The 57671-nt window shown below is 40.5% G+C and carries 45 protein-coding genes and 1 pseudogene (2 of these 46 running past the window's edge); 16 read left to right on the top strand and 30 right to left on the bottom strand.

Translation table 11 applies throughout. The features are described from left to right. On the top strand, positions 1–1338 hold the 3' portion of the coding sequence (locus AC1MEO_RS02915; protein WP_480334207.1) for a multicopper oxidase family protein. Its footprint begins 177 nt before the window's first position; the window shows 1338 of its 1515 coding nt (coding positions 178–1515); its start codon lies beyond the left edge, outside the window; the stop codon is at positions 1336–1338. Positions 1339–1409: 71 nt separating this feature from the next. On the opposite strand, the gene AC1MEO_RS02910 is transcribed toward AC1MEO_RS02915, so the two are convergent. The 4 genes from AC1MEO_RS02910 to AC1MEO_RS02895 all read right to left on the bottom strand — a co-directional run bounded on the left by AC1MEO_RS02910 (position 1410) and on the right by AC1MEO_RS02895 (position 3588). Beyond that, complete coding sequence (locus tag AC1MEO_RS02910) at positions 1410–1658, bottom strand: hypothetical protein (RefSeq protein WP_480334205.1); 249 nt, start codon at positions 1656–1658, stop codon at positions 1410–1412. A gap of 156 nt (positions 1659–1814) precedes the next feature. Then, positions 1815–2912: an IS200/IS605 family element RNA-guided endonuclease TnpB gene (gene tnpB, locus AC1MEO_RS02905; protein WP_480334203.1), complete on the bottom strand. Its 1098-nt coding sequence runs from the start codon at positions 2910–2912 to the stop codon at positions 1815–1817. A gap of 11 nt (positions 2913–2923) precedes the next feature. Then, positions 2924–3331 (bottom strand): IS200/IS605 family transposase, encoded by a 408-nt coding sequence (gene tnpA, locus AC1MEO_RS02900; protein WP_480334202.1) that lies wholly within the window; start codon positions 3329–3331, stop codon positions 2924–2926. Positions 3332–3411: 80 nt separating this feature from the next. After that, positions 3412–3588 carry a hypothetical protein gene (locus AC1MEO_RS02895; protein ID WP_480334200.1) on the bottom strand — a complete coding sequence of 59 codons (177 nt, stop codon included), beginning with the start codon at positions 3586–3588 and terminating at the stop codon, positions 3412–3414. Positions 3589–4047: 459 nt separating this feature from the next. Between AC1MEO_RS02895 and AC1MEO_RS02890 the strand changes: the two genes are divergently transcribed. From AC1MEO_RS02890 to AC1MEO_RS02870, 5 genes are read left to right on the top strand one after another with little or no spacing between them, the layout of a single operon-like run. Further along, entirely contained in the window at positions 4048–4770 is a 723-nt protein-coding gene (locus AC1MEO_RS02890; protein ID WP_480334198.1) for a GntR family transcriptional regulator, read from the top strand. A 5-nt stretch (positions 4771–4775) separates the two neighbouring features. Then, positions 4776–5933, top strand: a complete 1158-nt coding sequence (locus tag AC1MEO_RS02885) for an iron-containing alcohol dehydrogenase (protein ID WP_480334197.1) — start codon at positions 4776–4778, stop codon at positions 5931–5933. Then, entirely contained in the window at positions 5906–7654 is a 1749-nt protein-coding gene (locus tag AC1MEO_RS02880) for a thiamine pyrophosphate-binding protein (RefSeq protein ID WP_480334196.1), read from the top strand. The genes AC1MEO_RS02885 and AC1MEO_RS02880 overlap by 28 nt, the downstream gene beginning before the upstream one ends. Before the next feature lie 3 nt (positions 7655–7657). After that, positions 7658–8575 (top strand): bile acid:sodium symporter family protein, encoded by a 918-nt coding sequence (locus AC1MEO_RS02875; RefSeq protein ID WP_480334194.1) that lies wholly within the window; start codon positions 7658–7660, stop codon positions 8573–8575. After that, the gene (locus AC1MEO_RS02870; protein ID WP_480334192.1) at positions 8572–9537 is read left to right on the top strand and encodes an SDR family oxidoreductase; all 966 of its coding nucleotides are present in this window, start codon (positions 8572–8574) and stop codon (positions 9535–9537) included. The genes AC1MEO_RS02875 and AC1MEO_RS02870 overlap by 4 nt, the downstream gene beginning before the upstream one ends. Before the next feature lie 590 nt (positions 9538–10127). Here AC1MEO_RS02870 and AC1MEO_RS02865 read toward each other — a convergent pair. The 3 genes from AC1MEO_RS02865 to AC1MEO_RS02855 all read right to left on the bottom strand — a co-directional run bounded on the left by AC1MEO_RS02865 (position 10128) and on the right by AC1MEO_RS02855 (position 13265). Then, a complete protein-coding gene (locus tag AC1MEO_RS02865) occupies positions 10128–10937 on the bottom strand; it encodes a M20/M25/M40 family metallo-hydrolase (RefSeq protein ID WP_480334190.1) in 810 nt (269 codons plus the stop codon). 81 nt (positions 10938–11018) lie between these two features. Beyond that, complete coding sequence (locus tag AC1MEO_RS02860; RefSeq protein WP_480334188.1) at positions 11019–12038, bottom strand: tetratricopeptide repeat protein; 1020 nt, start codon at positions 12036–12038, stop codon at positions 11019–11021. A 189-nt stretch (positions 12039–12227) separates the two neighbouring features. Next, entirely contained in the window at positions 12228–13265 is a 1038-nt protein-coding gene (locus AC1MEO_RS02855; protein WP_480334187.1) for a family 20 glycosylhydrolase, read from the bottom strand. A gap of 47 nt (positions 13266–13312) precedes the next feature. On the opposite strand from AC1MEO_RS02855, the gene AC1MEO_RS02850 reads away from it, so the two are divergent. Together AC1MEO_RS02850 and AC1MEO_RS02845 are read left to right on the top strand one after the other, a co-directional pair. Continuing rightward, positions 13313–13831, top strand: coding sequence for a recombinase family protein (locus AC1MEO_RS02850; RefSeq protein WP_480334185.1), 519 nt, complete (start codon positions 13313–13315; stop codon positions 13829–13831). Between the two features lie 104 nt (positions 13832–13935). After that, positions 13936–16494, top strand: coding sequence for a Spaf_1101 family AAA-like ATPase (locus tag AC1MEO_RS02845; RefSeq protein ID WP_480334183.1), 2559 nt, complete (start codon positions 13936–13938; stop codon positions 16492–16494). A 171-nt stretch (positions 16495–16665) separates the two neighbouring features. Here the strand turns inward: AC1MEO_RS02845 and AC1MEO_RS02840 are convergent, their stop codons facing one another. The 3 genes from AC1MEO_RS02840 to AC1MEO_RS02830 are packed head-to-tail and all read right to left on the bottom strand — an operon-like array spanning position 16666 to position 19903. Next, the gene (locus tag AC1MEO_RS02840; protein WP_480334181.1) at positions 16666–17433 is read right to left on the bottom strand and encodes a hypothetical protein; all 768 of its coding nucleotides are present in this window, start codon (positions 17431–17433) and stop codon (positions 16666–16668) included. A gap of 56 nt (positions 17434–17489) precedes the next feature. Beyond that, positions 17490–19043 (bottom strand): competence protein CoiA family protein, encoded by a 1554-nt coding sequence (locus AC1MEO_RS02835; RefSeq protein WP_480334179.1) that lies wholly within the window; start codon positions 19041–19043, stop codon positions 17490–17492. Positions 19044–19087: 44 nt separating this feature from the next. Continuing rightward, positions 19088–19903 carry a competence protein CoiA family protein gene (locus AC1MEO_RS02830; RefSeq protein ID WP_480334177.1) on the bottom strand — a complete coding sequence of 272 codons (816 nt, stop codon included), beginning with the start codon at positions 19901–19903 and terminating at the stop codon, positions 19088–19090. 118 nt (positions 19904–20021) lie between these two features. On the opposite strand from AC1MEO_RS02830, the gene AC1MEO_RS02825 reads away from it, so the two are divergent. Next, the gene (locus AC1MEO_RS02825; RefSeq protein WP_480334176.1) at positions 20022–20405 is read left to right on the top strand and encodes a hypothetical protein; all 384 of its coding nucleotides are present in this window, start codon (positions 20022–20024) and stop codon (positions 20403–20405) included. A 733-nt stretch (positions 20406–21138) separates the two neighbouring features. Here the strand turns inward: AC1MEO_RS02825 and AC1MEO_RS02820 are convergent. Together AC1MEO_RS02820 and AC1MEO_RS02815 are read right to left on the bottom strand one after the other, a co-directional pair. Next, positions 21139–22191, bottom strand: coding sequence for an endonuclease NucS domain-containing protein (locus tag AC1MEO_RS02820; RefSeq protein ID WP_480334174.1), 1053 nt, complete (start codon positions 22189–22191; stop codon positions 21139–21141). Between the two features lie 214 nt (positions 22192–22405). Beyond that, on the bottom strand, positions 22406–22591 hold the full coding sequence (locus AC1MEO_RS02815) for an antitoxin VbhA family protein (RefSeq protein WP_480334173.1): 186 nt from the start codon (positions 22589–22591) through the stop codon (positions 22406–22408). Positions 22592–22872: 281 nt separating this feature from the next. Between AC1MEO_RS02815 and AC1MEO_RS02810 the strand changes: the two genes are divergently transcribed. Next, a complete protein-coding gene (locus AC1MEO_RS02810; RefSeq protein ID WP_480334172.1) occupies positions 22873–22983 on the top strand; it encodes a putative holin-like toxin in 111 nt (36 codons plus the stop codon). A gap of 1032 nt (positions 22984–24015) precedes the next feature. On the opposite strand, the gene AC1MEO_RS02805 is transcribed toward AC1MEO_RS02810, so the two are convergent. The 3 genes and pseudogenes from AC1MEO_RS02805 to AC1MEO_RS02795 all read right to left on the bottom strand — a co-directional run. After that, a complete protein-coding gene (locus AC1MEO_RS02805; RefSeq protein WP_480334171.1) occupies positions 24016–25758 on the bottom strand; it encodes a GmrSD restriction endonuclease domain-containing protein in 1743 nt (580 codons plus the stop codon). 564 nt (positions 25759–26322) lie between these two features. Continuing rightward, positions 26323–26502, bottom strand: coding sequence for a hypothetical protein (locus tag AC1MEO_RS02800; RefSeq protein ID WP_480334170.1), 180 nt, complete (start codon positions 26500–26502; stop codon positions 26323–26325). A gap of 194 nt (positions 26503–26696) precedes the next feature. Further along, positions 26697–27566: pseudogene (locus AC1MEO_RS02795) on the bottom strand (BREX system Lon protease-like protein BrxL); the annotation flags it as partial. Positions 27567–27785: 219 nt separating this feature from the next. Here AC1MEO_RS02795 and AC1MEO_RS02790 point away from each other — a divergent pair. Together AC1MEO_RS02790 and AC1MEO_RS02785 are read left to right on the top strand one after the other, a co-directional pair. Next, positions 27786–28808, top strand: coding sequence for a hypothetical protein (locus AC1MEO_RS02790; RefSeq protein WP_480334169.1), 1023 nt, complete (start codon positions 27786–27788; stop codon positions 28806–28808). 12 nt (positions 28809–28820) lie between these two features. After that, entirely contained in the window at positions 28821–29006 is a 186-nt protein-coding gene (locus tag AC1MEO_RS02785) for a hypothetical protein (protein ID WP_480334168.1), read from the top strand. Between the two features lie 88 nt (positions 29007–29094). Here AC1MEO_RS02785 and AC1MEO_RS02780 read toward each other — a convergent pair whose 3' ends face one another. Further along, positions 29095–31845, bottom strand: a complete 2751-nt coding sequence (locus AC1MEO_RS02780) for a DEAD/DEAH box helicase (RefSeq protein WP_480334167.1) — start codon at positions 31843–31845, stop codon at positions 29095–29097. Positions 31846–32152: 307 nt separating this feature from the next. Here AC1MEO_RS02780 and AC1MEO_RS02775 point away from each other — a divergent pair, with 307 nt between their 5' ends. Then, on the top strand, positions 32153–33109 hold the full coding sequence (locus tag AC1MEO_RS02775) for an IS30 family transposase (RefSeq protein ID WP_480334166.1): 957 nt from the start codon (positions 32153–32155) through the stop codon (positions 33107–33109). A 30-nt stretch (positions 33110–33139) separates the two neighbouring features. On the opposite strand, the gene AC1MEO_RS02770 is transcribed toward AC1MEO_RS02775, so the two are convergent. From AC1MEO_RS02770 to AC1MEO_RS02750, 5 genes are all read right to left on the bottom strand, one after another. Further along, positions 33140–33661, bottom strand: a complete 522-nt coding sequence (locus AC1MEO_RS02770) for a hypothetical protein (RefSeq protein ID WP_480334165.1) — start codon at positions 33659–33661, stop codon at positions 33140–33142. A gap of 3 nt (positions 33662–33664) precedes the next feature. Beyond that, entirely contained in the window at positions 33665–37003 is a 3339-nt protein-coding gene (locus AC1MEO_RS02765; protein ID WP_480334163.1) for a DUF1156 domain-containing protein, read from the bottom strand. An 11-nt stretch (positions 37004–37014) separates the two neighbouring features. Beyond that, positions 37015–38010, bottom strand: coding sequence for a PglZ domain-containing protein (locus AC1MEO_RS02760; protein WP_480334162.1), 996 nt, complete (start codon positions 38008–38010; stop codon positions 37015–37017). Then, entirely contained in the window at positions 38007–40736 is a 2730-nt protein-coding gene (locus tag AC1MEO_RS02755; protein ID WP_480334161.1) for a DUF499 domain-containing protein, read from the bottom strand. The genes AC1MEO_RS02760 and AC1MEO_RS02755 overlap by 4 nt, the downstream gene beginning before the upstream one ends. A 355-nt stretch (positions 40737–41091) precedes the next feature. Next, complete coding sequence (locus tag AC1MEO_RS02750; RefSeq protein ID WP_480334159.1) at positions 41092–45438, bottom strand: AAA domain-containing protein; 4347 nt, start codon at positions 45436–45438, stop codon at positions 41092–41094. Between the two features lie 307 nt (positions 45439–45745). On the opposite strand from AC1MEO_RS02750, the gene AC1MEO_RS02745 reads away from it, so the two are divergent. Both AC1MEO_RS02745 and AC1MEO_RS02740 read left to right on the top strand, forming a co-directional pair. Beyond that, positions 45746–46036: a type IV toxin-antitoxin system AbiEi family antitoxin domain-containing protein gene (locus AC1MEO_RS02745; protein ID WP_480334157.1), complete on the top strand. Its 291-nt coding sequence runs from the start codon at positions 45746–45748 to the stop codon at positions 46034–46036. A 47-nt stretch (positions 46037–46083) separates the two neighbouring features. After that, positions 46084–46338, top strand: coding sequence for a type IV toxin-antitoxin system AbiEi family antitoxin domain-containing protein (locus tag AC1MEO_RS02740; RefSeq protein ID WP_480334155.1), 255 nt, complete (start codon positions 46084–46086; stop codon positions 46336–46338). Positions 46339–46679: 341 nt separating this feature from the next. Here AC1MEO_RS02740 and AC1MEO_RS02735 read toward each other — a convergent pair whose 3' ends face one another. The 7 genes from AC1MEO_RS02735 to AC1MEO_RS02705 all read right to left on the bottom strand — a co-directional run bounded on the left by AC1MEO_RS02735 (position 46680) and on the right by AC1MEO_RS02705 (position 53319). Then, entirely contained in the window at positions 46680–46934 is a 255-nt protein-coding gene (locus tag AC1MEO_RS02735; RefSeq protein WP_142828585.1) for a hypothetical protein, read from the bottom strand. 23 nt (positions 46935–46957) lie between these two features. Then, the gene (locus AC1MEO_RS02730; RefSeq protein WP_480334153.1) at positions 46958–47854 is read right to left on the bottom strand and encodes an acyl-ACP desaturase; all 897 of its coding nucleotides are present in this window, start codon (positions 47852–47854) and stop codon (positions 46958–46960) included. 785 nt (positions 47855–48639) lie between these two features. Further along, positions 48640–49116, bottom strand: coding sequence for a hypothetical protein (locus AC1MEO_RS02725; RefSeq protein ID WP_480334151.1), 477 nt, complete (start codon positions 49114–49116; stop codon positions 48640–48642). Between the two features lie 213 nt (positions 49117–49329). Beyond that, positions 49330–49812 carry a DUF7000 family protein gene (locus AC1MEO_RS02720; protein WP_480334149.1) on the bottom strand — a complete coding sequence of 161 codons (483 nt, stop codon included), beginning with the start codon at positions 49810–49812 and terminating at the stop codon, positions 49330–49332. Positions 49813–49899: 87 nt separating this feature from the next. After that, on the bottom strand, positions 49900–50085 hold the full coding sequence (locus AC1MEO_RS02715) for a hypothetical protein (protein ID WP_480334148.1): 186 nt from the start codon (positions 50083–50085) through the stop codon (positions 49900–49902). Positions 50086–50215: 130 nt separating this feature from the next. Beyond that, the gene (locus AC1MEO_RS02710; RefSeq protein WP_480334147.1) at positions 50216–51700 is read right to left on the bottom strand and encodes a DASS family sodium-coupled anion symporter; all 1485 of its coding nucleotides are present in this window, start codon (positions 51698–51700) and stop codon (positions 50216–50218) included. A 206-nt stretch (positions 51701–51906) separates the two neighbouring features. Next, positions 51907–53319 carry an FAD-binding oxidoreductase gene (locus tag AC1MEO_RS02705; protein ID WP_480334146.1) on the bottom strand — a complete coding sequence of 471 codons (1413 nt, stop codon included), beginning with the start codon at positions 53317–53319 and terminating at the stop codon, positions 51907–51909. A 195-nt stretch (positions 53320–53514) separates the two neighbouring features. On the opposite strand from AC1MEO_RS02705, the gene AC1MEO_RS02700 reads away from it, so the two are divergent. Further along, the gene (locus AC1MEO_RS02700; RefSeq protein ID WP_480334145.1) at positions 53515–54216 is read left to right on the top strand and encodes a FadR/GntR family transcriptional regulator; all 702 of its coding nucleotides are present in this window, start codon (positions 53515–53517) and stop codon (positions 54214–54216) included. A 94-nt stretch (positions 54217–54310) separates the two neighbouring features. On the opposite strand, the gene AC1MEO_RS02695 is transcribed toward AC1MEO_RS02700, so the two are convergent. Beyond that, entirely contained in the window at positions 54311–55600 is a 1290-nt protein-coding gene (locus AC1MEO_RS02695) for a M48 family metallopeptidase (protein WP_480334143.1), read from the bottom strand. A gap of 197 nt (positions 55601–55797) precedes the next feature. Continuing rightward, positions 55798–57671, bottom strand: partial view of an ABC transporter permease gene (locus AC1MEO_RS02690; RefSeq protein WP_480334142.1) — the 3' portion only. 709 nt of this gene lie beyond the right edge of the window; only the last 1874 of its 2583 coding nucleotides appear in the window; its start codon lies off the right edge, out of view — the gene reads right to left on this strand; the stop codon is at positions 55798–55800.

The raw sequence follows: 57671 nt of genomic DNA, 5'->3' as shown, positions 1-57671 counted from the left end.
CATGGGAATGTTCCGACCCTTGAATCCTCTGAAGGCATAAATGAGCTGCAGATTCCTCCAATATTGGAAAAGCAGCAAGGACGGGACTTCGATTATGAAGTTACCGCCCAGGAAGGGTCCACTGAATTTTTCGAAGGCATCTCAACTGACACGTTCGGGTATAACGGCGATTTACTTGGCCCGACGCTTAAGTTGGAGGAAGGTGAAAGTGTGGACGTCAAAATTACAAATGACCTGGATGAACCGACAACATTCCATTGGCACGGCCTGGAAGTTGCCGGTGAAATTGATGGTGGTCCACACGGTGAAATCCAGCCCGGCGACAGCCAAATCATCACTTTGGAAGCGGACCAGCCCGCTGCTACCCTTTGGTATCATCCCCATGTTCACGGCTCGACAGCTGAACAAGTATTTAAAGGCCTTTCCGGGATGCTGCTCATTGGCGAGAAACCGGGCTCTGATTCGGAACTTCCCGATGAGTACGGCGTTGATGATATTCCGCTCATTTTCCAAGACCGCCTGTTTGATGAAAACAAACAATTGAATTACAACAGGCTCATGAACCAGGACGGAACCCTAGGCGATATTTCCCTCGTCAACGGTACCATTAATCCAAAACTGACTGTCACCGAATCGGTCATGCGCTTTCGGCTGTTGAACGGAGCGAATGCGCGGAATTACACGTTCCGATTGAGCAATAACGCCAGCTTCACGCAAATTGCTTCTGATGGCGGCCTGCTGGACGAACCGGTGGAAACCGACAGCCTGACATTAGCCGCTTCGGAACGCGCTGAAATTCTCATCGACTTTTCATCGATGACGGAGGAGGAGTCCCTCGCCATCATCAATGATGATGGAACGGAATTACTGCCTTTTGACCTGGCTCTTGATGATTCTCCGGCAGACTCCGCCAAACTGCGGACAGCCGAAGAGCCCTTCCTGACCGAACAGGAAAAAACAAGGCCTGTCACGAAGGACATCGAATTGTTCGGTATGGCCGATATGGTGACGATCAATGGGAACAAGTTCGATATGGACCGCATTGACTTTCGTCAGGAACAAGGCGTTACGGAAGTATGGGAAGTTTATAACAGACCCGATATGATGGGGGGCATGATTCACCCCTTCCATATTCACGGCACCCAGTTCAAAATCATTTCCCGTGATGGCGAAGAGGTGGAACCCAACGAACAAGGTTTGAAAGATAGCGTGCGGGTCGAACCCGGCGAACGGGTAAAACTGCTTGTCACGTTCCCCGAAAAAGGGATTTTCGTTTTCCATTGCCACATCTTGGAGCATGAAGATAACGGCATGATGGGGCAAATCGAAGTATACTAGCATATGAAAAGGCAGATAGCGATTATTTCGCTATCTGCCTTTTTCATTTTAACGATAAGCATTCCATTTGATTAGTTCGCCGCTTCCACCTGAAGAAAATGATTTTTCAGCTTTTCTTCCATCGCGGCTTTGTTTTCAGCGAATTGTTTATGGCGATGGCCATTGCCGCCTGATGGATGCGGAAAGCCGGACAGGATATTCCCCGGTGCAACCAGCCCTTGATCCTTTAGGTAATCCAAGGCGTTCGACACGTTGACGCCGAGCGGAATGATCAAGGCGTCACCCAATTTTTCCAGTTCAGCCACAAAATTTTCTGTCACGTACTTCTTCAATATGTCGTTCGTGAACTACTCACGACTAAAGCCGCCAGCTTCCTACAAACATCTTCCTTGCGTGCGTCTGTTGTAACGTCCAGCGCATGCAGCGGAAATGATTACGGTAGGCTCAAAAGACGGTTCCCGCCTCCTACTTGAATCTTATAACGCCAGTGCCAATAAATTCTGACTGGCATTGATGTCCCGGTCATGGTGTGTTCCACAAGGTGTACATGTCCACGAACGAATCGCTAGGGGTTTCCTGGAACCTCTATCCCCACAGGCCGAACAGATTTGGCTGGATGGGTACCATCTGTCGGCTTTAATCAGCGTACGCCCCAGCCACAACGCCTTGTATTCGAGCTGGCGTGTAAATTCAGACCAACTGACACTCGCAATGGCTTTGGCCAACCGGCGATTCCGCATCAGGTTTTTGCTGGAAAGCGTCTCGATGGCGATCACTTGGTTTTCGTGAACGATCCGGTGAGACAACTTATGCAAAAAGTCTTTGCGCTGATTGGCAATCTTTTCGTGTTTTTTTGCAACGACCACTCGCGCCTTGTCCCGGTTTTTGCTGCCGTGTTGTTTGCGCGACAACCGTTGCTGGGCGCGTTTTAATTTCTTTTCCGCTTTTTGCAGATATCTGGGATTGGCAATTTTTTCGGAAATACCGGCATCGTTTGTGGTAATCGCAAAGTCGGTCAACCCCAAATCGATACCGATTTTATGCTGGGCGGGAATCCATAACAGGTCGTCTTGCTCGACAAGAACGGAAATATAATACTTGCCGCTGGGTTTCATGCGCACCGTACAGGACTTGACGGTGCCAGTAAACTTCCGGTGCTGCGTGAATTTGACGAATCCGATTTTGGGCAATTTGATGCGTTTGCCTTCGATTCGAATCGACCCTTTTTGATTGTTCGTTTTGTAACTGGCTTTTGACCGATGTTTGGATTTATACACCGGGAAGTTCGCGCCTTGTTTGAAGAACTTCTGGTAGGCCGCGTCTAAATTGAGTTTCGCGTTGGCCAGCGCCAAATTATCGATTTCTTTCAGCCACGGGAAGTCCTGTTTGAACGATGTGTACGTACGTGGCTTAATCGAACGCAACAATTGCGGGTCGTGTTTGTATTTTTCGTAATGGTCTTTCCGGTCAGCCAGCATCTGGTTGTAGAGAAACCGCACGCTGCCGAATGCTTTTGCAAAATACGTTTGTTGCGACGCCGTGGGATACAGTCGATAGCTATAGGCTTTCAGCATGCGGTTTCCCCTCATTTCCAGTTGATTTGTTGGTGTTCGATGTAGTGTTTAATCTGTTCGTCGGTGGTATCGCTCACCGTCGCGGCGAAATAACTGGGGTTCCACAAATGGCCGCCCCATAACGCATTCTTGAGCGACGGATGAAGCAGGAACAGCCGTCTCGCCGACGTCCCTTTGAACGATTTCAGAATCGATGGAATCGTCTGTTGAGGCGTACAACTGATAAGCATGTGGACATGGTCTTTGTCGGTTTCGAGTGAAAGAATCTCAATTTTTTGTTCATCGGCGATCTCTCGAAGAACCGCTTTAGTATCGCGTTCCACGTCGCCGACCAACACGGCATTCCGGTATTTAACACACCATACGATGTGATAATGTAAATAGTAGACGTAACCCCTACCCTTACTGGCTTTAGTCATCTCGTTCACCTCTACATATAGTATGCCATATGTAGCATGAAAGTCCAAAAAAAAGAGCATTCACTAACTCACGACTAAAGTCACGAGAGTGCGCTCATAAGTGCTTCAAAAGGCGCGTAATAAATCTCAAGCTTCCTCTTGTCGTCTCTTTCCAGTAAGAAATCTTCATGGATCAACGACTCTTCTGTATAGGAAGACGGTATGGATTGGATAGATTCTTTGTACTGCTGGAACTTCGTGTAGTTTGCGATTGCCATCGGTAAAACCCCTTTTTTATTGAATCGAATTTAATTTTTTATCATTTCGCAGCCTTTGATCTGATTTTTATTAACTATGGTTTTCACGCTTCACCTTGTTATTGCAGCAATATTTCTAGTGCCGTACTTCTCTATGATTTCCCCATTGGTTAAGTGGCCGTTTATTATGCCTTTTACAACGGCCCATTTTATTTCGCTTGAATATACGACTTTGCCATACAAAAAAATCTTGGGTTTCAGTGTTTGTGTAAAGTGTACCATTTCGCAGATGTTTTATAGTGCCCCATTTAGTTATGTCAGTATACTTCTCTTAAAAGACTTTTTATTCTTCCCGAAAAACCAATCGTTACAATTTTTAGAAGATTTAAATATTTTAGTAGCAATTTTTCTCCTCTATCATTATAATCAAAACTACAACAACTGGTAGTGACGTCATGACGAATAAAAGGGGTGGTTAAAATGTTTGATACAGACAGCCCTATTCCCTTTCATTTTCAGATACGGGATGAGCTGAAAGAAGAAATAGCTGCAGGTGCCTATCAGGACAAAGTTCCGAGCGAACGGGAATTGATGGAGCGTTTTGCCGTCAGCCGAACGACGATCCGAGAAGCGATCAACCATCTCGTCAATGATGGGATCGTCGAGAAAATCCACGGGAAAGGCACATTTATCAAAAGGAATAAACAAGTTCATGAATGGCTCCACGCGATTCACAGTTTAACCGATACGGTCACACAGATGGGCATGAAACCAGGGTCGAAATTATTGTTCAGCGGACTTGTCACCCCACCCGATCTGATTGCATCCGCGATGAAGCAAGAGAAGTTGCATTTGATCAAAAGGCTCAGGACAGCGGACGGAGAACCGATTGCCATCGAAAGCCATTATTATGCACCTGAGCTCGGATCCGCACTTGAACAGTATGATTTACATACCGTCACCATCTACGATATTTTGGAAAACGACTTGAACGTCACCATGCATGAAGCGGAACAAGCTATATCATGTAAGCCCTTACAAACCGAAGAAGCGGACGAACTCGGCCTGGAAGCCGGAGTGAACGCCTTGATGGTCGACCGGCTGATCAAAGATGCGGCAGGCCAACCGGTTGAATATTACAGAAGTGTTGTAAAGCCGGAAATGTATGTATTCCGGCTGAAGATGAAAAAACAAGGACGGTGAAACAGTTGGCTTCAACGATAACCTTTGCCCCGCAAATCATCCATGGTAACGGAAGTGTGAAAGACTTGGGACCCGCCTGCCTGGCTATACGGGCAAGTTCTCTCTTCGTTTTATTGAGTGAGCGGACAAAAAACAGCTTACCGGACGTTTTTGCTTCTGCCAATATTGACGTTCATTATTTCACGGACTTTCAAAGTGAACCGACGACTGAACACCTCGAAAGCGCCGTAAAAGAATTCATCCTGTCTAAAGCAGATGGCATTTTGGCGATCGGCGGCGGCACGGCAGTGGATCTGGCTAAAGCATTAGCGGTTCTCGCTGCAAATCCCGGCCTTTCGCTTAGCGACATTCCGAAACATGGCAGCTTGAAGAAAATTCCGCTCATTGCGGTGCCGACAACTGCCGGAACCGGAAGCGAAGTCACCAAAGTCACGGTCATCACGGATCTCGCGTTAAACCGTAAATTAAACCCGGCACATCCCGCATTGGTTCCGGATGTCGTGGTATTGGATCCGGAACTGACCGTCAGCATGTCGCCGAAAATCACTGCTGAAACCGGTCTTGATGCACTCGCGCACGCTATCGAAGCCTATGTCTCAACGCTTGCATCGCCCATCAGCGACTCTTTTGCGCTTGAAGCCATCCGCCTGATCGGCCATTCCATCCGGACGGCGTATCACGAGCCCGAAAACTTACAGGCACGCGACGAAATGCTGCGCGGAAGCATGTTTGCCGGGCTCGCTTTTTCAAACAGTTCGACAAACCTAGCGCATGCGACGGCACGGCCTCTCGGCACCCGATTTTCGATGCCGCACGGTTTGAGCGTGGCACTTATGCATCCATATGTGATTGCGTTCGGAGAAGACGCAGCGCGTGAACGCTATGGGGAAATTGCAAAAGCACTTGGTGTCGACAGTGTCCGGGCATTCATCCAGGAGCTGAATGAAGAATTCTATTTAATAGAAGAAGCACTCAAATGCCTTGATTTGGAACAAGTCACCGCAAGCATCCCCATTTTGGTGGAAGATGCATTATCCGGCAATGGCATCATGACAAACCGAAAAATCCCAACAAGCGACAACATCAGTGGAATTTACCGAAATTTAGTAACTGACTTAAATAGGGGGCTAACAAAATGGGAGAAATTACAGGCGGCGAAGTAGTCGCAAAAATGCTGCAAATTGAAGGGGTTCAAAACATATTCGGCATTATCGATGGGACGTATTTTGGCTTTTATTCCAAGCTGAAACCGCATGGCATTGAATTGACCACACCGCGCCATGAAACGAGTGCGGCACATATGGCAGGCGCTTATGCCCGCTCCACCGGGAAATTGGGCGTCTGCATGGCAAGCAACGGTCCGGGTGTGGCGAATATTTTACCCGGTTTGGTGGTCGAAGAAGCCGAAGGAAACCGCGTACTCGTCATCACCAGTTCACGCCGGACAGGCATCATGTATCCGGACCGCGGCGGTACATACCAGTGTTTCAATCAAACAGGGGTGATTTCCCAATTTGCAAAATGGAGTGAAGCGGTCCCTTCTTTTGACCGGATTCCCGAAATGATGCGGCGCGCACTGCGGAAATGCTACGAGGGCCGGCCGGGCGTTGTGCATTTGGACATCCCTGAAAACATCCTCAACGGAAAAGTCAAAGCGGATCCGGCATTTTGGCAGCCGCATCAATACCGTTCGATTGTCCAACCGGAACCGTCAGATGCTCAAATCGACCGGACAGTCGAGCTGATTTTACAGGCGAAGTTTCCGATCATCCATGCAGGCTATGGCGTACTCCATGCACAGGCTTCGGAACCACTCGAAAAAGTCGCCCGACTGCTCAATACGCTCGTGACGACCAGCTGGGCGGGACGCGGTGCGATTCCTGAAAGCAGTCCCCATGCCATGCCGATGGTCCATATCGAAGCCAATAACAATATCCGGAATGAATCCGACCTGGTGCTGGTGCTGGGGTCACGCCTCGGCGAAACGGATTGGTGGGGCAAAGCGCCTTATTGGAACAAAGACCAGAAAGTCGTCCAGGTGGATCTCGACCCTGGTACATTAGGCAGCAATAAACCCGTCGAACTGGCCATCCACGGCGATATCGCCAGCTTTTTAACAAAGCTCCATGACAAATTGGCAGCTAAAAAAGACCAATTGAACACGGCCGCCATGCAAAAATACATCGACCGCTTCAGCCAGGAACGGGAAAAGGACCGCAGAAAACTCGACGAGAAACTATCCGATCTGTCGGTTCCGATGAATTCCGCCCATATTCCGGCAACTGTCCAGCAAGTCTTCCCGAAAGACACGCCAGTCGTATTTGACGGCGGCAATACAACCATCTGGTCCAACTTCTATTACCAGATTGAAAAACCGGCCACGGTCTTTTCCACCTTTAAATTCGGTATGCTCGGTGCCGGAACGGCTCAGGCACTTGGGGCAGCTGTCGCAAATCCCGGCAAGCCGGTTGTCTGTATGATCGGCGACGGCGCGATGGGCTTCCATCCTCAGGAGATTGAAACGGCGGTGCGCAACAACTTGCAGGTCATCTATCTCGTTTTTTGTGACAAGCAATGGGGCATGGTGAAAATGAATCAGCATTTTGCCTTGAAACCGGTGAAAACCCTGATCAAAAAATCGCTCAGTGCCGAAGAAAGCATCAAATCGGACCTTGGGGAAATTCAATTCGACAAGCTTGCCGAAAGCATGGGTGCCCACGGAGCGCGCGTCAGCGACCCGAAAGATCTGCGCTTTGCACTGGAACAGGCTTACGCCAGCGGCAAATGCGCAGTCATCCACTGCGACGTCAACCCGGTCATGCATATGTGGGCACCTGGATTGAAGTTCTTCAAAGACCTGCACGCCGAACCAAAGGGGAAATAAACTATGGGAATCGATGATATTCAACTCAATTTCAATCCAATGACTTTGTTATTGATGAATATTTTAATCGGCTTTATCATGTTCGGCGTTGCGCTGGACTTGAAACCCGCTGATTTCAAACGGACGCTGCGGTCGCCAAAGCCTTTCATCATCGGGCTCAGCGCGCAATTCGTCATCATGCCGGCCTTAACATTTTTGCTGGTCTTGATCATTCAGCCGCACCCGAGCATCGCACTCGGCATGTTTCTTGTCGCAGCTGCTCCTGGAGGAAACCTGTCGAATTTCCTGACGCATCTGGCGAAAGGCAATACGCCGCTTTCCATCAGCATGTCCGCCGTATCCACTGCCCTGTCCATAGTCATGACGCCATTGAACACCGTTTTCTGGGGCTCTTTGTACGGACCGACCAATGAAATTTTGCGTTCTTTCATGATTCAGCCCATCGACCTTGTCCAGTCGATCGTCATCTTGCTCGGCATCCCGTTGGTGCTCGGTATGTACGTGAACCATAAAGCGCCGCGTTGGTCCGCAAAAGCCAGCGGGTGGATGAAAAAGTTCTCGATCGTCTTCTTCCTCTTCTTTGTGGCCGGTGCTCTGGCGGCGAACTTCAATTACTTCCTGGATTATGTCGGCATGGTCGTGATAGCGGTATTCCTTCATAATCTGATCGCCATCCTTGCCGGTTACTTTTCCGCTCGGGCGTTCAAGCTGCCAGAACAAGACCGGCGGGCCATCGCCATTGAAGTCGGAATCCAGAATTCCGGCCTGTGCTTGATTCTGGTGTTCAACTTTTTTGACGGCCTCGGTGGAATGGCAATCGTCGCTGCCTGGTGGTCAGTCTGGCATATTATCAGCGGCTTGACCCTGGCTTTATTCTGGTCCAAACGTCCGGCCCTGAAAGTCGAAGAGGTGACTGTATGAATATCTTGATCACTGGAGCGGCCGGCTATATCGGCAGCCAGCTCGTACAAAAATTAGAAAAGCTGATAAAGGAACAGGATAAACCCTGGTATATTATTGCGACTGATATCCGCGACCAGCCACATTATGCAACGGGTCCAAAGACAAGCTATTATAAAATGGATGTCCGCGCTGCTGAGTTTACGGATTTCATGGAAGAACAGACCATTGATACAGTGATCCATTTGGCGACCATCGTGACGCCCGGCAAGAAAAGCAACCGGGAATTCGAATACTCTGTGGACGTCCTCGGCACCAAGAATGTCCTGGAAGCCTGTACAGCCGCCGGTGTCAAACGGATCGTCGTCACTTCGAGCGGAGCGGCATACGGCTACCACGCCGATAACCCCGACTGGCTCGTGGAAAATGATCCGTTGAGAGGCAACGAAGAATTCGCCTATTCCCATCACAAACGCCTGGTCGAAAACATGATGGCGGACTACCGCGAGACACATCCCGAGTTGGAGCAGGTCATCTTCCGCATCGGCACGATTCTCGGCCAAAACGTCAGCAATCAAATTACCGCACTCTTTGAAAAACCAGTCGTTCTCGGGATCCAAGGTTCGGAAAGCCCCTTCGTCTTTATTTGGGACCAGGACGTTGTGGACTGCCTCATTCAAGCGATTTCCAATGAGGCCACCGGAATATTCAATGTAGCCGGAGACGGCGCTGTCACGATAACCGAACTAAGCCGTATGCTCGGAAAGAAGATGCTGCGCTTGCCGGCAAGTGTCGTGAAGAACGGATTGTTCGTCTTGAAACGCCTTCGCCTGACCCAATACGGGGAAGAGCAGATCAATTTTCTCCGCTACCGTCCGGTTCTCGACAATACGCGGCTAAAAACACAATTCGGCTTTACGCCGAGCTTTTCTTCCCGGGAAGTGTTCGAGAATTATATTGGGAAGTCCTGGCCGAGTGAGTAGGAATTGTGTGAGGGATGAAAAGTTAGTGGATTTCTAAAATCCTTATAAATTAAAAACCCCCTGACTGGAGAAAATTAGTGATTTCTCCGGTCAGGGGGTTATTGCTATTCAAGCGCTCCGTTTCCGGAAAGCTCTTCTTTCTGCATAGCGTACATTTTTTATAGATTTCAATTTGGTATATTCTTCACTGCGGCCTTAACAGCGGCAGTGGCAATAAACAAAAAAAAGTAACCGCTCTGTCCCTGCCAGGATTGTGGGCGATTACTCTTTAAGATAAACATTCTCATAATTTGGCCGGCCGCTCTTTTGCGGCATGTACTGCATTGACCGGGTGTAACGGCACTCGGTCTTTTGTATATCCATAGTATAGCATACCTTTTTTTTAGGGAGGAAGTAGATTACAAGGTAGTTTCTTGTTTCCGATTTCTGATTAATTAATGGCAATCAGCCGATTTTCGGTGAGCATATAGCTTTCCTATTCTAATAGATTTTATGTAAATGGCCGGAGAAAAAGGCGTTCTTTTTCTCCGGCCATTTTATTAAGAAGATTATAGAATGCCATAAACACTTTACCCATCCTCCGCTTTACCTCACCCTTCATTGATTACTTCTTTGTTCTCTATAAGCTCTAGTATCCCCCTAAGCTGCTCGCCATTCTTCAAGACTGTACTCAGCAGTTTAAACGCTTCGTAACAAGCCTCCGTATCCAGGTACTCTTCTGAAGTATGCTCATTTTGGTAGCCCACAGACAGATTCACACTTTGTATTCCATAAGACGCCCATATCTTCGTATCACTGCTGCCTCCTGGCCGACATTTCCAGCCATTCAATCCTGCACCTGTTGCAATTTCTTCTACCCAAGTACCATACGCTTCATCGCAGAATTTCAATCCACTCCCTCTAGAGGTGATTATGTCGCCAGCCCCTCGACGATCCGCTACAAAAGCAGCATCCACACCGCTCAGAAAATGTGCGTCTATATTTCTTGCTCCAATGAGTCCGATTTCCTCTTCCACTGTGAAAATGAATTTCAGTTTGCCGTTAAAATTGAATTCATCCATTCGCCTTGCCAATTCCAATAAAATCGCAACACCCGCCCGATCATCCGCTCCTAATATGCCTTCTGTGCTCGACCAAATCTTCCCCAGTTTTAAGATTTTTCGTCCTTCATCAAATCCATATACTGTATCCAGATGAGCATTCAATAAAATTACAGGGCCATCCCCAGTCCCGCAGCTTTTCTCTGCAAGCACATTACCTTTTCTGTCCACTTTGATGTTGTCTACATGAGAGACCAGTCTATCCAAAACGTATTGACGAATTACATCTTCATAACCGCTCTCCCCATCTATTGCCAGACACTCTTCCAGTTCTTTCAAAAAGCTGTTCCAGTTTTCCATAATATCCTCTCCCCTTCTTTTCTTGTCTGTAGCATACAAAAAAAGCTGTGACACGATTGTCACAGCCAGTAAAAAAAAGGGTTATTCAATTTCCTCATCCACTCGGTAGAGAATCATATATGGTATGGAACCATCAAAATAATAAGCTTGGCCATTCGGTACTGTAGCAATCACTTCAGGAATCAAAGCATTTTGCATAGCTGCCCTTAAGCGACTGATTGCTCTTCTATACGTTTCCCATTTTAATTCCTCATCCAGACTTAAATTTCCAAAAAACTGCTTCACATTCCCAGCTTTAGCAGGCTTCTTTTCCGAGCTTTCATTCAGTAGGTAACGCAGCAAATCGCTCGATCCTTTACTCAAGGAAACCGCTTTTCCATTAAAGTTCAAACTGGTTTCCACATCGCCAAAATACAAAATAATCGTGTCTCTTGGATTATTCATCGCGATGTCTTCACAGTCCTGTTTTGAACAAGTGGTCCTGCCTTCAACCGTTTTCTTACAGAAAGCATGCTTCCATAAGTAATTGTCATTATTGTTCATCGCTGAAAAGAGGCCTGAAAATTCATATCCAGGCAACTGCTCTAATTCGGCAGCGGGAAGCTTTTCCAGGTTAGCCTGAGCCCGACGAGCAACATTCAACGCACTATTGGTCAAATAAAGATGGGCACGCCTAAGCTGTTGCTCATTAAGACTCATCGCCGGATTTTCGTTTCCAGCCATATTGTTTATAGAAGTTTGGAAATACTGGAGCGCTTTACCGAATCCCCCTTGCTTATAAGACAAAAAACCCAATCGATATGCAGCAATTGGATTTGTTGGATCAAAGGACAGTGCTTTCTCTAAACTGGATTCCGCCATCTTTTCGTTCTTTTGATCAGACATTTTTAAATAAGTGCCGTAATGGACCAAATTATAAACCAGTCGTTCCTTAATCGCCCCTAAATAACTCGGGTCTTCCTTCTTCTGCCTGACCAATTTTTTTACCCGGAGATACATCGCTGTGTAGAGATCGATTTTGTGTCTGTATGTAGTCGATTCATCTTCGTCATAAGTGGACTGGTGCTCACGGTCCAGGTCTTCTAATTCTTTTATAGACAATTTCAAATAGCGGGAAGACATAGCAATCATCCTAACCTTTTGATTTTAATCACAAGTATCTTCCCTTCTAATGACAAAAGCGGAAGTCAATAAAACCATTAATAAATGAGTTTTGGAACAAAGAAAGATGAACTACCCAAATTAAGAAGACGATAAATATTATGTGACAACTTTGCAATTATCAATAGATTAGTTTTGGCTTATGTTTAAATAATTTTTTACTAAAGGCAAAATTTGAGCTAATAATTGTTCATCTGTTAGTTCGATTCCACGCTCAGTCCAAAAGGTATATGCAGTACCTTTAAGGACCCCTTGCGTATCAACCTCGCCATAAGGATTATCTTTGTAACAAAATATATCTGATTTATGAAACGCCTTCACGTATTCAATTTGTTCTGTGATAGCTTCTATATTTATGTTGTCATTACTTGGGCTGTACACTAATGTATAAAAATTCGAATTGTGAAGTGCTCTTTTGTGCGAAATAAACACCTCTGGGGTCAATATACTTTCTTGCCAATACACGATCTCTATATTTGAATTTAATGCATATAACCCGACTTCATTTAAAGAATCGTTCCATATTCTCGGTTTATAGCCGCATTGCTCGACATAACTAGAAATCGTATTTATAAACCTTACATACTCTTCTTGAAAGTTATTTGTCCCAGGTACTTCATCACCTCCTATTGAAAATACTTGGTGCCCTTTATATTTGTCTTGCTTAAATAAAAAGGCTATTTCCTCTATCAGATGTTTAACGAACTTTGTTGCTTGAGGATTATCAAAATAGTCAACCAGACCCTCATCAAAGTCTGACACGATAGAATTATAAAATTTTTCATCGAATTTTTCTTTGACAAGGCTCAACCATCCCTTTGAGTGGCTTGGAACATCAAAATCCGGAATGATCATCACATCTCTATCATTTGCATAAGTGATGAGTTCTAGAATTTCGCTTTTAACGAGGTATTGATCATTCGTTTCCATCGAAGCCTGACCTAAGATTTCAGAGTATAGCCGGTATCCCTCTGCATCCGAAAAATGCAATTGAAGGTAATTACCGCCTCCTACTTGAATCTCATCGATAATCCGCATTAAGAACGACACTGATACATGACGCCTAGAAGTATCTAATATAATACCGCTGATCAATGGAGACTGAGCAGCTTCTCCACGCAAGTGTTTTGATAAATTGAAGAGCTTTTTTTTAATACGATTCTGCAAAATAAAAACCTCCTGAGTTTAAGTATAAATGAAGAGTGACAAAGTACATGGCTAAAGTCGTTGTGTTGTATTCTACGCTGGATCGGTTTGGTCGGAACAAAGAAGAGATTCTCCAGGAGTGGAATGATCTCACGAAAAATATTGAAGCGGATATTGTGGTGCTGGATATGCCGTTATTAGATACGACGCAATACAAAGACAGTCTGGGGACCTATATTGCAGACTTGGTTTTGCAGATTCTTTCCTGGATGGCAGAAGAAGAATGTGAACGCATCCGGAAACGACAGCTTGAAGGCATCGATTTGGCCCTGCAAAATGGCATACAATTTGGCAGGGCCCCTGTTCTTGTTTCAGAAGAATTCAAAGAGATTTATAGAAGATGGAAAGCTAAAGAGCTAACAGCAATGGAAGCCATGAAGAAAGCTGGAGTTAAAAGACTAGTTTTCACAAATTATTTAAAGCACACGAAGACAATATACAGGTCAATAGTTAATTCTATAATTATTAAGAAACTCCTTTTCGCAGCCAATAACAAGCAGTTGTTATCGGCTTTTTATTTCCCTTAATTTCCATACTATTCCATGGTACAATTTTCAAAAGTCCGAATGAAGAAATGGAATTAAATATAGAAGTCCAAAATTTGAATGCAAAATAAATAGGGGTGAGAAATTTGGCAAGATTAGAAACTGCTTCACTCAATGCCATTAGTGTCTATCAAGAACTTGAAGAAATGAGAAAAAAATATGGGAAACTAAAAAAAGCTGAGATTCACTTTCATACACCTGCTTCTCACGATTACGAGCTTATCAAAAACAAGAAGTATAATGAATTAACTGAAGAAGAAATTATAAAGCACTCAGTAGTCATTGGATATCATTCAACAGAGCAAGGTGATTTATTATTAAGAATGTTATCAGACGGAAAATTTACTGATGAAAATTATCGAAATTCAATTTCCGATAAAATGCTTCCTTTCCACAGTTTTAAAGAATACCTTTCTTATATGCTAATTGCTTATACGCTTTATCAGAACGACATTGAAATTGCCGTTGTAACCGACCACAATACGATAGAGGGTTTTGAAAAGCTGAAATATGCCTTAGAGGCTTACTTTATTAAGAATATTAAAAGTAATGCTTTATCAACTCAAAAGTGCATCTATCTTTATTTAGGCGTAGAAATTTCATGTTCGGATCACACACATGTTGTTGGAATTTTTAATGACGATAACCTTCTAGAGGTCCAAAACCTCTTAACTTTGATAATCCATAACGAGGAGCTAGGAACTATTGAAACCAGTCTTAGTGTTCTGGAGAAAATACACAAAACTAAAGGTATTGGATACATCGCACACGTTAACTCATATAAGGGGATTGGAACTGGCCTCTATAAAAGAGCTCTATTTGAATACGCTAATATAAATGTTCTAGGGTTAACTAATTTGGAATCCACTTCTTGGAAAAAACACATTAACTCTGCTAGGGACTTGGAACAGTTTTGTTATTTCCATGAAAGTGATGCACATTGTTTAGAAGACCTGGGAATCAAAAATACATGGATCAAAATGAATGAAGTGAACTTTAACTCTTTAAACAAAGCCATACATAATCATAATTTTTGTATTTATACTGTTGCTCCTCAAACCACTAATAAGTTCATTAAAGGTATTGTATTGCAGCCTAGTGAAAAAAGTTTTTTAAAGGGAAATGGCCAAAATCCGAATTTCATCTTGGATCTTTCCAAAGATTTAAATTGCATAATCGGTGGCAGAGGCACCGGAAAAAGTACCGTCCTTAACATACTTGACACAGCCTTCACTCTCGAATCCAAAGATTTGAGTGTTTTAAAACTCATCTCACAATATGAATTCATATTTATCGTTTTTAGATTAGAGAATAAAGATTATATATTGAGATGCCTTCCTCAGGTTGACTTAGACTTAGATCCTTCCCACCCAGATTTCTTTCTATCAAAAGCCTTTGTAGCTGCAGGCACTCCTCAATTACAGGTATTTAAGCTCTCCGATAATTGGGTAAATCTTTTCGAGGTAGTAAATAGTGAAAAGACAGTCGAGATAAAAGACATTGGCCAACGTAATGTAATTCTGAACAAAATTTATAAAAAGCATTATTCAATCAACTCGATCGTTAATAATATCCAAAGCAAGCAAAGCGGAGTATTTGTAAAAAATATTATCTTTTCCAATATGACTGATGATAATTTCTATAACGAACTACAACATTTAAAAAACATTTCACGTTCAGGTTTCAATGTAGCTCTAAAAAAATCGCTAACTGCTTTTGAAAAAACTATTCAGGTTTATAATGATGAAATCCAAAAAAATCTAGATAAGTATAACTCCTTACACAATAACCTTATCAATATCATAAAATCTCCTAATGCAACTGTTACTTTCGACTATGTAGACGAACTAATAAGTGGAATTTCAAAAAAGAAGAAAATTGCTAATACGATGTTCACTTGGGAAGATTTTGCCGATTATGCACACTATTTCGCAAGAAATATCGGAATAATAAAATTTCTGCGCTTATTATTTAATAGGAATTTTGAAGAGCTCGAAAATATGCAACCTATCGGCAAGTTTGTATCTAATAATATATCGGTTCATGATATTGAAGAAGATATTAAAAGTTTCAACGATATTCCTGTTAAAGATGTCTTCAACGAAGTCCTTAATACTTTAAGAGATAATAGAGCTAATGTCATCTCTTGCTTGAAAAATTATTTGGATCTGATAGATGACTATGCGTTATTATTTAATGTTAATTCAAAAGAGACAACTGAAAACCTTCCGACTTTCTTTAAAAATATCGAGGAATTATCTTTGGGCCAACAAGTGGTGGCAATTTTAACTTTTATTATGTCTTATGGAAAATTCATAGGCGATAATTCACCTTTTATTATCGATCAGCCAGAAGACAATCTTGATAATCAATATATCTACAAAAACTTGGTCAGAAGTCTACAGGAACTGAAAAATTCTCGGCAAGTTGTTATTGTTACTCATAACTCTACTATTGTGACCAACGCCGATGCTGAACAAGTAATAGTTCTCGATTCTCAAAATAACAGAGGTTATATCAAGAAAACTGGCTACCTTAGTGACATGCAGATTATGAGACTAATTCTGGTCCATTTAGAAGGTGGAGAAGAAGCTTTCAGAAGAAAGGGGTTAAGTTATAGATCAATTATAAATACCCTATCCTAAATCTAGATAGACGGGCATATTAATTAAATTTATATTTGAATTAACAGAACCTACCACGCCTCTTAAAAATGCGGACCACGGTAGGTCTTTTTATAAAAAGGATTTATTCAAGGCTATTTCTTAAGTTTCAAAAACAACCTTTTAATATGCTATGCGTAAGACAATTTCAACTCAAGAATTCACTTTAACACCAGGATGCCCTTCTGCTTGGCACTTATAACAAGCGTGCATAGCAAGAGGGATTAAAGTATCCTTGCAAACTTCACAAACTTTCTTGCCTCTTTTGTCCCAGAGAAAAGCACAGCGTTTGCAAAAAGTTTTCGTATCTTCCAACGACATATAGCGTTTGTGCTCTTCGATTCCTTTTAGAATCGCTCTTTTTTTAATTTCTGGTCCATATGTTTCCCAGATATGTTCCCGTATTCGCTTACTTCTCATGCCTGCTTTCACATGATCAAAGGTGGGTGCGACTCCAAGTAGTGGATGATAAGAAACCATTGTGGGCTCTTCAAATTCATGATGGCACCGATTACAATGAAAAGTTGGTGTCATTGTTTTCCGTTCTCTAAAACTACGCATTTCACAAGCCGAGCAAGCTGGTTTGACTTCTGTAAACTGGTTTAGGTATTGATTAATCTCTTCATCCTCAATGGTTATCTGAAAACCTTTTACTTGTGCCTCTTCAAAGCAAGCTATGTAATACTCCCGAGTACGCTCTTTGTAAGTAGACGGATGCCATGTGTGCTGCAAGACCATAGGAAGTTTGGCACTGTTGCATTGCTCGCAAGCATCTTTAATGATTTCACTTCTCTTCTTCTTCCAATAGGCTGTTTGCCACGGTTTTGTAGAAGTGCTGTAAATTTTTTCTCCAGCCTCCTCATACGTGATTTCATCACTTAATAAAGCTGCCTCTATTCTTTCAAGTTCTTCTATATTCATTCTAATTTCCACCTTTCCAATTTTTTTGGTATGAGGACAGAGCTATCCTCCTCTCTTTATTCAACAATTCCCACTGTATTTTCAAGTTTCAATTCTTTTTTCACCGATTTGTTAAATGCCGTTAAAAATCCTATTATCGGTGTCTTCAGGATTTTTTCATTGTTTTTTGTGAAATCAATTTCCGATTTTTTCAGATGCTCCAGCATCATCTGCGTTGATAAGTTCCAGTTCTCCTCATAATAATTTTCTTCCAACCAATCCAAAATGAGTTTCCGCCATTTTCTATTGGGAGATTGAATATACATCTCCCCTTCTATCCGTACAGTCAAAAGCCGTTCTTTAAACTCTTCGTACTTTTTTTCAGAAACCCGGATTATAGAAGTTAATTTCTGAGGCCGCTTTTTTCTCATCTCTTTAAACTGTTCGTCCCAATAATTATGTAATTCTTGCTCTCCATAACTGATCGCAGAAAATGAATTCCAATTTAATTGATAGCTGGCTTGATCGTTTTCCTTAAGTAGATCGGGAGTCTGTGGTTTTGGAGCTTTCGCTTCTTCCAAGCGTTTTTGTTGTTCATTTATTTCCTGTAACTCTCTTTCTTTTGCTAACAGCTGTTTTCTTTTCACTTCTTCTTCTTCAATTCTTTTTAACCTTTCTTTCTCCTCTTCTTGAGATCCCACAAATTCTTCCTTCAGCTCTTTCCTCAACCTACTTTCATTTTCGGGATCGCTCAGCTGAAATGATTCCCATTCAATTTGCAGGGCCTGACTAAATGGAACAGTAGAAGTCTCTCCTATTAAAAACCCACGATATGGACCAGTATCCGCGTCATCAATATATCGGTAAACCCGTATCGCATTCTTTTCATCTATTTTGGAAATGTAGTAAATACTTTTTACTAGCAGTTCTTTGCCGACATCTACCATTGGATACCTTAGCAGTTTAAACAAATCGTATCTATCTGTGTATTGGCTAATAGATTCTTTCCAATGAAAATCCTCTTTGCTTTCTCTCGAACTTAAGTATTCAATTTCCCACATGACAAGGCTTCTTTTATTTTTTTCAGTTGCAAAATTCGCTTTATCAAACAGCCATAAAGGTTCTAATCCATTCTCCTGAAAATAGCGGTGACGTTCCCTAAAGTTTCTTGCGTATGTATTATTTTCGTCCTCGGTCAATTCAGTCAAGATGGTGATTGCCCACTCACGGCTGCCGATACAAACATAAAGGTCTGGAAAGTGTTTCTTGAACTTTTCTACTCGATACCCTTCTACAATTTCGATATTTTCTTTTCCGATGGCAGCCGTTTTTAGTTCATCTTTAACTATACTGACTAAAATCGAATGCTTCGTTGATTCGCGTTTGATTTGTTTTTTGTATTGGTTATAGGACTTTTCCACTTGTCTGGAGGCATCACAAGATTTGTTATGCAGATGGGAAAAGTGACATTCACGTATATTCCCCCCACGGACATGTAGTGTTTCTTGGCAGTATGGGCATTCGTAGGTATCTTTCTCTGCCACTTTTTTTAATTCTTCGATTGTCTGGTTCTTAAGAAGCTGAATGATAAATTCCTCCGTCTTATCCAACCTATGAATGGCATAATTCATGAACTTTCCCCTTTTCTAATAATTCCACTAGCTCTTTATCTTCTTTATAAATCTGCGAGTTCTTTTATTCCGGAAGAACCGCTGCAATGAATGTTTTCTATTCCAGTTTCTCCATCTTCTATATGTAAACAGTATTCACAAGACAGACAATCATCGATAACGTTCGCATAGGATTTCCCTCGGTATATTCTTGATCGAATGGGACACCCATCAACATGCAAAGCCCAATTGCGATCAATTGTTTTTCTCACTTCAGCAAAAGTCAGCGCTCTCGCCTTATAAAAATCCGCTTTTTCATTATGCAGCCATTTTTTATAGCCTGTTTCTTCAATAAGAATAAGTTCCAGTTCTGCAACGGAAATTTCTCTTTTGACAGAACTTAAATCGATTTCAAGACTGGAAATGCCTAGGCTTTTAATTTTAGCTATTTTTTCTTCATCTGTTTTATGAGTAACGGTCACTTCTATCATCAGGGGTCTTCCCTTTATCCAAACAATGACATCAGGAACGATAGCATCCATTTTATATTCCAGTTTGACATTATCGAACTGAATAAGTCGTTTCTCTGAAACGAGCCAGTTCGATCTGTGACTATTGAATTCGACCTCTACTTTAGGCAATAAAGTTTCCCTACGTCTTTCAAGGATTTCTTTAGCCGATAAATGCAAAGCTGTTTCAATGCCTTTAGCACACTCTGCCAAACTAGCGTGAGCAAAATGATGAACTGTCTTTTCTCCTTTTCTTGCGATTAAAGGTTGCTTACAAGCCGGGCAAATACATCGACAGTTCAACCCTTTATCTACCATTGATATATGCACGAGTTCCCCGTCTCGAAGACCATAAGGTAATTTAAATTTCATAGTTCCCTCCCATTAATTCCACAATATGTAAGTTACTTTAATTATAGTTATGCGCGATAATAAAGTAAATATAATTTTAAAACTATTTAAAATATTACTATTTGGAGGTTGAACAGAAATGAGCATAATAAAAGATTATGTAGAAGAACGAGTACAAGAATTGAATCACGCAATATTACCAAAGCCTGTTAAATTCTCAGTATCAATTGAAAATGAGACGAATTTCCGGCTTCACTATATTGCTAAATTGTTAGAAACAAATCGATCTAATTTGGCTGATGACTTTATTCAACTAGCAATATGTGAGGCTGAAAAATCTCTATGTTTGAATCCATTTAATTTTGAAAGTGAGTATGGAAAGGTATATCTCGAAAAATGTGGCGGAGCATTTCATCAGAACAATCCAGGTTACTATCGCATAGGTGCGAACGGGGAAAAATTAAAGTTAATTGATCCCGATGGTACAGAAGAAATTGATTATGCCTCACAACCTAAGGAGTAATTGCACTTTGCTGTTCTCTTATTGAAAATAAGTTTGTGCCCTCAATAAAAAACAGGAAAGGGCTGCTGAAAATGCAGTAACCCTCTCCTGTTTTTAGTTCTTAATTCAATTCGATCCATACCTATAAGTATTTATACACGGTTGTCTCAAACATTGTCAGGTAGTGCTGAATTAACGTTTCAAGAGATTGATGACCCGTCTGCTGCGCAAAAGTAGGTAAATCTGCGCCTGCTGCATGCATGGCAACTACCTGGCTTTTCCTGAAATTGTATCCAGTAAGTCCTGTCCATCGCTGTAAATATTTTCAATAACCTATTTTACTGATTGCTGTGCTTTCATAGCGCCCATTCTTATAGACTCTCTCTACGAAGTAATCCTCTTTTTTTAGGCAGTATTCGCATATATAAAGGTCGATTGCATTAATGGCGTCTTGTGTGAATGATGAAAAGTTAGTGGATTTCTAAAATCCTTATAAATTAATAAACCCCTGACTGGAGAAAATTAATGATTTCTCCTGTCAGGGGTTTTTTGCTATTCAAGCGCTCCGTTTCCGGAAAGCTCTTCTTTCTGCATATAGTACGCATTTCACGCAGACAAGGATCGACTTGTTTTGATCGTCAAAATATTTTCGCGGTTGGATGGCTTTCTTTTTGCATAGGGCACATTTCTTGTTGAAAAACGAGAACATTTCATAGACTCCTTCTTTGATCTCTCCTATTACCCAATCCCTGCTCTATAAAGAATAATGGGGAGTCAGAAAATCGATAGTTGGCTGGTGGTTCAGTTTGCAGACGACATTTTGGTTTGCGAATATCCCCGGCATCGTCACCGCAGCTTCTTTTGGCACAGCTTTCAGCCACTTGACGCCGACTGTCCAGTCTGCCAGCTCGGCATCCTCTTTGTTTTGCTCGATATTCGGCTGCTTTAATGGCTGGTCCAGCAGCAACGAACCCCTTTCATCCCATTCAAAATCCTTTACCATCACGGCACTTGATGTCACTTCCCCGAAACCGACATAGCCGTGGCCTTTTAAGTACGCAAGGATGCGGTCTCCAGGCTTCAACTTCTTCATGGAATTGCTGTATCGTTTCCCCTGGCCGGCACTCATAAAGCCATATTTTCTGCAGTCTTCCCAGCTTCGATGTTCTCCATCTCCGACATTGACAAAGTACAAGCCAGACCATGGAACGGTTTTCTCCGACTGGGTTCTGACAGCGACTTCCTGGGGATCCATCAACCAGGTGCGACCAAGGAATTCCTGTTCGCCTTCTTTAAAGAACTTAAAGAAGATGCAGTTGATGTTCAAGTTGTGTTCGGAAGACAAATAGCGGACGATCCTCTCTGAAGACGAATCCAACTCAGATGCCATGATGACAATGCTGTGCTCTTTGTTGAGCTCTTCTGGCAAGGACGATAAAAACCGTTCAGCAAATACTTCAGCCAGGCTCTTGTCCAAATAGTTTAAAACGATCGATTCGATTTCTTTATAGCTCAGGTCTTTCACCCACGACGCATAATCCAATGCCTGCGCCACGACATCCCTCGGCGTTTTGTCTTTTTTCAGTTCTAAAATTACCAGGTTGCCATCTGAGTCCATCGCCAAGAGATCAATTCTGCCGCCATAAGGAGTAGCCACTTGCCGGCCGATAAGCAATAAATCCAAATCGAGGATACCGATGTCCTGCTCAATCCATTTTTCTAACCGGTCTTCCTTGTCGAGTTTTGATCTGGACACTTCTTTCAAGCCGTACGCTTCCACTTTCCACAAGTTCATATTTATCGTCATTAAATAAACACGCCTCTCAATTTGAAGATTTTTGGTTTTCTGATCTATAATAGTCGAATATTGTAAATGCTCACTAATCTATTATACCTACTATTCAGTGAAGATATCCTTCTTCTTTTCTTTCATCGCTCTTTAGGGATAAAAGAAAACAGCCATCTTTGAAATCACAAGATTTCAGAAATGGCTGCATAAAGATGGTTATTTAGCTACTTTGTCATTTGGTATATTTTTCAATGATTGCTTGTTTTACTTGGCAGGCAGTTATCTCACCAGTTTCATACTGTTCCAGCAAATTCTGCGTATACATCGTTGGCTTTCCGCCATCAATAGCAGCCAAGCCAACAGCAAATCCCACTCTTTTTTTACGCTCTTCATGCGGGTTTGAATTTACTGGTTTCATAAAAACCCCACTTTTGTTTAGTTCGCTACTATTTACATGACTTTTAACTTCCCTTGAACAATCAAATTTATTAAATAGCGTGGTTCTCACAGGCCACAAATAACTTGAAAATACGGCTAAGGCGTTAAAGCTTCAATCATGCAACAATACTGAGGACTGATATCCTCTCCCATAGGCCATGAGGTATATAGTGATTCTTCTAATCGAATGGTAAACTAAGAATGCAGTTACATAAAGTGGACGAGCGGTTGGCACTCCCTTGAGAAAGGGGGTGTTTAGATATGGTGACTTACGATGCTATGAATATGCTATTTCAATTTGGTATATTCCTCACTGCGGCCTTAACAGCTGTAGTGGCAATCATCGCAATTACCATCAACAAAAAAAAGTAACCGCTCTGTCCCTGCCAGGATTGTGGGCGATTACTCTTTAAGATAAACATTCTCATAATTTGGCCGGCCGCTCTTTTGCGGCATGTACTGCATTGACCGGGTGTAACAGCACTCGGTCTTTTTAATATCCATAGTATAGCATACTATTTTTTGGGGAGAAAGCAGAATGCAAGGCAGTTTCTTGTTTCCTATTCCTAATAAAGTAATGGCAATCCGTTCTCTCGTTTAAAATCTTTAAGAAGTTATGTCTCTTACCTACCTTCTTATTTTAAATGGCTGGAATCTAAATAATTGCTTATCCTTGTCAATGTCCATCTTGACTCCTGCCGTATAATAAATCATAATTAAATTATAAAATAAGGGACATGAAGACGAATTCCATCACCATGTGGAAACCGTGTTCATGTCCTATTTTTTATGCTAAACCTCTGTGGATAAGCAAATCGTAAGCTGTAGCCAATCTTCGAATTGGTGTCATTACACTTCCATTAGCATCCCTTAAATTATTTCTTACAATATCTTCTAAGTATAATTAGGCGAGGTCTTCGAGAATTATGTGTAAATAAGTAAAACCTTTTCTTGTATGTATTTTGATTAAGCCTGTTTGAACATTTCTGTCAATGACATGACTAAAAGTCCAAAAATTGACGGTGATTACTGTCCAGATTCTGCTGGAAATCTTGTCCTTCGCACAAAAAAGGAGACTGGGCTAGAGTATTCCTTCAATCACTTTCTTCACAATGCGGTCATTGAAGATTCGATGGCCGTTTTGTGCGGAGTAAAGCAGACAGAGGGTCGCCAACTTGTTGATAAGCTGGGCGGCTCCGCTTGTCTATTGCTGGATTTCGTCGATTTCGACTTCCGAGAAAATGTAATACCTTACGCCAGCGTATTGAAGGTGGCTGGCCATGTACGCCGCTGACTCGGATCGATCCATATGAAAAAACACCCTCAAAGTTTAATTCTTATAAGCGTTCAACAGGCTCTTTTGACTGTGATATTTTACTTTCTTATAACTCTGCAGCATCTTTATTACTGACTAACTTTTGATTTTAAAACTTGGAGAAGCAGCTCTCTTCTTTGCTCAATGAATTCTTTGAAATTAACAATGCTTAGGTCTACACGAGGTATAAAATGCTTATTGAAATAATCATTTTTAGATTGGTCATCTTTGTAGATTTTATTGACCCATTCCTCAAAATCCTGATCTGATTTTTCTATATTAGGTATTCCTTCGAGCAGTTGAAGATTAACAATCGAGTCGATATTCTCAAGAGCAAAATTGACTTCGTCTTCGGTCATACCGCTTTTCACTAAATTCTTTTTCTTCATCAAGTTCTTTGCAAATATATGATCCACGTGGAATATATTTCTGAAATCTAGGCTCGGATACAAAAGTGCTAGCGTTGAGAAAGTTTGCTTTTGGCCATATTTGTATGTAAGTAAATTATAAAGTTCATCTTCATTGAAAGTGAACGATTTAGTGCCACCTTTAAATTTTTCAATGATAAGTTTCAGGGGAAACTCGTTATGATTCTCCATTAGGATTTTTCTAATCGGCACAATGACATTATCCGGTTGTCCACTAAAGGCTTGTTTTAACATCCCTAGCACAAGCCATTTTTTAACGAGTTGCCGATCATCTTTGTACTGCTGGGATTGCAAATACTGATGTGGCGATCCTTTCTTCATCAAATAGTATGCGATGGGAATTATGGCATTATTGGAAGTCAAAGTTTCTTGATTATAGCCAAAACTAGATACTAAATTGACTGCCAGTCTTATTGCCTCTTTAACATCATCCCAATTTTCTTCAATTTTCCTCATAGCTTTTTTATTGAAATTATGGACTTTAAAAGCAATGTCTCTAAAATCGCCAAGAACCAAACAAGACTTAAGAACGAAATCTTTATTGAAATTGAATCCGTTGCCGATTTGATTTATCTCATCTACAAAAGAATTAATTTCTTGTCGAGCATCTTTGTCTTTCCACTGAGCAGTCGCTATCGAAAGCAGCAAATCAGAATAACTTAGCTTCGTCCCACCGCTATTAACACGGATAAAAATATTCAGTACCTTTTCCAAATTCTGTTCTTCTTCTAAAAAGAAATTGATATTAGGCTTTTCATTGATCGACTGATAAAGTTTATGCAATGTTTGATTCGCAAACAGTGCCTTTTCTTTTTCAATCGAACTCAAATCATGTTCAATCAAATACTGAGCAATTTCATATGTATCGTTAAAAGTTAGGATGTCTGAAACTTTAAACCAATACGCATCTTCATATTCATTAATTGCGTCTTCCGCCGTTAAAAATCGGAAATCGTATTTAATATCATACTCCTCAGAAGGGCCCAACAAATCAACATATAAATGCTGCGTAGGATATGCCAGCGGATTTTCGCGTCTCATTCTAGGTAATTTATATGTATAGGACCCTTTAAGCGCTATATACAAGGAAGTTAACCTTTGTTGTCCATCTAATATAGCGGTTACATCATCCCGTCCACTGACGCTCGCAATGGGGTTATGACGATTGTTTTTTTCATGATAATTGCGAATGAACTCGTAAAACTGAAACTCTTTACTTTTATCTTTTTCAACGTTCCAAAAAAGGAATGATCCTACAGGATAGCCTTGCATCAATGAATCAAAAAGTCTCTCAACTTGAGCGGTGTCCCAAACAAACTCCCTTTGAATCGCTGGTAGAAGATATTTGTTTTTATGTATATTGTCTACTGCCTTTTTAATTGTAATGGGTGTCTGAAATGACATGGAAAGTCCTACCTTCTCTTATGTTTTTAAAGTAAATAAGCTGAAATTCTTTATTATGTATTTTATTAAATGGTAACATATCCCTAAGTCTTAATGACGAAAAGTTTAAAATTATCAATTCATTATTTTTCCATATTTCTTAGGAAAGGACTTATGCCTATGTATATAATTTTAGGTTCTACTTCAGAAAAAAATGCAATGATTTACGACGAGGAAGAATCCATGCTTGAATGCGATGTAGTAAAGCCTGGTGATACCCTCAGAGTAAAAGATCGTTCTGAGAAACTTGATAAATGGATGTGTTGGGGGTTAAATTCCTTACTCAACTAAGGGATGTATTTCATCACAATAAAAATATTATGTAAACTTATGAACAATAAAGCCGTTCGCTACAGCTTTGGTTGACTGTAACGAACGGCTTAAATTTCAAACTATTATAATTCATTATTTCAGAAACAGGTACCCTAGATTTATTCTTAAAGTTCTGCAATTTATTGTAATGCTCTTGAGTGAGTCGAGCCATTAGCTATTTTTGTTCAGTTACTTTGAATAACTTCGTAAAGATCATAAGATTCGTTTTCGAGAAGCAAGAAGTTTTGTTGCATAAGCAACTCGTTCTTTTTCATTTAAATTTATATCACTAAAAACATTTGTCTCGTTAACCTTCGTAACAGGAGTAGAAATAAGTTTTTGCGCTGCAGACTCATCTAAGTTAAATTTTTCATATAAAGTACTTGTAGCCATATTTCTTTCTCCCCTCCCATTCATGTTCCACTTACAAATTGAAACACCTTGCTGATATACTCATTGGTATTATAGTTTGCGGGAAAGAAAATAACAATTAAATGATTTCCCCTATAAATCATTAACTCAAATAACTACTACAAATCTCCACTAAAACGTAGCATCTGAATCTTTCAAGGCCTTTGATATAAAAATCAATTAACCCCCAAAGCCTTATAAACCGCATCAACAGGATCTGAATAAAACACTGGCTGTACTTTCACCAGCAAGTCCGGTGGTACCGTCTGCAAGTCCATAACCGATGCAGCTGGGATCAAGACTTTCTTGGCTCCCGCATCTACACAGACCTGCAATACATTGGCGAATTCTTCTACTTTCGCAATTGTTCCGCCAACGGTCATATTCCCAATGACGATGGTGCTTTCCTGGACCGGTTTATCGAGTGCACCGGAACAAAGGCCGATCAATTCCGCGATTGCCAGTTCATCAGTTAGGCCGATTCCTTGAAGATCGCTGATATGCATCAGATAATCCTTCGTTTTGATGGCGATGGTATTACTGATGCTTTTGCTGTTGGCTGTAAAGAAACGGAAGGCGGTATCTAAGCTTTCCCTCGCATCTCGTGAAGAACTTACACCAGACTTATCAAACTTTCCTGTTCCGCTCACCACTTCATTTTCGAGTTTATAAACACCAATCATCCCTGAATGCCCATGTCCAGCCACGTACACATGGCCCGGCTTGCCCATGCCTTCAGGAATCAGTTTGCCGCCGCCCTGTTCAGGCACCGAAGTATATTCTTCCTCCAATGATTCCTTATCGATATAAGAGAACATGACATCGTAAAACTCCATGCCACCGATTTTTTTAAGCTGCTCTTTGACGCGGCGGCGTCCTTCCAAAGCATATTTCAAGATTTCTTCGATATCTTCTTTTGGATAGATCCCATTCGGATAAATCAACTTGACCATACCGGATACTGTTTTACGGACCGCAATGGTGTCCCGCTGGTTCAGGATATTCCCTAATTTGAAATACCGATCTACCAAATCAGCGAATGAGCGTACGAAACAGATGATGTTCGTAGGAGCTGGATTTCAAGTGTTGCGAAACCAGATTCTTTATCAATGGCTAAGACTATCTTAAAATAAATTTTATATTTTATGTAAGACCGCTATGTTTTCCCAAAACGAACGTCAGAATTCTTTTGAGTTGCATTATACAGAAGCACTTAAATTGGTTATATTATAGTAAATACAATTAAATTGAGGAGTTTATGCTAAATGATAAAAATTCACAATTTTTTATACACCTTCTTTAAAAGGCTTAAAAGTTTTTTCTTTATAGCTATATTCCCTACTTTTGGCATATTGGTATATACAAAAGAATACAATACCCTGGATTCTAAGTTGAAAGCCTTTTTCGATCACCAGTTCAGTGTGAATTTTTCTGTTTCTATGTTACTTTTAATTTTGTTAAGTTTTTCAATTTCTTGGTTACTTCAAATATATTTCAACAGCGTATTAAATATGGTTAATACTGAGAAGCAAAAGAGCGGTGGAGATCAATTGGAACTTCGAATTTCTCCTAATAGAATACAATCTGAAGAGCACTTAAAAACTGCTATTACAAAGTTTGTAAATTTATACAGTCCTGTTATTAGTGTTCAACTCTACGAATATAGAGAAAGCGTTGGTGATAAAGAAATAACTTATGATGTAGATCCAACTTTACTAATGTATGTTAAAGATAGTTATTCAATAAATTTAATTAGAGAAAGGTATAAAGTACTTAGGTTGGATCTTGATAAGTTTATAAAAGCACGTGATGAATATTTAAGTGGCGAATTCGAAGCATTAGAAAGATATATTTCTGAAATGACAAGTTACTTTAGTAAATTCAACGGAAATATACCTTCAAAAACAAATGAGCGTGATATTATAAAGTTTGCTTTACTTATTCTGGCATATCAACAACTTATGGGATCTTATCCAACACTTATAAAAAATGTGGAAATAGAAGTTTTTAATTACTTCTTAAATTCTAAAAGAACAGGATTTTTAAGAGCTATAATTGAAGGCGATTTTTACAAATTTGTTCATGAAGGAGTTAACGACAAAAAAAATAGAAGTTATATTATTAAACCTTTTCACCTAGAAAATGTACCATATATGTTTATAATTACTGTTAACCATAGAACACTTGACAAACTTGAATTAAACAGTTATTTAGACAATACAGCAGAAAAATTTTATGATATACTTAATAAAGATTTAGGCGTAGTAAAAAGTGATTACATAATATAGGGAGGGAAAATTATGTATACATCAGTTAAAATAAAAAATATCGTTAAAGATGTTCGTAGTATTGAGGAAAAAATAGCAGATTTGAACAAGTTAGGCGTTGATGTTGAAGTAATCCGCCCCCCTAAGTCTAAGTTATCTGTTTCTAACAATGAAAATGTAATTTTAGGGAAAATACCACGAATGAATCAAGCTAGATAGCAAAAACGAGGGCTATTCATTTTAGCCCTCGTTTTTAATATAATTTTTCACTTGTATTTGCGTAAGCGTCCAATAGATGCTTACGTATTTACGTTATCTCAATCCAACCTATTAGTTTTGAATCATAATCTGTCACTTCCGTAATAATTCCTCGATAAACTAACTCTCTTTGAAGCATAGGTTCAATTATTTCATATAACATATGTTTACGATCTAAGGTTTTATTTTTTTCTTTTAAGGGATAAGTAAATAGTTCTTCAACCTCCTTCTCCCACTTAGGTAATCTATTGCCTTCTAAATCTATTGAAATAGGAATGACGTAAAGTTTTTTTTCTCTGTTATTACTCTGAACTTCTATACACCATATTGATACAATCCCGTTTTTTCCATCTTTTATTTCAATTGATATCCCTACTTTTTTCGGATCATAATTTTGGTAATCTTCAATATAACTTTTTACTAAAGGATGATCTAACCCTAATAATTCAATATGATTATCATATAATGATTTTTCTCGATTAGTTGTTAGTAAAATATGAGAAGAATCTTTAGTAATTTTAATTATATCATTTTCCACTTTTGAAAATTCATCGTTCTCTTGTAGTACTGCTCTTTCCAAAAACTTTTCAACTTGTTCTAACCCACTTTTAATATCAGCCATAGGTTTATAATCGTCTAAACTAAAACCATCTAATTCTTGAAATAGTTCAAAAACAACTTTTCTAGATTCAATAGCATTTCCCATAGCAATTGCCAATTCATATTTGGTTCTCTTTAATTCTGGATCATTTAAAGCATTTTTATAAAGCGAATCATAATTTAACTTTTCAGAAAGTTGACCAAGAATTTGTGAATTTAAATCTTCAGCTACATTTCCGTATTCATCAACTTTACTAAGTGTTTTTGCAATTTCTCTTAATTTTTCATTGAGTAACAAAAAGATTTTACCTTCAATAGTATCTGAAAGAATCAAGTTATATACTTGAGCTGTGTATCTCTGGCCATATCTATGAATACGTCCAATTCTTTGTTCAACATCCATTGGATTCCAAGGTAAATCAAAATTAAAAAGAACACGAGAAAATTGAAGATTAATACCTTCTTTTCCTGCAGCTGTGGAAATCAAAACTTTTGGGCCATCTAATCTTTTAAAACGTCGTTCTGCAGCTATTTTAGCTTTATGATCTCCCCCCTTCAAAACAGTGACACCTTGGCCTGGGTAATATCTTTCAATTTCGTTGGTTAGTAATTCAACTGTCCCTAAATATGTAGCGAAGATAACAATTTTTTCTCCAGGATTTCTTTCCCATAATACTCCAATAGCATGAAGTAATTTTTGAACCTTTGTTTCCTGATTTTCCGGAAATACTGACAATACCTGCTTTATTCTAAATCTTTCTTCAGGCAGAGCATATTTAATAGCTATCAAAGCTGTATCTTCAATTTCATTAAAATCAGATTCAGAAACGTTAAAATCGTCGCTGCTTAGCTGGTCCTCATAATTCATTTTTTTCAAAACTTTTCTTTTAAAATCATTTAATATCTGATCAACCTCTATATTGGCTGAAAGGTCATCGACTAAATTATATTCATTTCTAATAATTTCTCTTGCTTCAGCATATGAACGTTCTCTTGCTTCAATATCAAGATTACCATCATGTATTATTCCTTCTTGAATTGTAAGTGCTAACAATCTTCTATGAAGAGTTCTTTTAACAGCTGCAAAACTAGAGGCTGCAATTTTTTGGAAAATTGTCATTACAAAACCTAATGCTCTACTTTTACCTCCGTTACGATTTGCAAGCGCAAATCCCTCCGCCAAGTATCCAATTAATTCGTTATAGAACACTCTTTCTTCTTCTGACATCACAAAAGATTCAGTTTGAACAGATCTTCTTGCAAAAAGGGAAGTGCCATCAGCTCGACAAGCATCTGCTTTTGTTCTCCTATAAACGATTTCATTTAATCTATGTTTATTATCCATCATATCTTCCACATTCCGAAATAGAGCTGGATTCAACAATTGTGCTAACATTAAAAATCTGAAATTGTCTCCTTGATGAGGAGTTGCAGAAAGTAATACAAGATCTCTTGCTAAGCTTTGCATTACTTCAGCTAATTTATAATTTTCAGTTTTTTTAATCTTCCCTCCACTTCTATAAGCAGTTAAGTGGTGAGCTTCATCAAACACTACTAAATCCCAAATAGGTGAATCTTTTAATTTTTTTATTCTAGACTTTCTTTTTAAAGTATCGATACTTGCAATCAATCGATCATGCTTTATAAAAGCATTCGAACGTCTATCGGTTACATCCCCTTCACTTCCAAATACTTCGAAATTTAAATTAAACACCTCATTCAGTTCTCGATGCCAATTGTTTACCAATCCAGCTGGCACAATTATAAGCGCACGATTCAACTCTCCACGGCTAGCTAATTCTCTTAATATTAAGGCAGTTTCAATTGTTTTTCCTAATCCTACTTCATCTGCAATTAAAAATCTTCTAGGGAAAGCAGTCGAAATTCTATGTGTTAAAACTACTTGATGCGGCAATAGATCTATCTTTGCTGAAGTTAGTGCAGCTGCGCTTTCAATTAAGGGAAGTTTATGTGCTTGATAAATTAACCATGCATTCTTTAAACTTGATTCATCTGAATTAATATGGGTAACTATTGAATCAGAATTGCTTATTAGTAATGATAAGGCTTCTACAGGTACTTTTCTCTCTCCATTACTAAAGAAAATTTGTATAAAACCGTCAGTCGGTAAACTCACTACTATTCCTTTCCCATGTTCATTATGAGAAATGCGCTGACCAATTTGAAATATCACTTTCATCACCTGCCTATTTTTATCCAATACCAAGTACAGAAAATTTCATATTTAATCTATTTAGTATAATACAGACTCTTAGATGTTTAGAGCAGAGCTGTTAGCCACCTAAATTACTAGCAGTAAATAAATTAATTAAATCAATTCTTTAATAGTTTTTCCTTCTCCATCTAATATATCATCTTGGAGAGTTTTTATTTTTCATTTTTTATATTACGCAGATTGTAAAATTAAGCTAGACAACTGAAAAAGCCATCCGTGGTACACTCACAATGTATTTTCCGACCAAAGAAAAACATAGGAGTGACCACGAATGACCTACACCCATCTTACCACGGACGAACTGGTGATGATAGAAGCTTACTATCATCAACATATACCTGTAACGAGAATAGCTGAATACCTGAGCCGTTCCAGGCAGCCGATTTACAATGTCATCAACTTCCTGAAATCAGGTCACACAGCGCTCGATTTTTACACGCAGTACAAGAAAAACAAGAAGCGTTGCGGACGACAGACCATCGTCTTGCCGGAAAAACAACGGGCTTATATTCAAGGCAAGGTGGCGCAGGGCTGGACGCCGGATGTCATTGTCGGCCCAGAAACGGCCATCGATTTTTCTGCGCGCACGCTCTACCGCATGTTCAAAAATCAGGTCTTGGATGCCGCGACACTGCCGATGAAAGGGAAACGGAAACCCAATGGCCACCAGGAACGCCGCGGAAAGCAGGCGTTCAAACGGCATATTTCCGAACGGGAAGCCGATTACCCTTCTTTCCAAAAAGAGTTCGGGCACATCGAAGGCGACACCATTGTGGGCGCTCTCCACAAAAGTGCGGTGATTACGCTGGTCGAACGGCTGACGAAAGTCATCATCGCCTTGAAGCCTGCAGGACGCAAGGCATGCGATATTGAAACCACGTTGAATCAGTGGTTTCAAGGGATCCCCAGAAATCTGTTCAAATCCATCACGTTTGATTGCGGGAAGGAATTCTCCAATTGGAAGCCGTTATGCAACCGGCACGACGTCTCAATTTACTTTGCGGATCCCGGCACGCCTTCCCAGCGCGCGTTGAATGAAAACTCCAACGGGCTTCTTCGAAAAGACGGCTTGGCAAAGGACATGGATTTCAACCAGGTGGATCAACCGTTCATTTCCACGGTGGCAGACAAGCGGAATAACATCCCACGGAAGTCGCTGGATTACCGTACGCCCCTGGAGGCATTTTTGAGTCACCTGAATGGAATAGATCTGTCTAGCTTAAATTGACAAACGGAATTGTTTTATTCTTTAATATAATTAAGAGATTCTTGAATGATATATTCCTATACAATTCTCATGTTGTAATTCATGAATATTCATACTCTTTGAAATCATTTTGGCATCAATTGCAGCTCCATTCCATAAACATAGACTTAGAGGAATTTGCTTACCATGATAAACACCGCTACAGTTCCAATAGTATATTCCATCTGCTTTCTCTTCTAATCTTCTTTGAGCATCTGGCAACCAAAATACTAGCGATGCTTGTCCTTCATACATACTTTGAAAGGAAAGAAGCGTTTGATAAAATTCAAACTGGAGCCAATTTTCTAATTCAGTAGGTTCTGAAGTGTCTAAAATCATGTCCAAACCACTGACAACCATGGAATAACCATTAGCAGATGAAAGCTCTTCAGGCCATTCTGTTTTAGAAAAATTTAAGTATTGTCTAACACTGATTACACTTTTTATTTCTGTTATAGAAGCTAATGCTTCTGGATTCCATAATAGGGATATTCCTTTTCGAGACCAAGAATCTCCTGTTAATACTGAAACCATATCTTATTCCTCCTCATCCAATCCGAATAGAGCTAATTGTTCGTTCTCCTTATCTGGATTTTTTGCTTGCCAAGAACTACAAATTTGTTTAGCTCTCATTGCAGCCATTCTTGTTTCTAAATTTTCTGCATTTCGTGTAAACCAATCTAAAAGTGGAATTACAGCAGGATGTAATTTGAAATTTGGATTTGTTAACGTCTCATTTACATTGATGCCACTATTCTCAAAACATGCTCCAATAAAATAAAGCGTTTGATCTAAATCATGAGAAAGCCCTTTTCGTAACTTCCCTTTCCAATTTCTAGCAAACATTAATGGCGAAATCAAAATGAATACTTTATTTTTTTCAAAAACCCAATTCTTCTCTTCAAAGTCACCTGCAGAAAGACCCGTACCTCTTAAGAAATTTTGCATTTCATTACGAGGCATTGAAAATGTCTTATTAAAAATTCTTAAAACTTGTCTACTCATTACTTCTGCTTCAATTGGAGGTGACTCTACATCACTATCTTTTTCTTCATCTAATATCTGATTTATTCCCACCAACGCTTCTTTTACTGTAAATTCACGTCCCTCTTCAACATACACGCGACCGTAGTGCTTTGAAAAGTATTCTAATGCTTTTCCTCTTCTAATAACTTGTAAATCAGATTCTGTTAAACCTGAGGCTAAGTGATTAGCAAGTATATCTTCAAGCTGTCTTATGTCTTTTATCATTCTTTTTCGAAGTCTCGCCCAACTGATCTTTTCGGGTTCTTCAACTCTTTTTCTACATACATGAATAATATCGTATTCGATAGTTCTAGAGCCAAATTGCCCAGATTCACCTTTTGTCTCATCACTTCGAATTGGGTATGTTGCCTCTAGATAAAATTTTGCATCAAACAGGCTTTCCAAGACATCTATCCATGGTTCATCTTCACTGTGATGGAAAGTAAAAGCTAAAATACCACCAGGCTTTAATAACCTATTTCCTTCTTTCCAAGATTCTGTAAGTAATCTTCTATAGAATCCATTAGGATCTTCAGGTTGCCTTGCAGGATTTGCCACGGCTTCTAAAGACTTCAATACATATTCGGAAGTGAATTGTTCTTTATATTTTTCTTTTAAAAGTAACCTTAGCCAAACATAAAAAAAGTCTGATAACTCAGAGTAATGGAGAAGACCACCAAAAGGAGGATCAGTAATTACTAAATCAAAAGTTTCACTTTTAATATTAGATAAATCGGTAGAAGATTGATTTTTTAATTCTAAAGGTGGTAAAACTTTATCTTTAGTATTAACTTTAAAACTTTTACCGTTTACTTGATTTGCTAATTCTTTATCTTTTGTCATTAGGTGTTCTTTAGAAACTAATTCATAAGGATTTTGAGCCCAATTAAGCCCTTCAAGAGTGGCTTTAACACTTGAAAGCCAATTACCTCTACCATATTTCCCAAAGACATTATTTTCTATTACTGTTGATTTAGGATGAAAGTTATTATTACTGAACATAGGTTCTAATTTTTCTGCAGTTGAATTCCAAAAACAAAACATATTTTGATTCCTTAAGTATTGTTGCATGGCACCTAATGTAACGTCTTTTATTTCTTGGTTAACAGATACCTTATCTATTATTTTCAATATTTGAGAATGTATTAGTAGTTGCTTCGGATTAAACATAGTCCACCAATGAGTAAAACCATGATTAGGTATACCACCATTTAATTTATGTGTCATAAAACCATAAGGAAGCTCGCTTTTAGGCCAATATTTTAATAACTCTTCTTCTTTTCTCTCGTTCCATTCTTGGTTTGCTTTGTCAAATTGTTTCACAAATGGTTTTTTGTAAAATTTACCATTACTGATTTCGTTATTATTTTCGCACTCAGGACAATGGCATAATTGTGCATACATTGAAACCGGCCCGGTTTTACCACTATTTTTTATAGCCTTCAGAACATCTTGCTCTTTTCCGCAAGTATCTGATTGACAAGTAAACGTTGATCTTTTTGGGATAGTTCCTTTATTCGTAGAAATTAATGTTTCAGTTTCAGGACATATAACTTCTGTTGGTACCTGTCCTCTTATTTCAATAAATTTTAAAGTTTTTTCTCTTTCTTGATTCCAATTCAAAGTATTTTCTACAGAGTCGGTTACGCTCCCTCCATCGATGTGTAAATTTCCACTTAGCCAATCTGGATGCAAAATTAAGCTTAATAAGATTTTTTTGTTTTTTGGTTTAATATCATTAACTTCATTAATTTTTTTCTTGACAGCGCAAAAAGGACAGAGAAATTCTCCTTCTTTACTTAAAGAAACAAAATCTTTTTCACTTTCTGAAACAACAAATGGTTCTCCAAATGCTAATCTCGCTTCTTTTTGTTCGATATCAAATTGTTTACCACAAGAACAATTATATGAATCCCAAGTTTTAACACTAACTTCTTTAGAAGTTATTATAGGAGAAGAGATTAACGGAGTAATATGACCACATCCTGTTACAGTACAAGGGGCATGTTTTGCCCAAAAAGTATAAACTAATTCTGGTCCCCAATAACGATAATTCCCTCTATCTTTCAAAGGTATAGTAAATGGATCAAAATCATCTTCCATTATTATATATTTATATCCGCGTTCACTATACCATCGACTCCAACCTTCAAAGCTAGAGACACTTTTTTTAAATTTCTTTGCTTCCTTATCAGAATAAACAGCTGATATTAATATTTCGTCTTTCGATACAACTGGAATATTAGAATCTTCGAATTTCAACCATTTCCCTTTATGTCCTCGTGGACATGTAGTATAAAAGTAAGGCATTACTTCAGGTTTTAATTGCTGTTCAATCTCATCAAAAACACCTTTTATTTCTTCAATATTAACTTGTGAAAATTCATTCTTAACAACTAGCCATGCAACTGGGTTAATATCGTTTCCAACCATATTCATACCCAGTCTTGAACCTTCAATAAGGGTTGTCCCTCCACCCATAAATATATCTGCTACTTTTAAATTAGAGAATTTATTATTATCTTGATGATTAGCATAATAAGCTTCCCAAATTTCTTTTGCTGTATTAATTGGATCATCTGGAACTTTCATTGCGCTTGCTAAAAGCATGGTTCTAAACACACTCGAATTTCTTCGAGCCCACCATTTTGACATTTGGTAAATTGGTTTACCTGCATTTCCTTCTATAGCTGCCACTTGGTTTACTGGTAAAATAGGGAAATCAACTTCAATCGCTGTTTTAGGACGATTTGGATTTCCAAAGTCTACCGTTTCTATCTGCATTTTTTTCCCTGCATTAACATGATTTGAAATTTTTGTTTCTAATAATTGTATTTTAGTTTTCACCATATTATATCTCCTCATTCTAAGTGCTTTGATATTTCAATAAATGGTACCATTGTCTCCATAATCGATAGCCCACCGTGTGCTAAAGTTGGATAACCACCCGAATTTTTCCATTTCCTTCTTCCTAAAACGTACGAATGTAAACCACTATTGTTCTGAATTTGTATTTCGATAGGAGGAGTTGTTTTTGCTGATTTTTTCTCAGTATCTTTAACAAATCTTTGACTTTTATAATTTTTCTTTAAATATTCACCTTGTATACCGCTTATATTTCTAAAATCCCCTGTAGATGCATACCCATGATCACTAGTAATTACTAAACGTCTTCCTTTCGACATAATTTCAACCAACTCCCAAAACTCATTAGAAGTAAAGTATTCTGTGCTTTTTATACTTAATTCTCTTAGTCCTTTCCCTGGAACTTTATAAGTATGAATTAAATCATCGAATGAAGTATGCCAGAATATTATATTTTGGTTATTACTAATAAGAGGCATACAATCCTTCCATGGCAAATCGGACAATTCTGATATTGCTCCTTGTAAAAAATGTGCGGATCCAGCGCCATTATTTTCAAGAGATGATCTATTTGAGAAACCTAAACTTTTTGCAAAATGATTAGTATCGCTAGGAAGAGCAGAAGCAGTTATTTTTGATTGATGAATATTAAATCCTCGCTGATAACTTTGCTCCAGAAAAAATGGCATTTCTCTTAAAGAAAGTCCATCAATGATAAAAACAGCCTTTCCATTAATTGTGTTTTCCCAAAATTCAATTATATTCGATGATGTTTTAGTTACATTTTTTTCGAAACTTTCCCATAAGTCCCAACCAGCTCCCGCTATCAAAGCTTCTATATTACTGACTAAATTTTCTCTTCTAACAATCTCTTGTGTAGGAGAAGAACCAAAATTGGGAGTAAAGATTTTGTAGAGGTATTTTTCAATTTCTTTCCACGCTCTGTAATCACTTTGGAAAAGAATATTATTTAATAACTCTTTATCTATCATAAATTCTCCTCCTTCTCTAAATGCAATCCATAAGTCACTCCTTCTGGTAAGGAACGTAATAATTTTTGTAGCTGTGCTCCTGTAATTCCGTTAATATTTATCGAAATATTTTTAGTTTTTGTTCCTGCGTTAATACCCCAGCCTTCAACTTTTTCAATTAAATTAAGAGCAGAAGTAGGTTCTGTACTGTATTTTCCAATTTTTATTTCATTAGAAACTGAAGGATCAAATATGCTAATCCCCCTGGTCGTTTCACCAAAAATTGATGTCCCATTAACTGTATTAAAACCAGCATCTGTATTGACTTCAGATTCGTTTTTGTTAAATTCAGGAAGATTTTCAAGATTATTAATTGCACCTTCATTTGTAGTTTCCTTTTCTATTTCAATATATGAATTTATTGGAAATGCCTCCGGTAACATTAAATATGTTTGAAACAAGTGACTTCCAGTACCTAACTGTCCTTTCATTCTATTCCACGCTTCTTCTTCACTTTCTCCAGGAAAAAGAAAAAGCTGCTCCATTCCTCTAATATCAATTCCTATTTTACCTTTTGAACAAAACCTAATTACTTTTTCCTTAATTTCTAACTCACCAAGCCATGGAATACATTCTGCCCCTCCTGGTCTTGGTTCTTGTAAATCTGCCAATAATTTCCCTATAGATACTTTTTCTTCTGCCAATAATAAAAGAAATTCCTCAAAATCTTCTGGTTCAAATATTGATTGACGAATAAAAGAGTCTATTGTTTCTGGGATTTCTTTACCTTTAGAATGGTGTGATTCGATTTGGAATTCACATTTTTTAGAGTCACTAAAATTCCAGACACTTAATACGGCAAAACGATTATAGAGAGAATTTAACATGAGACGCAATTTATCCTGATATTGTTTATACAATCCTCTATATTCAGGTTCGTTACTTTTCCATTCACTTGCTTTAAGGATAGTTCGTGCATAAATAATTAATTCATCATCTCTATAAATATTTCCTTGGCCTTGTTGCGGGAGTAAAAATCTAACTATATTCCTCTTTTTTGCCACATGATCTTTTAACCATTTCCCTAATACTTCAGAAGGTTTTTCAATATCTTCTGGTATAACTATTAAAGGAATTCGATTATCCCATCTTAAGGGATGATCACTTTCATCCAGTTCCTCCCAAGGGGTTGAAAGCCAGTTACTTTTTAACACAATCACCTTATATTTAGGAGTTACATCTTCAGCTCCACCTATTACATATCTTACTTCTCTAGCTAATTGATCAATATCAGAGCCATCTGAAAACAACTTATTGTTTCTAGCAAATGCTAACAATTTTGCTTGGGGATTTTCTTCTTCTTTAAACAGCAGTTTATTACCTACTTCATGGATATTAAAACTGTTATGAATTATATTATCCATTTCAATTAAGAAGCTATTGTCATCTATTGGTTTGTCTTGTGTAATATCAATTTGCAATACATATCTTTCAGCACCCGCTAAATTATTTATCGCTAAGGAGCGAATCCATAAAGAACTTAGAATCGGGGCTACATGAGAAATTTGACTATTTGAGTTTACAGCTTCCCTAACAGCACTTAAATTCCTTTGTGCTTTTTCTCTTAAATTTCTATGAAATTCATTAGTAACAGAATCTAAGAATGCTGTAACTCCAGATGCATCTTCTTCAATAGTAAAACCTGCAGCTGTAATAACTCTAACTCCCTTAGTTGTTTGCTTAAATAAATTCGCAAGAATTTTAATTAGATCGCGAGTTTCTTGAGCATCTGTTGATATTAAAATTTGATCTTCCAGTAGTTGAATTAACTTTGGAGAAAAAGGCCAGGAATCTAGAAATTCCTGTTTAATACTTTCTCTTTCACTGTCAGGAGTGTTAGATAATCGAAAAAACTCACTTAAATGCACTTTAATAAAACTATATATCTGCTCATCAGAAATCTGTGATCGATTTTCGAACAATCTGTGTAATAATAATTTTTTTCTATCTCTTTTCACATAATGACCTTTAAAATCTACAATTACTGGGTTTCTTCTGTGGATTTGCTGGTATGCATCGGAGCTACCATTACGGACTGATACAACGAGAATCAACAAATGTGGATACTCTTCTGCAATTTCTGAAAGAGTTTGAATAAAACTAAAAGCCCAATTTTTCCACGGATATTGTTTAGTATTTGTTATAGCATCAAACCATGTTTGAAATTCATCCAAAATTATCGCTGTGGGGTTTTTTTGAAACATCTCAATTAATAAATCTCGCCCTAGTATATCAGTCTTTCTTTCACCTTGTCCTTCCCATTTACCTTTAATGTATGCTCCGTATGGATGTTTATCTAAAATTAGATCCCATAAAAATTTGTAATTTTGCCAATGTAAACTTTCAGCAACAACAAACATTTCCGAACGTAATTGTAAGCTTTTTAATCTTGGATTCCCTAATTTTTCTGACCAATTATTCAGCCAATTCATAGTAGCAATTGGATTGGAAAATGAATGAAAAAGAGCTGTAAGTAAATGAGATTTACCTAGCCCTCTCTCTCCCATCAAAACCACTGGTCGTGCTTCTTCAAGTGCAACAGACTCAATAGTTTGAATTAAGTCATTAGAAGGATATGTCATCTCAAAAAAATCTTTAGCATTTTTATTCACTTCTACATTAAAATCTATAGCTGTACCTTTTAATATTCGATTCTGAAATTCCGTTCTTAAAGTCAAATCTAGCATATTATTAACCTCCATTTTTTTAGCAATAATAATTTATTATTCTTCAATATAGTTTAACACCCCTCTACCTTTAAAAACGAATTTGATGAAATTCAGAATTTTTCGATTATAATTTTAAAAGCAATATAAATATCATTAATTCAAAAGAAATTTACTGAACCCTGTCATATTACAAGTATAAAAATGCGGGGCGTACTTAAAAAGTATTTCAGCTAACGAAACACATTTATACAGTAATGCATTTAATTAATTTAGGAGAATAACAATGTAACAATTCATTTTTAAGTTTATCATCTTATTTTATCAATTTAGATTAGTTGAAGGAGCTTTATATATTGCTGAAAGATTTCTTTATTTATAACTTCACCATCTGATGTTCCCTCACAGTCTCAATCCCCAGCCCGTCCAACAGCACCCAAAGACTCTCCAACGCTTTCGGCTTATCAAAGTAAAACTCTCTGCCACGCACTCTCCAGAATTTCCAGCCCGAACGTTCCAGGGATTCCTGGCGCTTCATGTCTTCTTCGAATTTTTCTGGACCGTGCCATTTTTCTCCGTCGCACTCGACGGCTAGGCGGTCACGGAGACCTTCAATGACCAGATCAATTCGGTATTGGCCGACTTTGACCTGTGGCGTCACTTTATAGCCTTTTGCCAAAATCATGCGAAGAACGTCGACTTCGAAAGGCGAATCGCATAATTCCTCCAGGTTTTGTACTTCCGTATTTACACGGGTTGGATTTTGGCAATAGCTTAATAGACTATAACGCAAATCCATGGAATTCAATTCTTCTAGATCCACTGAATGATACAACCTCATTTGGTTTTTCGCCCGGCTGGCGGCTACGTTGAACCGTTGCTTGTCCGAAGTTTTTGTCAAAGGCATAAATCTCCGGTTAGGGGCTGTGACCATCGACAGGAAGATGATGTCCCGCTCGTCGCCTTGCAGTGTATACGGATTGCCGCAGATAATTTTGCGTTCGACAAACTCACGATCGCCAATTTTCTGGCGTATCCGGGATTCCATCAGTTTGTGCTGGTCTTGTCCGAGCAGCGTGATAACACCGAATGATTGCCCTTTTAATTTGGGATCCATGACCATTTCCGCCATGTCAGCGACGATGGCATCGATTTCCCCTTCATTGACATCTTTCCGGTCTTCAATATAGCCATCTTTGACTTTGATAGCCAGTACCGGCGGATCGATTTTATCTTCGTCAAGCGGCAGGCGCAACGGAATCATTTCGCCGCCGTAGCTCATGTCATTGGAGAACTGGATGATTTCAGGCACACAGCGGAAATGTTCCCGCAGCATCAGTTTCCCTTCTTTCGGGAAAGTCTGTTCCGCGATTTCGTATAGGGACAAGTTGCCATCGAAGAGGTCGGCGTTCGGTATGCCTTTCAAATGGCGCCGCACCAACTCCAGTACGTCATCTTGTTTGGTGCCGATCGATTGCGGACTGATCTGTTCATCGTCACCGACCACTACAATCTTCTTGCCGCGCAACAGCACATTGATGGCAAACAAATCACATTGGCTGCTTTCATCAAAGATGATGACATCGAATTTCTCATTGGTGACTGGGAAGTTTTCCAGCACTTGGCTGATTGGCATGATCCAGACTGGAATGGCACTTTGTGCGGTCTTCATTTCTTGCCGGGCACCTTGCAGGTTACGCTGAGCTGATTTCCCGCTGCCTTTACCGAAGCGTTTAATATAGGTTTTCCAAGCGGATAAGGCTCTTTTTTCTTCATCAGTGATGCGGTTGACTTGGTTTTTCCAGGTAGAGGCACTGACAATCTCGCGAATCAAGCGTTTTTGTTCAGTATGCTCTTCCTCCAGCTGTTTTTTTAGCAAGGTTGTATTCGTATCTTTCGTTTCATCGAGCCAAGACTGTAATTTTTTCAGTTCAAATGCGGCTAGATGATTTTCAGGAAACTCGATTTCCGACCCGGCTGACATTTCCAGCAGCTTGCCTGTCAGAGGCAATGTTTGATTGAACCGTTCCAGCAGTTTGTAGAAATGATTTACTTTTTCTTTGTTTTGCATCAAATTTTCCAGCCTGCTTAATAACTCGACCCATTTTGAAAGATCTTTCTCCTGATAAGCTTGGACAAAATCCTGGCTTATCGGATGCATGGTTGCTTTGGCACTTAACTCCTTCAAGCCAGCTAGATCCTGTTTATATTGCGTTTCCCATTTCAAGTATTCTAACCGTTTGAGTACCGCTGCAAGGTCTTTGTTCAATTGCTGAATTTCTCCAATCGAGTAAAGATCAGCATCACCCATCCCAAAAGGAGTAATCTTCCCTTTTAGGGTTTGAGCTGTATCAGCTGCTTTTAACACCAATTGCAATTCTTTCAGGCGCTCTTCCAGCAGATGCGGAAAACGCTTTTCACTTTCATTGATCACGGTATGGCCGATGTCTTCCATATTGCCATTCAGCAAACGTGCCGCTTCTTTTTTCACCCACTCATACTCCATGTACATATCCAGAATTTCAATATCTTCCAGAGTCTTTATAGATTGTCCATTTAAAACGGGATCTTCAAATAAATATTTAGCTTGTTTTCCTTTTACCAAAAAGAACAGGAAGTTTGGTTTCTTGCCATTTTGAAGAGGCTCTTTTGCAATCGTTAAATCATTTATGATCGCCTCATTGCTCTTTTCAGGCAAATTGATTTTATGAGTAACCAAAATATGATGCGATGCAAATAAGCGGTCTACTGCTCCTGCCAGTTTTTCTGATAAGGTCCGCCACCGCTCTTCACGGAGCCCACCAGCCCGGCAATCTTCCATCATGGACTGGTAAACTTGGTTTTCCAACACGGATGACATGTTGAGGAGTTCATTCAAGTCTTTTTGCAGTTCTTTGATTTCCTTTTCATCCATTGGCAGCTGGTATTTTTGTAAGACGGCTTCGCCTTCTTTGTTGGATACGTTTAAGTTGTCTTTGATTTCCATGAAAGCTTCAAAAGAAAGAGCGTTCTTGAGATCGGTTTCTATTATAGGAAGGGATTGGTTGCGCAAATGAAGTTCATCTTTAGCTGTGTCGCATTTCAGCTGCCATAACTCTTTAAAATCTACGGATTTCAGTGGAAACTCTGCGTTGATTGAAACATTGTCCTGAATCCATCGATAACTAATATCCGATTGGGAAAGACGTTTGGCTACATCGTATTTAAACAGTTTTTCTCCTTTGTATTGGAGGACTGTCCCTTCTTTTTCAGCATATTCTTTAAGCAGGTTTTTCAAACGGGCTTCTTCCCGCTTGCTGCTGTTCAGTGCTTCTTTATCTCGTTCAATTTCTTTTTCCAGTCTTGGAACATCTAATTCACCAAGCTTTTCGCCGATCACTCGGATGGATTGTTCGATTTCCTGCAGGGATTCGCGTCCGCCGCCCAGAACCGGCACACACAAATCACGGATTTCTTTCGGGATTTTGTTTTTCAATACTTTTAACGGACTTTCTTTCTGGCTGGTGATCAGGATCTTTTTCCCTTCGGATAAAAAGTGGGAAACCAGGTTTGCAATGGTATGGGTTTTCCCAGTACCAGGCGGCCCCTGTACGGTTACTCCTTGATGCCGGGAAACTCTCTGAATGATGGCTTTTTGCTGTTCATTTGACTCAAGCGGAAAATAGAGGTTATTGTCTTCAAGCTTTCCATTGTCTGATGAAAGTTCAGGTCCATCCAGCAAATTGTGCTTGATTGGTTCTCCGATTATTGAAGCAACCGTATCGGACAATTCCAATTCACCCGTGGAAATGCCATCGATGATATGAGTCAAGTCATCGCGCAATACACGTGCATTTTTAATTCTTAGGGAAAGCATATGATGGTTGAAAATTACAGGATGCTCACCAGGAGCTTTCGAAGCTGAACCTGAGACAAACTTCCCGTTTGCATCGAAGGTTTGGATAAATTGTGTAAAGAAATCGGCGAAGTCTTCAGTAATGTCTCGTGTCTGCACTTCTTTCCATAATTGATTGATCGGATTGATGTTGGGGATCGAAATTCCAGAAAAAAGTTCCCGCTCGACCATTGTTTCCTGGTCAACAAGCTTTATGGAAATGACCCCTTTAATCGCATCCAAGTCCAACTCGACTTTGCTTGATAATAGAGGCGAACGGATAATCCCTATTTTTGGATCTGGATGATCCCATGTAAAAAGACCAGTGCCATAAACAAACTCGAGGTTTTCCCCTTCTTTTTCAAAACGCGAAATCAGCTCGAAAAACTCTTCATATTTCTCCAAGGTCCGTTTTTTGTTCTTCAGTTTAACGGCCCATTCTTTCCACACTGGCACCCATTGTTCAAAACTGCTTAAACGGGTAGCGTCATCGATGAAGAATTCTTTCTGTGTATCTCCATTTGCTGATTCTTTCATTTTCATCGTTTCATAGCTAGGAAAAGCCGTCTCTTTTTTCGGATCAAAATTAAGCCAATCCCTAAAAACTGGTTTTGGTGAAGGCGGTGTCAAATCTGCCTTTGTAATAAGGGGTCTATGAATTTCCACAAGGTTTTCACTGTTATGGCAATCTCCGAAAGTAAAACAGCCCTCCAACTTCTCCAATTCTTCAAGTTGCCAATTCTTCTCGAAATCCGCGTAATTACGGATCACTTTTCCTACCAGATTATTTAACGCCAGCATGTATTCAAAAAAGTTCTTGGCTTTTTCTGTAGCTGTAATTGGTTCCATTGAATACACCTCTCTTATCTATATTTGATCAAACGAATCACATATTCTTTCACTATCAATCTAATGATAATATTAGTAATATTATTTTTCTTTTATTCCTAATCCTACCAACAAATAGAGTGATAGACAAGATGCCGTGTACAAGGGCTTCGGTTATTCTTCTCAGTGAACGAGCCAGTTTGATGGGATTGGGCAATCCATCGATTGTGGGTAGAAATTGCCAGGTCATATTACTGGATGATATCTGGTCAGCTTTTTCCACCGGAGTGCAGCTCAAGCACTTGTTTATTGAATTCCTCTGTAAGTCATGTCCTATACGACTCAACTCCTTGACTTGATTACCAAACAGAATGGACTCGTCCTGACTCGCGATGCTGAAGCAGCTGGTATTCCACGATATTATTTAACGTTATTGGCTCGTCAAGGGCTGATTGAACGTGTCAGTCACGGCATATATGTATCTCCGGAGACATTTGAAAATAATCTTTATATGCTCCAGGCGCGGAGGCCTCAATTGATCTTTTCTCATGAAACAGCTTTGTACCTGCATGATCTGACGGACCGGGACCTATCACACCTTCCGTTACGGTACCGGTAGGCTATCACAATCGACTTCTCACAGATAGTGGTTTGCAGGTTTATTCGGTGAAAAAAGAATGGCATGAGCTTGGCCTAACTGAAACCTCTACAGTATACGGCCGGCCGATTCGTCTCTATAACGCAGAACGCACGTTGTGTGACATATTCAGACAGCGAAGCAAGGTGGATGCAGATTTACTGAACGACAGCATGAAGCGCTACTTAACGCGGGAAGAAAAGAATGTTCCTCAGCTGCTGCGCTATGCTGAACAGTTTCGGGTATCTACCCCAATTCGAAAATATGTGGAGATTCTGCTATAAAACATAGCACTGAAAGCACAAAAGGGCACTCTACGGAATACTGCGTAGAGTGCCTTACTTTTTGTACTTTAGTCTAACAATGGAGGTGCAGTTCAAAGAAGATGGCTTTCCTTTTTCCGACTCCTGTATCCTAGGTTCCTCATATAATGAAGCAATTATTTATTCTTGCCGTGTCAATATCATTGGAACCTAGTTGGATTTTCTTTTCACCAATCCAAATTTCATCTATTTTACTAAAGTGATGCCTCTTTAATACATGACGTACTTGTAATTCTGTTTTAAGAAATTCAATTTATTGCTTATATGCTTTCAACTTAGGCCCAATAAATATAGTTGAGTAATTAATTTTCGATTTCAAGAATAGCTTCGATTTCTTCTTGGATCTCTTTATTCACCAAAAGAGAACGTTTTTTTCTCAATTCAAGATCCATTTCTTTGTCAATGAACTTATTCGTATGTTTGTCAAAACAATTAAAACAAATAGAGTAAAAGTCTTTTTTCTCATTCTCTAAAAAATTAAACTCCCATGTTTCAATTTCCAAATAACTTACTTTATCTTTCGTTTCTTTTCCACATAATTCGCAAGTTGTTTTCATTATAAAAGAACCCTTTCATACATCTACCTTTTATTTTTTTCTAGCTGGCGATCTTTAATTCTTTTTAGTCGCCCGTGATATTTCATTATATTTGCTTGTGATTGTTTGGCCTCTTCGCTAGTAGGTTGCAAGTTGGCAATATCCCAGTATTTAATAACTACATCTAATACTTGGTCAAAGTATTGCAGGGGTCCATAATTCGTATCTATTGCAATGGTTTTCATTCTCTCGTTAAAGTCCGGCATAACGGCACCTGGCATAGAGAAATTAATAATTACTTTCTCAAAAAAAACAATGAAATTCGGATCAAGTTCAAGATGGGCTTTCACCGTGTCACGATAGAATGCATAATGAAGTGCTTCGTCTTTCGCTACACGTCGAAGTAATGTTGCTAAATCTTTGTCGTAAAGACCCGCTACCTTAGCTACATTATTATAAAAAACCAGTGTAGCTAACTCTTGCAAAGTAGTATAAGCCATGGTTGCTAGAGGATTAGTGAAATCTGGAAACCAGCCACTTTCAACTACTCTTTTTCTTAATTGATGCAATCTTACGGGATCTACGTTTCGTGTCACCAATAAATACGTTTCCAGTAAGTTAGAGTGCTGGTCTTCTTCAGCCGTCCAAGTGCGTACGAAATCATTTATTACTTCCATTGAATTTTTAAATGTATAATCCAAATGCGAAGTATACCAAGGTAAATTTACTTCTGTAAGTAATGCTGTTTCTACCGCAATAATTACACCTTCCGGAAGAGTTACTTGACTCTTATCCCAAGGAACTCGTTTAAAGGACATGGCCTTGTCCCATGGTATAAATTCGTGATAGCTCCAGTCAATATTTGCAGAGCGTTCCTTGTGTAATTGATATAATTCTTTAAGTCGCGGTTCTAAGCGTATATCCAAATCTGAATTTAACATTATCTTTTCTCCTTTAGGTGTTTTTCTAACTTTAAACCATTTGAGTTTTTTTAACAATTATAATGTTAGAACGTTGGCGTAACCGTCAAGTAGGATAGATCAATTTTTCACAAATTTGGTTTTTTAACTTTTATTATTAAATATAGCCATTCCTCTATTTTATTAACTTATTAATTTATAGCGTATGACTTCTAAATGGAATAGATCGCTACCTGCATCACAAAAATCCGTAAATTGATTACGGACAAAGATTTTTACCACCTCTGCCATCTTATTTACCACAAAGTGACATACTTTTTACCAACTTTTTTCATTCTGCTAACTATTAAAGCCCTACAGACTAGTGGATATAAATCTGGAAAGCTTCTGTCCCATTTTTAGGTAATCATATCTTATAAACAAATGAGGCGCGCCATTGGTTCAGAATGATTCGGCCGATACTGCCTTTTTACACCGTTTTCCTTAGAAACTGTCTTTGCTGAAATCTATTTGATTTCCACCAGCGCTGCATCATGCTGCTTGCATTGCAGTTCCCCACAACTTCTTATTCAATCCCGTATTCCACTAAGAACGCTATGAAAATATAGGACTAAAAACACAAAAGGCACTCTACGGAATTACAGCGTAGAGAGCCTTATTCTTTTGTACTTTTGTCTAAATACATAGGCAGCATACAGAACCGTAAATATAAGAGTAAATGGCTCCAGATTTTCTTCTCGTTTGATGTTGAGTAGTGAAGAGCCAGCATCGCAAGAATAATATTCCTTAATGCCTTTCACTGTCTATTAAAGCGGAATTGAATAATGCCTTTGGACATTTGGCCATAAAGTGGTGATTAATATAAGCAGACCCAAAGCCATATAGAACAAGTGGAAGCCGACAACCAATTGCAGGAAGTAAACTTGAACAGTGATCCAAATGATTAAAGCAAACCCAATGTAGAGGGAAAAAACCCATGACCAGTGTTTGTCTTTAAAAATATTTAGCGAATCTCCAAGCTTGGATGGCCTTTTACTGAATAAATAATAAGCGATTAATAACGGAAAAACACCAAGCACCGTGAAAAGAAGGATTCCAGGAATTAGAAAACTACTGAACGGGCTATTCTCCAAATAAGAAATGGGAAGCTCCAAATAACTATTGTTACCTTTTGATGGCACGATAAGACCCAACCCTCCAAAAATAGCTCCAACCGATAAAAATACATGAAGAAAAATTAAAATTTTAACGGAAGCAGGTCGCTTTTCATTAGTTTCTTTCATTACTCACACCCCTTTCTAATTACTGTATTTCTTCATATTTAAACTACGTTATAATTATACTGAATATTATAAATATTTGATGAAATTATGTAAATACATCATTGTTGATCGTACCTTCTATTGCGTTTGCTATAAAAGCAGAAAACTGCAACACAAATGGCCCTCTACGGTATTGCACCGTAGAGGGCCTTACTTTTTTACTTTAGTTTACAATCACAAGCGACTGGATACAGCAGTCACGAACCTTTTGACTCCCTCATCAACAAGTCCTACAAGCGAATCCGGATCTTCAAAATCCGGCGCAGATGTCAATGTGCATTCTATGATGGCATCTTGGTTCGCATCGTCATGAAACACCTCTATGTCATCTGAAATGTTACCTTTTATTAGCGATTCATATTCTTTTGCTATCGCTCTGTTCCGAGCGGAAAGCCAGACTTCAAAAGCTCCCTTTTCGTGCAAGTAGACGATGGCAATTTTCAGCCCTTTATTTTTTAGCGGTTGGGTCGTTAATGAAAAATACGTCATGTCCAGATAGCCTTGATAGATACCGCTTATATTGTCGTGCGGGTATTTTTTGATCAACTCTGCCCTCAATTTGCCGATAAACTGCAGTATTCCTTTGTACGCAGCCTGCAGTTCTCTGCGCTGCAACTGGCTGGTGTATTCGTGTACCAATTGATTCAGGTTCTTCAACACTCTCGCCTCCTCCCTGGCAATTCAATTCTGCTGTTTTCCATGGAGTGATAAAAGCCTATTCTTGTTAGTCTCTATACATACAAACTATTTCCGTTTCTTCATGCTGTCGATCGCTGCACCCAAAACCAACCCAACTCCAGTCCCTACCCCGGCCCAAATGACATTGCCAGTAAGGATCAGACCTAAAGCTGCACCAATTGCCGTGCCAAAGACTAAACCCAATCCGGTGAAAGGTATTTTTGAGTAGTCATAATTGCTTTTTTTCCCCATTAGACTAACCCCCTTTTTATCAAAATGTGGTTCCCGGCCATATTTCGAAAGTCAGTACAGATATAGATAAAAGAGGATATTCCCTCAGTCTTTTCTTCAATAGACTGGGAAAATATCCTCTTTCTTTTTCTTACAATAATCCGAGCCATTTCCAATAGGTCGCGCTGAAAAGCAAGATCAGCAGATAACCGATGACGGTCAACGCCACACCGGATTTCAAAAAGTCCTTCACGGTAAAAGCTCCTGTTCCGTAGGCCAGCATGTTTTGCGGCGCACTGATTGGAAGCAAGAATCCGAAGGAAATGACAAATTGTTGGATCAATACAAAGCCGATTTCATTGCCGTCGAGCGGCAAAGTCATGGCCAACGCGATGAAAATAGGAATCAACGCAGATGACAAGCTTGTCGCACTCGCAAAGCCAAGGTGAATGAGAATATTGAACAATGACAGCAAGGCGATCGTCGCAAGAAGCGGCATATTTTCCAATCCCATCGTCCCAAACACTTTATCGGATAACCATTGGGCCGCTTCCGTACTCAATAAAGTGGAACCGAGCGCAATTCCGACAGCGAATACGATGATGGTGCCCCACGGAATCATTTTTTCTACCGTCTTCCAATCAAAGACACCGATTTTTGGAGCCAGCAAAATAGCGATTGCCACAATGGTGACCGTTGTCGTGTCAAAGGGATGCAAGATTTCTTCTGTCGACCACAAAAGCAGCAAGGACAGAGATACGACTATCAACCGGATTTCAGCCGGTTTAAAATGCCCTAATTCCTTCAGGGATTTTTGAATCAATTCGGTGCCGCCTTCTACGACTTTCGTTTCCGGCTTAATCAGTTTAATCATTATAAAATACAGCACAATCGACATGACGATGGACCATGGCGCCGCATAAATGAACCAGGCGCTCCATGACACCGTCTCTCCGAATTCACTTTCCATGAAACCAAGCGCTACCAGGTTCTGTGCAGCCCCTGTTTTGATTCCGACGTTCCAGATGGATACCGATTGGACCGCAGTGATGACCAATAATGCGGCGAGGCGGCTATTGACAGGCAATCCGAATGCCGCAACCATGCCAAGCAGAATCGGTACGACTGCGCCGGCACGTGCTGTGGCGCTCGGCACGAAAAATGCCAGTACAATCGAAACAAGAATGGCACCAAAGACGATGGCTCCCGTTTTTGTACCGACTTTCGATAAAATCCACAACGCCATACGCTTATGCAAATTCGTGGCTTGCATGGCCGCAGCCAAGAACAAGGCGGCCGCGACAAGCGCCACGGCCGAATTACTGAAACCCGACAATGCCAGACTGAGTGCCTCTCTCGTTCCGAGCAGTTCCCCTGGAATTTCAGGGTTTGGGGAAAGGCCCAATAATAGAGCCATAAGCCCGATGATCATGGCGGCACTAACTGGATATGGAACCGCTTCTGTCATCCATAAAACGACCGAAAAGGCTAAAATGGCTAGCGTTCTTTGCCCGACGACTGATAAATCTCTCGGCGTAGGCAATAATACAATGATAATTAATACGGCAAAAGCGAAAAAAATGTAAAGCGGCTTTAAATTGCGTTTCGGTTTTTCTTCTATTGTTTTTTCTGCCATAATGCCCACACTTTCCTGGTGTATATTCTCAACCCCAGCATACCTTACCGAAATCAGAGTAAAACGGTGGAAACTCCCAAGGGAGCAGAGCAACAACATACAAGAAATCCACTCGGGCCAAAAGCGAGTGAGTCTGGCGCGAGCCATGACCCGCATCCTGCGGGCCCGAAAGCGGAGCTGATTTGTAAAGTATCAGCAGGCGAAGATCATCCGTTCAACTTAGTCTGTTCCTGCTTCTCTACATTGATGTTTTTGCCGGGATTCAATAAATTATCAGGATCCAGCGCCGCTTTGATTTTTTCCATCACGTCGAGTGCTGCTCCGTGTTCCTGTTGCTGGTATTTTTGCTTGCCGATGCCGACACCGTGTTCGCCGGTGCATGTGCCGTCCCGTTCGAGTGCGTACATCACAATGCGTTCATTGAATTCCTGCGCCCGTGAAACTTCTTCCGGATTGTTCATGTCCATCATGATGAGTGCATGGAAGTTGCCGTCTCCGACGTGTCCCACAATGCCCCCCGGCAAGTCGAGTGCCAAGAGGTTTTCCCGCGCATGGCCGACAGCTCCTGCGAGTTCAGAAATCGGCAGGCACACATCCGTGACCATCATTTTTTTGCCCGGATAGCCGTGGATATAGGCATAGGCCAGGGTATGGCGAGCTTCCCACAGCTTATTGCGCGCCGCAGTATCCGTTTCAAACGCCACTTCTTCGCAGGCATGCCCTTGGACGATTTCCTGCATGAATGCAACGTCCTGCTGCAAACCAGCTTCATTGCCATGAAACTCCAAAAACAGCGTCGGCTTTTCTGCATATGCGGTATCGTTGTATTTATTGACTTGCTTCATCGATTGCTCGTCCACAAGTTCCACGCGGGCAATCGGGATGCCGGCCTGCAAAATGGAGACGACCGCTTCTACAGCATCTTTGACCGTCGCGAACGACGCGCGGGCCGCTGTGATGAATTCTGGGATGCCATAGACACGCAGCGTCATTTCGGTAAAGCAGCCGAGCGTTCCTTCTGAACCGACGAACAAGCCGTTCAAATGCAGGCCAGATGAAGATTTGGCTGCCTTGTTTCCGGTATGGATCACGGTGCCATCAGCCGTCACCACTTCCAGATCACGCACTTGGTCGCGCATAACGCCGTATTTGACGGATGTGGTGCCGCTGGCGTTGGTTGCGGCCATTCCGCCAAGTGTCGCATCCGCTCCAGGATCGACGGTGAAGAACAAGCCGTACTTCTTCAATTCCTTGTTCAGCTGGGTGCGCGTCACACCCGGCTGCACCGTCACCAGAAAATCTTCTTCATACACCTTCAACACTTTGTTCATCAATGAAAAATCGATGGTGATGCCGCCCCTTTGCGGAATGACATGGCCCTCTAGACTGGAGCCGAGACCGAACGGAATGACGGGAACCTGGTGTTGCGCAGAGATTTTCATGATGGCCGACACCTGCTCGGTCGTTTCCGGGAAAACCACGATATCCGGCAATTCCATGTGATGATACGATTCGTCTTGGCCATGCAATTCCTTGATTGTTTCGTTGACGCTGATTTGCTCTTCTTTCAACTGCTCATGTAAGCTTTGGAGAATGGTTTCTAGATTTTTGTTTGCCATGATTTGATCCGCTCCTCTTCTGTTTTCATTATCTTAAATAAAATATACTCATCTTTTCGAAAATTGGTCCAACCAATTACCCTAATTATACCTAATACTCTGAAAAGTACAACGTCTATTTTCAGACATTCTCTCTTCTTTTCGGTATGATAAAGGAAAGCTTCAAAAACCAAGCAAGCAGGGAGAGAAAGATGTATGTTGGTGAATCCGAAAAAGCGGACTTATGAATTGATTGTGGAACAGATTAACATGCTCTGCCTGGAAAAGAATCTGCAGCCGGGTGACCGGCTCCCTTCTGAACGCGATCTGGCCAGTTTGTTCGGCGTCAGCCGGAATTCGGTCAGAGAAGCGCTGAAAGGCTTGGAAAGCAAAGGCTTTCTAGAAATACGGCAAGGCGGCGGAAGCTACCTGGCTGCCTCCAAACGGGATGCGCTCGGCAATGAGCTCCGCACCCACATTGACGAAACACACACCCAATTGATCGACGACATGCTCGAACTGCGCAGAGCGTTCGAAGTGGAAGCCGCTTCCCTTGCCGCACAGCGGGCGACGGCTGAAAACCTGGAAGCCATCAAACACGTGCTGTCGCAAATGGCCGAAGCGGTGGACGATCCGGAAATGGGCGTCCAGGCAGATTTGGATTTTCACCTGCAGGTGGCCTATGCGACAAAAAATCAGCTGTTGATCGATTTGATGGAAACACTCGCCAAACGGATGGAAGAGAATATCCGTGCCACCCGCAGCCAGCGGTTTACCGATAAGGGCCGCCACCAAGATACCCTCAAAGAACACGAGGAAATCTACCAGTCAATCGCCAGCGGCAACAGCGAATTGGCCAAGCAGCTGATGTACAAGCACATCTCGCGGATTCGCTTGGAGCTGCACCGAGCTCATTAAGGGTATAACGGGATGCTCCCCTGGATTTTTCTGAAATAAAAAGAGCGTCGACCTCGTGAGAGATTGACGCTCTTTTCCTATTTAGAACCCGCTGTTACATGCCATTTTCCAACAGATCGACAAACTCCGCTTCGCTCTCAGCGCCCATATGATCCATGGCACTCAAGCCATCCGGCCCCGGCAAAGCAGGATCTGCTCCATTTTCCACCAGCAGCAAAGCCAGTTCATAATCTCCATACATAACGGCTGACCCTAGAACGGTCGAATAATCATCCGTCGTGTTGGGATCTGCTCCAGCATCCAGCAAAGCTGAAATGACGGCTGGATCTTCTGAATAAATGGCGTACATCAGGGCATCCGCCCCTTCAGAATCCTTGGCATGGATGTCTTCGCCGTTCGCGATAAACTCTTTGACTGCTGGCAAATCCCCCATGGAAGCAGCTGTCATCAGCGCCGTTTCATTTTCCACTCCGAAACCTTCTTCATAAAAGCTTTCGTCCAGATCCGTTGTGAATTGGGATAAGGCGAAGGCGCCCCCGGCAAAAAGTGCGACCGACAGGAAGTAAGCTCCTCCAAGCACACCCACCATCAACGCAGCGCCCAATACAATCTTGCCGTGGTTCGGCTCGTAGAACTTTGTCTCGCTGTTGTCAAATTGCCCAATGGCCTGTATGCGTTTCGGCAAGCGAGGATGCGTGGACAGCACTTCGCTCAACCAGACAATCGCATTGGATTCCGTCGCAATCTGTTCGCAGTAGGCATCTTCGTTCACTTCCATATAGGTCTTCTTGCCGATTCCCAGAAGCGTCAGTGCACGTTTCGCCGCTGCTGCGTTCTGGATGGTGAAAGCCGCGTGCCGGTCGCAGGTATATTCGCATGACCGGCTGTACGCTTGGCTGAGGAACGGAATAAACCCAGCTGGCAGGATCAACAGGTTTTTCCACACGTGGCGGCGCTTTACATGGGCCAGTTCGTGGGCAATGATAAAGTCCAGTTCTTCCTGGCCCTGCTCACGCGCCAGTTCAAACACCTCGGAATACAAAACGACCATGTCGCGGCCGAAGAATCGGGTAGCAAAAGCGTTCAATGCCCCTTCGGATTGGATGACAAAGACATCCGGCACTTTCTTCAGGTCCATTTGCTTCGCTAAGGTCTGTACGCGTTCATAGACATCCGGAAACTGCCGCTCATGGATGCGGACCCCGTTGCCGCGGATTGAACCGAGCATGAGGGCATTAGCAAACAGCATAATGACGAAAATCGTTAGGGCGATCCCAATACCAATGATGGATACCGCTGCCGCTGCGTAGATAAGAATGCTGAAAAATAAACTGATGACAAAATATACGTTTTCTCTGTTTGATTGAATCCTCGTTTTATCCATCTCTTACTTCCTCTCAATTTGGAATATCTTACATATAATAGCACATGACACCTATTTATGGATGGTGAATTTTCATTAATTATCAGATTTATTTTTCCGGCTAAATCCTGATCGAATTGTAGGGCTTAAACAGACAACCACCCCCTTCGCGACAGAAGGGGGTGGTTGATATTTTTTATAGAATCAGCTCGGAAAAACTATGCGTTCTCCTGTTTTAAGCTTTCGATAATAGTGTCGTTTTTGATTTTGGCGGTTGCATAAAGCATCGCTGCTCCGACAATCAGGAAAATCATCACCACAACAAAGAGGATGCTCATCCAAGGAAGCGTGAAGCCATACTGGAATGTATAGCCGAGTGAGCGGTGCATGGCCAACATGACGGCAATGCTCAGCGGCAGTCCAATCGCCAATGCTTTTACGCCATAAAAAAGGCTCTCGTAACGGATCATCTTCATGAATCCTTTCGGCGTCATTCCGACCGACCTCAACATCGCAAACTCCCGTTTCCGGAGCGAAATGCTCGTAGAGATGGTATTAAAGATATTGGCGGTGGAAATGAGCGAAATCAGGGTGATGAAGCCGTAGGTGAACACGGACATCAGCAAAATCATCTGCTCTTCCTGCTGACGCTGCTGGTAGACGTTATGGACTTGGATCGTCATATCGTTCTGCTCTTCGATCGCGTCTTGCGTTGCAATTGGATCGGTGCTCATCGCATAAATCGAATGACTGAATTCATCGCCGGTGAGTTCCAGCTGATTGAAGATAGATTCAGGAATGATGATATTCAATCCGCCAAGAACGGACGTTGCAACGCCCATCGGCACTTCTTCGGTCAATGCTGCGATTTCAACTGTGCTTAACCATTCTTTTTCAGCCGGCTCGCCTGTTTCGCTGTAACGCTGGGTGTACAACTCAATTTCATCCCCAATATCACTCAGGATGGTTTGGGTTTCAATGAATTGGCCGGAGGCGGCATCTTCATAAGACACTTGATCGATGACAATCGCTTTCGGATTGCCTAAGCCGAAATCTTCCACATTTAGGCCGAGCTTTTTTGCGTATGCTTCAAAACTGGCATCGTCCAGGCCATGGATATCGATATAATACCGGTACTTTCCTTCTTCCAGTCCTACTTCACCGGTTTCCAGCTGGGCAGCCAATCGTTCCGGCAGCCGCTCCGGTTCGATCAATGCTTCCGCCACGGCGCCTTTGATCATTGTCGCCTCGGTGACATGCTGCAATTGGCCGTATTTCGGGAGGCCGCTTTCTTCCACGCCGCTGCCGCTGATCTGCAGGTCGTATTGGGAATCGCTGCGCACCATTTCCATGGATCTTTTCAACCCGTCGGTAAAATACGTCACCGACAGGAACAGGACGATGCTGATGACCAGTGAAAACACGAGGGCCAAATAGCGTTTGCGGTTTCGCTTGGCATTCTTCAAGCCGATTTCCGCTTCCAGGCCAAAAATTTTCCGCACCCATTTGGTGGTTTTAAGGTTTTTTCCGGTCAATTTGATGTCTTCTGTTTGGCGGATGGCATCGATGGCAGAAATTTTCGATGCTTTTTGTGCAGGGACATAGCTTGATATGAAAATGGTTAGAATCGAAATGCCGCAAGAGAGCATCAGTGAAGACGGCGTAACGACCAGCTCAAGTTTTCCGGAGATATTGAGAGCTTCTTCAATGAACGTATTGATGAAGGCAAAAGTCAGGCTGATTCCGCCGAATCCTGCCAACAGGCCGATGGGAATGCTGATGGCCCCGATCACCGCCCCTTCGAAAAAGACCGAATTACGCTTTTGCTTTTTCGTTGCGCCGACACTCGACAGCATGCCCAGATGCCTTGCGCGCTCAGAGACACTGATGGCAAAGGCGTTATAGATCAGCGCCACCGAACCGATGAGGATGACCCCCATAATAATCGCGGCCAGCGAAAACAGCGTGAGCCGCAAACGGTCATTGGCTGTCACGCCATAATAGCGCAGCAGATCCGAATTGAATTGGACCTCTTCAATGCCGTTTTTTTCGGCCAATTTTTCGGCATGGCCCAATAGGTTGGATTCGAGCT

The sequence above is a fragment of the Planococcus sp. BI3 genome (assembly GCF_056680115.1).
This window is presented reverse-complemented; position numbering and strand designations above follow the sequence as displayed.

What these genes read in the sequence shown, in the direction of transcription:
- tnpB (WP_480334203.1), bottom strand. Translation starts at nt 2,912, where the DNA reads ATGCTGAAAGCCTATAGCTATCGACTGTATCCCACGGCGTCGCAACAA.
- tnpA (WP_480334202.1), bottom strand. Translation starts at nt 3,331, where the DNA reads ATGACTAAAGCCAGTAAGGGTAGGGGTTACGTCTACTATTTACATTAT.
- AC1MEO_RS02895 (WP_480334200.1), bottom strand. Translation starts at nt 3,588, where the DNA reads ATGGCAATCGCAAACTACACGAAGTTCCAGCAGTACAAAGAATCTATC.
- AC1MEO_RS02890 (WP_480334198.1), top strand. Translation starts at nt 4,048, where the DNA reads ATGTTTGATACAGACAGCCCTATTCCCTTTCATTTTCAGATACGGGAT.
- AC1MEO_RS02880 (WP_480334196.1), top strand. Translation starts at nt 5,906, where the DNA reads ATGGGAGAAATTACAGGCGGCGAAGTAGTCGCAAAAATGCTGCAAATT.
- AC1MEO_RS02875 (WP_480334194.1), top strand. Translation starts at nt 7,658, where the DNA reads ATGGGAATCGATGATATTCAACTCAATTTCAATCCAATGACTTTGTTA.
- AC1MEO_RS02870 (WP_480334192.1), top strand. Translation starts at nt 8,572, where the DNA reads ATGAATATCTTGATCACTGGAGCGGCCGGCTATATCGGCAGCCAGCTC.
- AC1MEO_RS02865 (WP_480334190.1), bottom strand. Translation starts at nt 10,937, where the DNA reads ATGGAAAACTGGAACAGCTTTTTGAAAGAACTGGAAGAGTGTCTGGCA.
- AC1MEO_RS02850 (WP_480334185.1), top strand. Translation starts at nt 13,313, where the DNA reads ATGGCTAAAGTCGTTGTGTTGTATTCTACGCTGGATCGGTTTGGTCGG.
- AC1MEO_RS02840 (WP_480334181.1), bottom strand. Translation starts at nt 17,433, where the DNA reads ATGAATATAGAAGAACTTGAAAGAATAGAGGCAGCTTTATTAAGTGAT.
- AC1MEO_RS02835 (WP_480334179.1), bottom strand. Translation starts at nt 19,043, where the DNA reads ATGAATTATGCCATTCATAGGTTGGATAAGACGGAGGAATTTATCATT.
- AC1MEO_RS02830 (WP_480334177.1), bottom strand. Translation starts at nt 19,903, where the DNA reads ATGAAATTTAAATTACCTTATGGTCTTCGAGACGGGGAACTCGTGCAT.
- AC1MEO_RS02825 (WP_480334176.1), top strand. Translation starts at nt 20,022, where the DNA reads ATGAGCATAATAAAAGATTATGTAGAAGAACGAGTACAAGAATTGAAT.
- AC1MEO_RS02820 (WP_480334174.1), bottom strand. Translation starts at nt 22,191, where the DNA reads ATGACGATAAATATGAACTTGTGGAAAGTGGAAGCGTACGGCTTGAAA.
- AC1MEO_RS02815 (WP_480334173.1), bottom strand. Translation starts at nt 22,591, where the DNA reads ATGAAACCAGTAAATTCAAACCCGCATGAAGAGCGTAAAAAAAGAGTG.
- AC1MEO_RS02810 (WP_480334172.1), top strand. Translation starts at nt 22,873, where the DNA reads ATGGTGACTTACGATGCTATGAATATGCTATTTCAATTTGGTATATTC.
- AC1MEO_RS02805 (WP_480334171.1), bottom strand. Translation starts at nt 25,758, where the DNA reads ATGTCATTTCAGACACCCATTACAATTAAAAAGGCAGTAGACAATATA.
- AC1MEO_RS02800 (WP_480334170.1), bottom strand. Translation starts at nt 26,502, where the DNA reads ATGGCTACAAGTACTTTATATGAAAAATTTAACTTAGATGAGTCTGCA.
- AC1MEO_RS02790 (WP_480334169.1), top strand. Translation starts at nt 27,786, where the DNA reads ATGATAAAAATTCACAATTTTTTATACACCTTCTTTAAAAGGCTTAAA.
- AC1MEO_RS02785 (WP_480334168.1), top strand. Translation starts at nt 28,821, where the DNA reads ATGTATACATCAGTTAAAATAAAAAATATCGTTAAAGATGTTCGTAGT.
- AC1MEO_RS02780 (WP_480334167.1), bottom strand. Translation starts at nt 31,845, where the DNA reads ATGAAAGTGATATTTCAAATTGGTCAGCGCATTTCTCATAATGAACAT.
- AC1MEO_RS02775 (WP_480334166.1), top strand. Translation starts at nt 32,153, where the DNA reads ATGACCTACACCCATCTTACCACGGACGAACTGGTGATGATAGAAGCT.
- AC1MEO_RS02770 (WP_480334165.1), bottom strand. Translation starts at nt 33,661, where the DNA reads ATGGTTTCAGTATTAACAGGAGATTCTTGGTCTCGAAAAGGAATATCC.
- AC1MEO_RS02765 (WP_480334163.1), bottom strand. Translation starts at nt 37,003, where the DNA reads ATGGTGAAAACTAAAATACAATTATTAGAAACAAAAATTTCAAATCAT.
- AC1MEO_RS02760 (WP_480334162.1), bottom strand. Translation starts at nt 38,010, where the DNA reads ATGATAGATAAAGAGTTATTAAATAATATTCTTTTCCAAAGTGATTAC.
- AC1MEO_RS02755 (WP_480334161.1), bottom strand. Translation starts at nt 40,736, where the DNA reads ATGCTAGATTTGACTTTAAGAACGGAATTTCAGAATCGAATATTAAAA.
- AC1MEO_RS02750 (WP_480334159.1), bottom strand. Translation starts at nt 45,438, where the DNA reads ATGGAACCAATTACAGCTACAGAAAAAGCCAAGAACTTTTTTGAATAC.
- AC1MEO_RS02745 (WP_480334157.1), top strand. Translation starts at nt 45,746, where the DNA reads ATGTCCTATACGACTCAACTCCTTGACTTGATTACCAAACAGAATGGA.
- AC1MEO_RS02735 (WP_142828585.1), bottom strand. Translation starts at nt 46,934, where the DNA reads ATGAAAACAACTTGCGAATTATGTGGAAAAGAAACGAAAGATAAAGTA.
- AC1MEO_RS02730 (WP_480334153.1), bottom strand. Translation starts at nt 47,854, where the DNA reads ATGTTAAATTCAGATTTGGATATACGCTTAGAACCGCGACTTAAAGAA.
- AC1MEO_RS02725 (WP_480334151.1), bottom strand. Translation starts at nt 49,116, where the DNA reads ATGAAAGAAACTAATGAAAAGCGACCTGCTTCCGTTAAAATTTTAATT.
- AC1MEO_RS02715 (WP_480334148.1), bottom strand. Translation starts at nt 50,085, where the DNA reads ATGGGGAAAAAAAGCAATTATGACTACTCAAAAATACCTTTCACCGGA.
- AC1MEO_RS02710 (WP_480334147.1), bottom strand. Translation starts at nt 51,700, where the DNA reads ATGGCAGAAAAAACAATAGAAGAAAAACCGAAACGCAATTTAAAGCCG.
- AC1MEO_RS02705 (WP_480334146.1), bottom strand. Translation starts at nt 53,319, where the DNA reads ATGGCAAACAAAAATCTAGAAACCATTCTCCAAAGCTTACATGAGCAG.
- AC1MEO_RS02700 (WP_480334145.1), top strand. Translation starts at nt 53,515, where the DNA reads ATGTTGGTGAATCCGAAAAAGCGGACTTATGAATTGATTGTGGAACAG.
- AC1MEO_RS02695 (WP_480334143.1), bottom strand. Translation starts at nt 55,600, where the DNA reads ATGGATAAAACGAGGATTCAATCAAACAGAGAAAACGTATATTTTGTC.